The organism is Streptomyces sp. TRM49041 (assembly GCF_008271805.1).
GTDB lineage: Bacteria > Actinomycetota > Actinomycetes > Streptomycetales > Streptomycetaceae > Streptomyces.
In genome coordinates this window covers 10642-66433 of the sequence record NZ_VSRY01000156.1, presented here as the reverse complement: position 1 = coordinate 66433, position 55792 = coordinate 10642, and the positions used below count along the sequence as shown (strand labels likewise).

Sequence of the window (55792 nt, the reverse complement as noted above, 5' to 3'; positions counted from 1 at the left end):
CGCCGCCGTCGTGGACGGCGAACCCGACGAACGCACGGGCCTGCGCCGCCTGTACGTGGCGCTGACGCGTGCGGTCTCGGGCCTGAAGGTCGTCCACGCGGCGCCGCTGCCCGGACAGTTGGCCGCTCCCGCCTGACCGGGTGTGTCAGGCGGCGGCGACTCTGCTGGTCCCGCCGGCCCTGGTGGCCGCGGACCGCCTCCCGCGCGGCGGCTGGGACCCGCACGAGCACGTCGTCCCGACTGCGGCCGCACGGGTGCTCGCATGGTGCGCTGCGCCCGCGCGGCCTCTGTGGGTCAGTCGGGAACCTGGATGTCTGCAGTCCACCGGACGGCCTGAGACGTCTCGATATGGAAGCGACCCTTGCGGCCCTCGGCCAGGTTGAGCTGGTTGACGTTGATGCGGACTTCGGTGCTGGGGCAGTCCACCGTGAACTCTCCCACGGTGTCCACCGTCAGCGTGAGTCGGCCGGTCCCCGTATCCGAGACGCAGTTGACGTTGACCCACGACGTCCCCTTGGCGAGTTGGACCGCACCAAGGTCCCAACCGCCCCGCCGAGGCCCTCCGGACGCTATCTGCCGATGGCCGGGCCGTATCTCAGGCGGCGACAGAACCAATGGCCGGGACACCGACGGGGGCGGGGACGTCGTCGCGGTGGGCGGGCTCGGCGAGCTTGGCTCCGTGCTCGTACACGCCGTCGCCGTCACCACCAGAGCGGCGAGGGCAGCCGTGAGCCCTGTCACCGTCCACAACCTCCCGGGACAGAACACCTAGACCACCCGCACCCCATGGCTCTCGGCCGTGGCCACGAGGCTCTTCACCGTGGGCGGCGAGGCCAGGAGGAACAGCGCCGGGTAGAGGCTCGCCGTACTCGTCCGCCGCACGCCCAGCGGGCCCCGGAACACGATCTCGCCGGGCACGTGAACCTCCTGTACCGTACCCGCCTCCTCTGCGCGCGTCAGGCAGACGGCCACCAGCTTCGTGAACACCTCGCTCACGCGGTCCATCACCCAGCCACGGCCCGGGACGCCCGCCAGCGACTGGCGGATGCCCTCCAGGGCTCCGTCGACCGCAACCTTCGTCAGCACGCGCGTGACGCCCACCGCACGGATCTCCGTGGCCCTCTCCCACGGGACGTCGTCCCCGTCGAACCCCACCGACTCCGGGCCCAGTCGCAGCGCACCGAGCCCGTCCAGGTACTGCAGAGGACCGGCCAACGCGTCCGGCACCAGCGGGTGCGTGGCGAGCAACCTGCCCAGGGACATCTCCCAGGGCTCCGTCGCCGGGGAGTCGGGTACGCCCGCGCGCTCGACCGCCTCCATCACCCAGTCGCCGCCCGGTACGGGTGCCGAGCGCACCCGGTCCAGGCGTTCCCGGGCCGTCTGCCCAAGGCGATCGCGAAAGTTGAGCGTCATTGCAGCCGTGCCTTTCCGTTCCGTTGCCTCAGTCGTCGCGAAGCGCGCTGTCGTGGCGCGACCCAGGCTCGCACAACACGCCTACCAGCACACAGCGTTCGGCCTCGGCGGCGCGGTGGCCGGCCGGGGCGCAAGGCTCGTCTCGTGGCCGGCATGAAGGAGTTCGGAGAGGCGGTCACCGCGTGGGCGCCCGGAGGCCCCGGCGACCGGGTGCGCGAGCCGGCCGTGCGGTTCACTTGGCGGACCTGAGCATTGACTAAAGGCCAAGGGTCAGCAGGATCGTGGCCGACGGCGGGAACGGCGCGACCCAACCCGCCCAGCGGCAGGCCCCGGCCAGGGCGGGGTGTCGCGGGCTCAGGCGGGAGGCCACCACAAGCACAGGGGTAACCGTCCAGGACGCCCACCAGCAGTTCATGATGACGGCCACGGTCTGAGGGCGAACCAACGTGGCCATCCCAGCCCACCCCCCGAGGAAGACGGCCACCGGGATCAGGGCCACCGTCGCAACCGTGGTCCACACCGACACCTTGTTGATTGCAGGGGGCTCGGTGTCACGGTCGTTGGTCAGGGCGGGAGTTGTCTCGTGCATGGGTACAGCCAACTGCCTCCGGCACCGGTTCGCCTGCGCGGGCGTACTCAGGGCCGGTCGGTCCCCGTACTCATCATTGAGGGGCCACGAAGTTCCCGGACAGGGACCCAATAGGGCTGTCCTGAAGAGGAAACGAGGAAAGACGCCTGGCAGGAGCGGGGACTCGCCGTCGACGTGCTGGGCCTGATCATCGGTGTGGTGATCCTCATTGAAGCTCCGGCGTGAAGTCGTACTGGAGCTCGTACAGGTGGCCCGCCTTGACCATGACGGTGGCCTCGATGGGACGTTCATCGTCGGTGTAGACGACGCGCAGGGTGCGGAGCACCGGCAGGTTGCCGGGGAGCCGGAGGGCTGTTGCCTGTTCCTGTGTGGGGATGCGGGCGGAGACACGGTCGACGCTCAGGCGAGGAGGGAAGCCGAGGGCCGCGAGGAGGGTGGGAGTGCCGCCCCGGATCTTGCGGTTCTCCGCCACGGCCGTGTTCCGGGCGACGTCCACGGGGTAGTACGAGGCCACGAGTTCGACGGGTTCGTCGTTGATCGTGAGGATCTGGCGGCGCAGGACAGCCGTCTCATCGTCCCTCAGGGTGAGGAGCCCTCGTACGTCTGCCGGCGGTACGGCTTCGGCGACCTCCAGCAGCGTGCTGCGTGCCCGGCCGCCGTCCCTCTCCGCTTCGGCCAGCCAGCGGAACCGTTCACCCTTCCCGGCGGGGGCCATGTACGCAGCGGGCCGCATCGTGCGCTGCCGGTGTTCCCGTACGGTCACGGCGGCACCCGCGCGCCCGATGACCAGTCCCTCGTCTTTGAGGAGCTGAAGGGCCTTCTGGATCGTCGCACTCGAGGCCTCGAACCGCTCCTTGAGCCGCACGGTGGACGGCACCTTCGCGCCGGGCGCCAGATCGCCACTCATGATCTCGTCGCGCAGGTCCGCGGCGATGCGTTCGTGGAGGGAGCGGGGGTCGCGGGGCTCGGCCTCGGCGTCGCGCACGGTCATCCGATCCTCATCTCGTAACGGAGCCTCTGCCGGTGAGCGGGCATGGTCATCAGATCCGCCTGGATGGGACGGTCCCCGGTGTCGAGGGTCACCCGCGCCAGACGCAGCACGGGCTGATCCGCGGCCGTCCTGAGGATGTCTCGCTCCTCATCCGTCGCCAGGCGGGCGGTCACGTCCTCGCGGACCCGCACCCCGACGTGCCCCAGCGCGGCGAGCAGGGTGACCGCACCACCGCGGATCTTCGCCGTACCGGCCAGAGCGGTGCCGCGCGCGATCTCGACCGGGTAGTACGTGTCGGTCAACTCGCACGGCTCACCTTCGAGTTCGATGACGCGACGGCGCACGATCACGGGCTCATCTGCCGGCAGTCCGAGCAGCGCGGCGGCCTCCTCGCCCGCGGGGGCCTCCCCGGCGAAGAGGATGCGCTGTGTGCCCTTGCGGCCGTGGGCGGCCGTCTCCTCTGCCCAGGCATCGGCCTGCCCGTTCGCGCGCGGGGTGAGATACGGCATCGACGTGCTGACCCAGTCGCCCTTACCGCCCATGATTCCCTCCCGTGACCGCCGGTTGTCCGTAACCGTAGGCGTCTCACTCTAGGCGTGCGCCAGGCGGCAAATCTTGCTGCTATTCGCGAATAGCAGTACGCTCGGCTCCAAGTCGAAGCCGGGAGGCCAGTGATGCGCAGTACGCAGACGACGATGTACGGCCCCGTTGAGCTGGGCCTTCCGTTCAGACCCCCGCGACCGGCAGAAGGGTGCGGTGTGTGCGCCGCCCTGGCGAAGCAGCGCGCGGAGGCGCGCGAACACGGGGACTTCTCGGCGGTGACCGACCTCAATGTGGAGATCGCCGCGCATGGGAAGGGGCACTGACGTGCCGATGTCCTTGGAGCAGTGGCGTGAGTGCTGGGCCCGCGCGGAGGGGGCGGCGGAGGGGCTGCGGGAGGCGCTGTCCGCGCTGGGTGTTCCGCAGGTGGCGTACGGGGCCGTCCGTCCCGTGGTCACACACAACGGGCGCGTGTACGTCGACGTGGGGATGCTGCGCGGCGACGCTGCCGTGATGGTGGCGGAGGCCCTGAAACCGGCAGGCGGCAGCGGCCCTTGATGAACTGCCCGCTCGCCCGTCATGCCCCCGGCGGTACGTCGGCCGGAGAGGGGGCCCGGAAGGGTGGGTCGGCTCCCGCAGGCTCTACGCGGGCTTGAGGGACAGGGTGTACGCACTCGGGGTGCGTTCGTGCGGTTCCGGGTCGCGGAGGAGGTGGGCGTGGAGTGGGAGGCCGGATGCTGCCAGGAGGGGCGCAAGGCGCGTGACCGTCCAGCGGTGGAAGTCCAGGGAGACCGCGTGGCCCAGGGCCTCGTCGAGGTGCAGTACGCCTTCGCCCTGCTGGAACGCCAGGAGGAGCGGGGCGCCCGGCGTCAGTACGCGGTGGAACTCCGCCAGTACGGCCGGGACCCGCTCCGGCGGGACGTGGATCAGGGAGTACCAGGCCACCATGCCCCCGAGCGTGCCGTCCGGCACGTCAAGGGCCGTCATCGTGCCCCGCTCGAAGCGGAGGTCCGGGTGCTCGCGCCGGGCGACGGTCAGCATTCCGGGGGAGAGGTCGATGCCGAAGGTGTCCACCCCGAGGCCCGCCAGGTGGGCCGTCACCCCGCCCGGCCCGCAGCCCACGTCGGCCACCGGCAGCCCGGGGCGTACGTACTCGGCGAACGCCCCGAGCATCGCGCGGCCCAGCTTCATGCCCGCGAACTCGGTGCGGAAGTGTTCCGCGTAGTCCGCCGCCACGGCGTCGTAGCCGGCGCGGGTCGGGTGGAGGAACGTGTCGTCGTCGGGGTGGCTGTCGCTGGTCATGGGCGGGGAGCCTAGCCCCGCCCATGGCGGGCGAGGCCCGTTTCAGGCCGCCTCGTCCAGCGCTCTGCGCCACGCCCGTACCGCGCCCCGCGCCACCGGGGACGTCCAGCCGGCCGGGCGGGCCGCTCCGCCGATGTGGAAGGCGTCGATGCCCGCCGCGCGCAGGGCGGGGACGTGGTCCAGGCGCAGGCCGCCGCCCACCAGCAGCCGCGGCTCGTAGCCGGGCGTGCCCCGGCGTGCGGCCTCCGCCGTCAGGACGGGGACGCCCGCGTCGACCCCGGCCGCCGAGCCCGCCGTCAGGTACGTGTCGAGGCCCGGGAAGTCCGCCAGCTGTCTGCGCAGCGCGTCCCGGTCCGTCGCGTGGTCGATGGCGCGGTGGAACGTCCAGCGGCAGCCGTCCAGCTCCGCCGCCAGGCGTTCCAGGGCCGCCAGGTCCGGGCGGCCGTCCGGGTCCAGGAAGCCCAGCACGAACTCGGTCGCTCCTTCGGAGCGCATGTCCCGGGCGGCGCGTACGAGGGGCTCCACGTCGCCCGCCGCGAAACCGTCCGTGAGGCGGAGCATCACACGCAGCGGGATGTCCACGGCGGCGCGAACGCGGGCGTACGTCTCCCGGCTCGGGCTCAGGCCGTCCGCCGCCATGTCGGTGACCAGCTCAAGGCGGTCCGCTCCTCCGGCCTGGGCCGCGATCGCGTCCTCGGCGTCGAGGGCGATCACCTCCAGGACTGCACGGTTGCTCATCGGACCTCATTCCTCCAGCGGCTACAGGTCTAGTCCAATCCTAGTGGGTGGAGGGGGCGGCAGGCTTGCCCCGGTTACCGGTAGGGGGTATACACTGAGGCTCTGGTTATACCCCCCTAGGGTATTGGAGGAGTGGAGATGAGCGGCCCCACGACCGCATCCGGCACCGCCGAGGTCGAACTCGCCATCGGTGGCATGACCTGCGCCTCGTGCGCGGCGCGCATCGAGAAGAAGCTCAACCGTATGGACGGCGTCGAGGCCACCGTCAACTACGCCACCGAGAAGGCCAAGGTCACCTACCGGGGCGACGACGTGTCCGTACGGGACCTCATCGCCACCGTCGAGGCCACCGGCTACACCGCCGAGGAGCCCGCGCCCCCGGCCGCCGCCCCGGCCCCGGCCCCGGCGGCGGAGGGGGAGGAGGGGGCGGGGCTCGGCGCCGAGCGCGGCGGCGCCGAGCGCGGCGACGACGAGCTCGGCGACCTGCGCCGGCGGCTCCTCACCGCCCTCGTGCTCTCCGTCCCGGTCATCGCCATGGCGATGGTCCCGCCACTCCAGTTCCAGTACTGGCAGTGGCTCTCGCTCACCCTCGCCGCCCCCGTCGTCGTCTACGCCGGCTGGCCGTTCCACCGCGCCGCCTGGACGAACCTCCGGCACGGCGCCGCGACGATGGACACCCTCATCTCGGTCGGTACGTCCGCGGCCTTCCTGTGGTCCGTCTGGGCGCTGTTCTTCGGTACGGCCGGGATGCCCGGCATGACCCACCCCTTCGAGCTGACCGTCGCCCGCACCGACGGCGCCGCCAACATCTACCTGGAGGCCGCGGCCGGAGTCACCGCCTTCATACTCGCCGGGCGGTACTTCGAGGCCCGCTCCAAGCGGAAGGCGGGCGCGGCGCTCAGAGCGCTGATGGAGCTCGGCGCCAAGGAGGTCACCGTGCTGCGCGGGGGCCGCGAAGTGCGTGTACCGACCGCCGAGTTGCAGGTCGGCGACCGGTTCCTCGTACGGCCCGGGGAGAAGATCGCCACGGACGGCACCGTCGTCGAGGGCTCGTCCGCCGTCGACGCCTCGATGCTGACGGGCGAATCCGTGCCCGTCGAGGTCACCGTCGGCGACCCCGTCACCGGCGCCACGCTCAACGCGGGCGGACGGCTCGTGGTCGAAGCCACCCGCGTCGGCGCCGACACCCAGCTGGCCCGGATGGCGAAGCTGGTCGAGGACGCCCAGAACGGCAAGGCCGCGGCCCAGCGGCTCGCCGACCGGATCTCGGCCGTGTTCGTCCCGGTCGTCATCGTCCTGGCGCTCGGCACGCTCGGCGTGTGGCTCGGCACGGGTGCCGGACTGACCGCCGCGTTCACCGCCGCCGTCGCCGTCCTGATCATCGCCTGCCCGTGCGCCCTCGGGCTCGCCACACCCACCGCCCTCATGGTCGGTACGGGGCGCGGTGCCCAGCTCGGCATTCTCATCAAGGGCCCGGAGGTCCTGGAGACCACCCGCAAGGCCGACACCGTCGTCCTCGACAAGACCGGCACCGTCACCACCGGGCGTATGACCCTGCTCGCCGTGCACGCCGCCGACTCCACCGACGAGGCAGAGGTACTGCGCCTGGCGGGCGCCCTGGAGCACGCCTCCGAGCACCCGATCGCCCAGGCCGTCGCGGCCGGCGCCACCGCCGGAGTGGGGGAGCTGCCCGTACCCGAGGACTTCGCGAACGTGCCCGGGCTCGGCGTCCAGGGGGTCGTCGAGGGGCACGCGGTGCTCGTCGGGCGGGAGAAGCTGCTGACGGAGTGGGCCATCGAACTGCCGGATGTGCTCGCCGCCGCCAAGGAGGGCGCCGAGGCGGGCGGGCGTACCGCAATCGCCGTCGCCTGGGACGGCGAGGCACGCGCGGTCCTCGAAGTCGCCGACGCCGTCAAGGACACCAGCGCCGAGGCCATCCGGCGGCTGCGCGCACTCGGGCTCACCCCGATCCTGCTCACCGGCGACAACCAGGCCGTCGCCGAGGCCGTCGCCGCCGAGGTCGGGATCGACGCCGAGCACGTCATCGCCGAGGTCATGCCCGAGGACAAGGTCCACGTCGTCAAGCGCCTCCAGGGCGAGGGGCGCAGTGTCGCCATGGTCGGCGACGGGGTCAACGACGCGGCGGCCCTCGCACAGGCCGACCTCGGGCTCGCGATGGGCACCGGGACCGACGCCGCGATAGAGGCGAGCGACCTGACGCTCGTACGGGGTGACCTGCGCGCCGCCGCCGACGCCATCCGGCTCTCGCGGCGCACCCTCGCCACGATCAAGGGCAACCTGTTCTGGGCCTTCGCCTACAACGTGGCCGCGTTGCCGCTGGCCGCGGCGGGGTTCCTGAACCCGATGATCGCGGGGGCGGCGATGGCGTTCTCGTCGGTGTTCGTGGTGGGCAACAGCCTGCGGCTGCGGGGGTTCAAGGCGGTGGCGTAGGGGGCTGGGGTGGCGGGCCGGGTGCCGGGGGCTGGGGTACCGGGGTGCCGGGGTACCGGCGACGGTGCCCCGGCCCGTGAGCGGCACAATGGCCCCATGCCACGCGAGTTCCCCGCGCACCCCGCCCACGACGAGCTGACCCGCCGCTGGGCGGGCGCCGTGCTCCTCGCGCGGGACACCGACGCGTGCGGGCCGTCGCCCTACAGGTACGCGGACGACCTCCTCCGCCGCTGGGCCGAACCCCAGCGGCGGTACCACACCACCGACCACCTACTCGCCGTCCTCCGCCGTATCGACGAACTGGCCGATTACGCCGACGACCTGGCCGCCGTGCGGCTCGCCGCCTGGTTCCACGACGCGGTGTACCTCCCGGACCGGTCCACCAACGAGGAGCGCAGCGCACGGCTCGCCGAACGGGCGCTCCCCGAGCTGGACATCGACCCGTCGCGTACGGCGGAGGTCGCCCGGCTCGTGCGGCTCACCGTCAGCCACGACCCCGCGGCCGGCGACCGCAACGGCGAGGTGCTGTGCGACGCCGACCTGGCGATCCTGGCCGCCGAGCCGGAGGAGTACGAGGCGTACACCGCGGCCGTACGGGAGGAGTGCGGGTTCGTGCCCGACGACGCCTTCCGTGCCGGCCGGGCGGCCGTACTGCGCCAACTCCTCGGCCTGCCACGACTGTTCCGCACACCGTACGGCGCCGAGCGCTGGGAGGCGGCCGCCCGCCGCAATATGGCCGACGAGCTGGGCAGCCTGGGAGTGTAGGCGGCGCCGGCGGTGTTCACGCCTGTCATGCCGCCCGTCGACGAGCACGCCTCCGGCCCCGCTTCCGCTTCCGCTTCCGCTTCCGCTACCGTCGGCGTCGGCGTCGGCGTCGGCGTCGGGCTCAGGCGGACGGCGCCGGACGGCGTTTCGGGCGGCGCAGCCCGGCGGCCGTGAGGAGCCGTACGAGTTCCTTGGAGCCGATCTCGACCGCGCCGGCCGCCACGGCGTCCGCGTAGCGGTGGGACGGGATGTCGTAGTGGTCGCCGTCGAAGGCGTACGGCGGGGCGCCGATCTCGGCGGCGGCCGCGTGCAGTTCCTCGAACGACGTGTCGCTGATCATGTGCGACCACATACGGCCGTGGCCGGGCCAGTCGGGCGGGTCGATGTAGATCGTCACCGCAGGCCGCCCACCGGGGCGACCACCACACCCGCCCGCCCGCACACCCAGTGCGGATCCGCGCCCAGCTCCGGCTCGACCTCCAGGGCGTGCGGGTCGCCGGAGTCGCAGACCGGGCAGATCGGCCAGCGGCCGTACCGCTCCAGCAGCGCGTCCTGGACGTCCTGGGCGACCAGCCCGGCGATGTACGGGGCGCCGTCCGGCCACTGCGCGACCCACCAGCGGCGGTGCGTCACCGAGTCCTCCACCAGCGACACGACCTCGGCCTCGGCCACGTCGCGCGCGACGAGGTCGGCGAGGACCAGTGCGCGAGCGGCGTGCAGGGCCTGCTCCAGGGGGTCCGGCTTGTTCATGGAGCCCATTCTGACCCGCGGGGTTGACGGCCACCATCGCTGAAAATACGTTTCAGTCGTGACCGAGGACGTGAAGGAAACTTTCATCGGTGCGGCAGCCGCCGATTCGCGTACGGGTGGTGGTGGCGCAGCCCCCGACCCGCTCGCCGCGAAGGTGCGCACCCTGGCTCCGTCCATGACCCGCTCCATGCAGCGAGTCGCCGAGGCCGTCGCCACCGACCCGGCCGGGTGTGCGGCCCTCACGGTCACCGGACTGGCCGAGCTGACCGGCACCAGCGAGGCCACCGTCGTCCGCACCGCCCGCCTCCTCGGCTACCCCGGCTACCGCGACCTCCGCCTCGCCCTCGCCGGGCTCGCCGCCCGGCGCGGCTCCGGCGGGTCCCCGGCCGTCACGTCCGACATCGCGGTCGACGATCCGATCGAGGACGTCGTCGCGAAGCTTGCCCGCGACGAGCAGCAGACCCTCGCCGACACGGCCGCCGCCCTCGACACCGCCCAGCTCGGGGCCGCCGTCACGGCGCTCGCCGACGCCCGCCGCACGGACATCTACGGCGTCGGCGCCTCGGGCCTCGTGGCCCAGGACCTGGCCCAGAAGCTGCTGCGCATCGGCCTCGTCGCCCACGCCCACAACGACCCGCACCTGGCCGTCACCAACGCCGTGCAGCTCCGCCCCGGCGACGTGGCGATCGCCATCACCCATTCGGGTGCCACCGGGGACGTCATCGAGCCGCTGCGCGTCGCCTTCGAGCGCGGCGCGGCGACCGTCGCGATCACCGGCCGCCCGGACGGTCCGGTCACGCAGTACGCCGACCACGTCCTCACCACGTCCACCGCGCGCGAGACCGAGCTGCGCCCGGCCGCCATGTCGTCCCGTACAAGCCAACTCCTCGTCGTCGACTGCCTGTTCACCGGGGTCACGCAGCGTACGTACGCGACGGCCGCGCCCGCCCTGTCGGCGTCGTACGAGGCGCTGGCGCACCGCAGAGCGACGCCACGCCCGCGTACGACCGCCCGCTGAGCACGCACACCGCCCCCGTACGACGCCGAAAGAGCCCCGCACATGAACGACCCCGCGCCCCACCCCGCCCCGGACCCCGCCCCGGCCCCCGCCTCCCGGCCCGCCCCGGAGCCTGCCCCGGCCCCCGCCTCCCGGCCCGCCCCGGAGCCTGCCCCGGCCCCCGCCCCGGCCCCCGCCTCCCGGCCCGCCCCGGAGCCCGCCCCGGACCCGGCGTCGGACCCGGCGTCGGACCCGGCGTCGGACCCGGCGTCGGACCCGGCGTCGGACCAGTCGGGCGACACCGCCGCGCAGCTCCGCGCCCAGCTGGGGTCCCTCGCCACCGAGGGCTACAGCCCCGACCTGGCGGACATCGACACCCGGTCCACCCTCGACATCGCCCGCACCATGAACGCCGGCGACCAGGCCGTACCCGCCGCCGTCGCCACCCAGCTGCCCCGCATCGCCGCCGCGATCGACGCCATCGTGTCCCGCATGGCGCGCGGCGGGCGGCTCGTCTACGCGGGCGCGGGCACGGCGGGCCGGCTCGGAGTGCTGGACGCGAGCGAGTGCCCGCCCACCTTCAACGCGGACCCGTCGCAGGTGGTGGGCCTTGTCGCGGGCGGTCCCGAGGCGCTCGTGCGTTCCGTGGAGGGCGCGGAGGACTCGGCGTCGCTGGCCCACGACGACCTCAAGGCGCTCGACCTGACCCCGGACGACACGGTGGTGGCCGTCTCGGCGTCGGGCCGTACCCCGTACGCGGTCGGGGCGGTCACATACGCGCGCGAGACGGGCGCACTGACGGTCGGCGTGGCCTGCAACCCGGGCAGCGCGCTCGCGGCGGCCGCCGAACACGCCGTCGAGGTCGTCGTCGGGCCCGAGTTCATCACCGGCTCGACCCGCCTGAAATCGGGCACCGCCCAGAAGCTCGTCCTCAACATGATCTCGACGATCACGATGATCCGGCTCGGCAAGACCTACGGGAACCTGATGGTCGACGTACGCGCCACCAACGACAAGCTGCGTGCCCGCTCCCACCGCCTCGTCGCGCAGGCCACGGGCGCCCCCGACGAGGAGACCGCCGCGGCGCTGGAGGCGACTGGCGGCGAGGTGAAGCACGCGATCCTCGTCCTGCTGGGCGGAGTGGACGCCCCCACGGCCGCCCGCCTCCTGGAGGAGCACCACGGCCACCTGCGCGCCGCCCTGGCAGCGGCGGCCCCGGCGTCCCGTCGCCTGGCGGGACCGGACAGGTGAGTGAAGGCCGTCAGACTCCGACCGTGTACGTACGGCCCTCCCGCCCCCACTCCCCGTACCCAGGCTCCAGCCCCTCGTCCATCGCCCGCAGGCAGGGCCGCCCGATGTGCGCGTACACGAGCCGTCCGACCTTGTGGCGGGCAGCCTCTCGGCCGATCTCCTGTACGTGGGCGTGCCCGCCGACCCCGCCCCGGAACCGTATCCGCCGGTTCCAGCCCGACGCCTCCGCGAACATCAGGTCGGCGCCCGCCGCCCACACGGGGAACTCCCAGAACTCCGGCGCCCACACCACGGCCACACCCCCGGCCTCGATGCGGTACCCGCAGGTCGGATGCGAGGTGTGCGCGACGGGCAGGGCCCGGACGGACAGGCCCCCGAGAGCGAGGTCCCCCATACGGGCCACGAGGCCGCGTTCGGCGGCCATGGCCTTCAGAACCGACCGCAGCTCCGCGTGCTCATCGGTCACGAGCCAGGCATCCAGGCGGCGCGGCGGCTCGGCGCCGGGCCCGGCGTCGAACGCGACCCGGCGGTCACGCCACATGACCAGCAGCCCGGCCGGGGCGTACCGGGGCGAGTTCATCGCCCCGACCCCGAGAAGCCTGGCCCGCGCCAACGCCACCATCATCACCACCACGGCCCACGGCCCACGGCCCACCACCCCGCCCAGGCCCGGCCCAGCGTGTCCCCCCGCCCGGCACGGGTAGCCGTAAAGCCGGAGAACCATGCCCGGCGAGCAGTCCGCCGGGAGCCGTCCGTAAGGCCGGGAGCACACCATGAGGCTTCAGTTTCTGGAACCGCTCTACGAACAGCCCGGACCGGTCGCATCGGTGTACCTGGACACCTCCCGCGACATCGACGAGCCCGACCGGGCCATCGAGGTACGTCGCCGGAACCTCCGGTACAGCCTGCTCGCCCATGACGCCGATCTCGACACCGTCCTCGCCGTCGAGGCCGAGGCCGGTACGGACCGGGAGATCGCCGGTCCGCACGGGCAGGCGATCTTCGCAGCCGCCGGCCAGGTCCTCCTCTCCGAGTGCCTGCCCCGGCCACCGGCCCACGACTCCGCCCGGTACGGGCTGATCCCCGACACCGCGCCGCTCTGCCTCCAGCACGCCCCGGACATCCCGTACGCGGCCGTCGCGACACACCGTCTGCACCCCTCCGACCACCAGGACGGCGGCGACGAGATCGAGGTCGACGTCAGCATCGGCAGCTGGCCGATGAGCCGGGTGGCCCCGCCCCGCCAGATCCACCAGCAAATGCGGATCGACGACTGGCCGGAGGAAGCGGAGGTACTCGTCAGCGAACTGTCCGACGACATGGAGGCGATCGTGCTCTCCGGAGACCCCTGGGCCGCCAACACGATCACCCGGCTCGCTCCGAAACGCCTCCAGCCGCGCTTCACGAGGCGCAAGAACGGCGCCCCGCACCACCCGGAGCCCGGCCGCACCGTCCTCGAGGACGACCTGGCCGATGTGTTCGCCGGCCGGCTGCGCGACCGCGACCAGCAGCAGCTCGACGCGTTCCAGTCGCAGCGCGCCCGCCACCCCGACGAGTCCGAAGGCATGGCCGCCACCGTCACCGCCCTCCAGCGCGGCCAGGCCCGGGCGGTCGTCCTCACCACGCCGCAGCCGACCGGCCGCCACCTGTGGGTCGGCGCCGAACCGACCCAACTGGCGACCTCCGGCCACGACCTGAGGTCCTTCGGCGTCGACTACTTCTGGGAGGAGCAGGCCGAGGCGGCCCTGATCCGCGCGGCGGCGGCCACCGGGTCCGAACTGATCGTCACGCCGCAGGAGCAACTGCCCCTGAAGGACGGGATCGGCGTCCTGCTCCGCTACACCGCCCGGTAGGTGTCCCGGTGAATTCCGGTGTGCCCCCGGTAGGCATCCACAGGTGGTCACGGACGAGCACGCATCCTCTCCAGGAACTCCTCGCTGTTCCACTGGTCGGCCTTCGCGAGCGACTTGCGCATCGGCACGTTGAGGCCGGTGCTGATGGCAGCGCCCCATCGCAGTCACGCGTCTCCGGCCCTCCGCCGCCGCCCCAGAGAGCCGGCTCCCGCACCTCCGGGTCCGACGGGGGTACAGCCCCTTGATCCGCCCATGGGTCAGGAGCCCGTGACGAGCGCGGCCCGCCGCTGTCCGCGTACCGTGCGTGGGGAGGTTCGCTGTTCGTCCCCTGGAGGTCCCCAGTGCCAGAGCTGTCTCGCCGTACGGTCCTACGCGCCGTCGGTGCCGGAACCGGTGCTGTGGCCATGGGCGGAACCCAACTGTGGAGTGCCGCGACGGCGACGGCGTCGCGTACCGGCGACAACCCCATCGTGCTGGAGAACCAGGCAGTCGGGTCCGACGGCTGGGCCGTGGGTCACGGCGGCACCATGGGCGTGGACGAGAAGCGCCCGCAGCTCCAGGGTTACGCGTCCAGCACGTCGGTGAGCGGCGGCGAGTCCCTCGACTTCCACATCGCCTCGCACGTCCCGCAGTCCTGCACGGTGGCGATCTACCGCGTAGGCCACTACGGCAGCGCCAGAGCCCGGCACCTGCTCACCGGCGACGATGTGCGAGTCACCCCGCGCAAGTCCGCCCGCGCACAGCACGGTTCGCGCGCGGCGGCCTGCGACTGGCCGGTGTCCTGGACACTGGACGTGCCCGACGCGTGGGTATCGGGCATCCACCTGGCGGTCTTCACGTCCGAGGACGGCCACCGCGCGTACACGCCCTTCGTGGTACGGGACACAGCCCGCCCCTCCGACATCCTGATCGTCCTGCCCTTCGCCACCTACCAGGCCGACAACGCCGAAGACCGGCGCGGCCCGGGCATGTTCAAGGTGTCCTTCGACCAGCCCTACGCCGGTCTCGGTCTGCCGCGAGGGTTCGGGCGGGACACCAGTACGGCACGGTGGGCGGAGGAAGCCTGCTACGACGTGACGTACGCGACCGACCTCGACCTGCACGAGGGCCGGATCGCCCCCTCCCGCCACACCGCGATTGTCTTCTCCGGGCGGCACGCCCACTGGTCCGAGCAGATGCGCGACGTCGCCGGGCGCGCGGTCGGCGCTGGCACCCATCTCGCCTTCCTCGGCCCGGACGTCGCCGACCTCCGCACCCGCGTCGAGCCCGCGCCCAACGGTCGCCCCGGTCACGTGCTGACCTGTTACCGGGACGCGCGGGACCCCGTGGCGGGGTCGGGGGAGCAGCCCGAGCCCCTCGTCGTACGGGACAGCGCCCACTGGCTCTGGTCCGGCTCCGAGCTGCGGGACGGCGAGCCGGTCCCGGGCCTGACCGCGGCCGCGGCGGACGGCGACACCCGCATCGCCCCGCCCGGGACAAGGGGTGCCGGGCAGACGCTGCTCGCGGAGCCTCGTACGGACGGCAGGGGTCAGAGCCGTCTCACCGGGGCCGGGCACACCCGCGTGTACGAGAACGGCCGGAAGACCCTCGTCTTCGTCGCCGGGACCGCGCACTGGCCGCTCGCCCTCCACGAACCCGAGCACGTCAGCGCCCACGTCCAGCGCGCCACGGCCGCACTCCTCACGCGCATGCTGGAGCCCCGTTGGTCCCGTGGGCCTCAGCAGCGCCAGAAGCTGTGATCGCCGCCGATCCAGCCGGTCAGGGCGCGTTCGTCGTAGACGACGACGTTGCCGTTGGAGCTCACCTCGAAGCGGACGGCCATGGTGTCGCCCGAGACGGCGGCGCCGGTCACGACCCCGACGAGCCGCTGCGTACGGTTGGGCCGGGCCCGCTCCGGCAGCTGGAACAGCACCTCCCCCGTGTTCCAGGGCTTGCCGTCGACCTTCGACATCGAGAAGTGCAGGTGCACCTGGTCGCCGGCCACCCGGAACTGCGGGGTGTAGTTGGAGCTGTTGGGCTCGTACAAGGCGGAGTCGTACGGGATCGGGACCCATGGGTGCGTACCCGGGTGGGGGAAGCGCGCGATGTTGTAGTTCCGCGCCCCTGAGACACCGTCGGCGACGCCGAAGGCCAGCGTGGCGGAGGCGTCGCCCGGACCGTCCTGGTGGACGCAGACGCCTTCGGGCTCCCGGTGGGACAGCGAACCGAAGGTGGTGATGTGCTGCGACTGGACGACCTTCCCGCTCGACCATTCGGCGCAGGTCACAGTCATGTTGTCGGTGCCGGGGTTGCCGTAGAGCGTGTACAGGTGGTCGCCGAGGCTCGCGTACCCCTGGAGCGTCCGGTCCGAGACGTGCGGTATCGAGGCGAGCCGCGTGAAGGTGCCGCGGGCCGCCGCGTCGAGGTCGTACCGGTCGACGAAGCCGGTGGCCAGATGCGACGCCACGTTGTCGATCTGGCCGCGGTAGATCAGTTGTCGCGTGGTCGGGTCGATGGTCGCCGAGACCCGGTACACCCCGGTGCGCGGGGTGTTAATGGCGGTGGCCTCAGGGTCGGACGCGTCGGCGGTGCCGCCGGGGACGTACGGGATACGGGCGATGGCCGTGGCCCAGCCTCCGTTGGGCATCGCGTCCGTCCACAGCCAGGTCTTCCCGCCCGTACGCTCGACGCCGATGTTCGCACCGTGCCCGGCACGGAGGACCAGCATGGTGTCCAGGACGGTCCCGTCGGCGTCGAGCCGGGAGACGAGGAGCCGGTTCTGGTCGCTGTCGGTGACGTTCCGCTGGCACACGTACCAGTGCTGATCCACCGCGTCCCAGAACAGCGACTGCGCGACGCTACCGGCGTAGCCGAGGGCGGCGCCGGATATCAGAACGGGGTTGACGGACGAGGCGAGCTGGATCAAGTGGTGGCTCCTCATGGCTGGGGCGGGGCTTATGAACAGGCCGGACCCCCACCTCCGGTGACCGAGGCGGCGGATGGGGCGGTCCGGTCGGCGGCTACTGGCCGAGGTCCTCCAGGAACGCCGACCAGGCGGTGGGGGTGACGGCGAGGCCGGGCCGGGTGGTGTCCTTGGAGTCCCGGACGTGCACGGTGTGCGGACAGACGGCGACCTCGACGCAGTCGCCGCCCTGGTCGCCGCTGTAGCTGCTCTTGAACCAGTTGAGGTCGGTGCTCATAGCTCTCGCGCCACCTGTTCGATAAGTCGTACGGAGTCTTCCGGTGTCAGGGCCTGTGCCCGCAGGGTGCCATAGCGTGCGAACACCTCTCCAACGTCCGGCTGTTCGCTGAGAAAGTAGCGGCCGCCCTGCCCCTCGACGTAGACGAGTTGACTCTGCCGCTTGGCTGTCTCCAACAGAGTGAAGGGCCCGTTGACCCCGGCGTGGGTCTCGCGGTGCTGGGGCATCACCTGGATCTCGACATTGGGCAGCCGCGCGACGTCCAGGATGTGCAGAACGTTCTCCTTGAGGACTCCCCGACCACCGATCGGCCTGGTGAGCGTGACGTTCTCCAGCACGAAGGTCACGTGTGGCCTCGGCTTGCGGTGGTAGACCGCTTGGCGCGCGAGCCGGGCCGTAACCTGCGCCTCGATCTCCTGCTCGTCCAGCGACGGAACGGCGCATGCGAAGACCGCCCGCATGTACGCCTCTGTCTGGAGCAGCCCGGGAATCAGGTGGTTCTCGTACTTGTGGATCCCCGCAGCCTTCTTCTCCTCCTCCAAGTAGTCCTCGAACCACGCGGCGACTCCGCTCAGTTTGAGTTCCTCCGCGACCTCCAGCAGTGCACCTTGTGCACACAGCACGCCGTCCGCGATCTCCACGAACTTGTCCTTCGGCTTCCGCTCGCCGCGCTCGATCATGGCCACTTGGGACTTGGAGTACATGGTGTGATCGCCCAGCGCCTCCTGCGACATGTTGGCGCGCTCGCGATGAAACTTCAGGAGCCTGCCGAACGCCTTCGCAGCTCCGGGCCCGGCACCGTTTCCGCCGTTCACTTCCGTCCTCCCCGATCGCACAGTCCGCCACAACAACACTGTGGCGCTGGTCACAGTAGAGCCGTGCCTGCAGGCTGGTCGCATGAGTCTCCCCAAGCCACTTGACGGGTCACCCCCTTGGGTACCGGCCTCCGGCCATGCCCTCCGGCACGCCGGCGTTCACTTCGACGCCGTACGGATCGCGGGCGTGCTCGCGGAGGATGTCGCGTACCGGCTGATGACCTTCACGGACTTCCAGGCCGGGCCCATCGTCCGGGAGTCGACCGGGCACCGGAACATGTACTTCCTGCTGCCGCCGCACACGGCGTCCGCATACACCTGGCCGCCGGCCGTACGGGCCCTCACCCGCGGCGCGGGCTGTGATGCGTACGTCGGGGTACCCGCCTTCGACGGGTTGACGTGGCCGTTGGACTGGCGGTCACGCCCGACGCCTGAAATGCCGTACGTGGAGCCGGACCTACTCCATCTCCTCGTCACCGAGGCGGTCTGAACCGCATACGGAGTTATCGGGTGGTACGCCTGCCCCGACGGCACCGAGGATCGGGAGCATGGGAACGATGGACGACAAGGGAACCGCGCGAGCCTTCCTCACCACCGAGCGCATGCTGCTCCGCCCCCTCACCGCCGCCGACGAGGACCGTCTCGTCGAGCTCGACGGCGACCCCGAGGTGATGCGGTACCTCGACGGAGGCCGGCCGACGCCGCGCGAGACCGTCCGGCGCGAGCACCTGCCCCGGCTGACGCGGCACTACCCGGGTATCGGGACGTACGGCTACTGGGCCGCCGAGGAAGCGGACACCGGCGCGTTCCTCGGGTGGTTCGAGTTCCGGCCGCTCCGCGACGACAGCGCGGCGGTGGTCGAGCTCGGATACCGGCTGCGCAGGGTCGCGTGGGGGCGCGGGTACGCCACCGAGGGCGCCCGCGCCCTGCTCCGGAAGGGCTTCACCGAGCTGGGTGTCGAGCGCGTGACCGCCAACACCATGACGGTCAACAGCGGCTCGCGGCGCGTGATGGAGAAGGCCGGGCTGATGTACGTACGCACCTACTTCGGCGACTGGCCGGACGCCATCGAGGGGTCGGAGCACGGGGAGGTCGAGTACGAGATCACCAGGGAGGGGTGGGAGCGGCACGAGCGGCGGGATCGGCGGGATCGGACGGGGCAGCGGGAGCGGACGGAGTCGCGCTCTTCGCGGCCCGCGTCAGCCGGCGGCGACGTACCGGCCGAGTTCCTCGGCGACGGCGTGCACGGCGTGGACGGCGGGTGACGGCGAGCGTCTGCGGAGCCGTAGCAGCGCGGTACCGGGACCGCCCCCGCTCGTGGCAGCGGCGGCGGACCGCGGCCGTGCCCGCGTCCAGGACGGCCTCGGCGTCCGGGAGCAGGCACCGGCCGGTGTCGGTGGGCACCGCACCGCGCGGCAGCCGGTCGAAGTGCCGTGTCCCCAGCTCCTCGGCACCCGGAACTCTTGTCGTTCCTGCGGCGGGAACCACCCGCCGGACGGCGGGGCGTTGACCGCCGACTGGGGGCGGCCGCCGGGCTCAGGCGGCCGGGACGTACGGCCCGCCCCAGTCCCACGCCTGGTGAAGGGCCGTCGCGAAGGCCGCCGCCAGCTTGTGCTCGCCGGACGGGGCCGGGTGGGTGCCGTCGTACGTGTCCGTGCCGAGGTCGTAGCCCACCGGGGGCGACGCCAGGAGCAGGGGCGAGGCGGGGGAGTCGAGGTCGGCGACCGCCTTCGCCAGCAGCTCGTTGAAACGGGCGCACTCCGCCGCGAACAGCGGCTCCTCCTCGGCCCGTACGTTCGGGACGACCGGCATCAGGACCGCCCGGACGTGCGGGTTCGCGGCGCGCGCGGCGGCGATGAAGGCGCGGACGTTCTCGGCGGTCTGGTCGCTGTTCGTGTAGAAGCCGAGGTCGATCAGGCCCAGTGAGACGAGGAGTACGTTCGCCTTGGTCCGGGTGACCGTCTCGCCGATCAGCGGCGCCATGTGCAGCCAGCCCTCGCCCCAGCCCGCCAGGTGCGCGCGGGCCCGAGCCGGGAAGTCCGGGTCGGCGTACGCCTGGGAGACCGGCTCGCCGGTGCTCTTGTCGTACAGCTCCGTGCGCGGGCCGACGATGGCGTACGGGCCGCCGAAGGTGGCGTTCAGGTGCTGCCACATCCGGTACCGCCAGGTGTACTCGCCCGCGCAGCCGATGGTCATGGAGTCGCCGACGAACATGAACCTGGGACGCATGGGCGCCATCATCGCCGGTCGGGGCCTCGGAACGCCACGTGACCATGGACACTGGGGGGCATGGTCTCCCTTCGTACGGTCTCCACGGCCCTGGGCGGTGGCGTCCTCGTCGCCGCGTTGCTCCTCGCCCCCGCCGGACCCGCCGCGTCGGACGACCACGACGGCGACGGCTTCACCATCGAGGACCCGCGCATCACCGAGTCCAGCGGCCTCGCCGCCAGCCGCGCCCACCCGGGCGTCTACTGGACGCACAACGACCAGGACGAGCCACGCGTCTTCGCGGTCGACGGGCGCACCGGGGAGACCGTCGCCACCGTCACCCTGCGCGGCGTCGGCAAGCCCCGCGATATGGAGGCCGTCTCCGTCGGCAGCGACGGGAACGTGTATGTCGGCGATATCGGCGACAACCTCGACGGGTCGTGGAGCCATGTGTGGATCTACCGCTTCCCCGAGCCGAAGCGACTGGGCGACCAGACCGTCGACGCCACGCAGTACACCGTGAAGTACGAGGACGGGGCCCGGGACGCCGAGGCGCTGATGGTGCACCCCAAGACCGGGCGCGTGTACATCGCCTCCAAGAACGAGGACGGCGGCGGGCTGTACGAGGGGCCCGAGAAGCTGTCCGCGAAGGGCACCAACGTCTTCCGGCGGATCGGCGAGGTGCCCTGGGTGACGGACGGGGCCTTCTCGCCGGACGGAACACGGCTGGTGCTGCGCAGCTACTTCAGCGCCCGCGGATACGAGTGGAAGAACGGCCGCCTCGGCGCCGACGACCGCGTACGGGCGCCCATCCTGGGTCAGTCGGAGTCGGTGACGTACACGGCGGACGGGTCGGCGCTGCTTTTCGGCACGGAGGGCGAGTCGAGCCGGGTCGTGCGCGTGCCGGTGGAGGGGACGGGCGCGGAGCCCGCCGGGACGGGCGGGCCGTCGCCGCGCCCGTCCGGCTCGTCGGGTGCGGCGGCCTCGCCCGGGGACGGGGGCGGTGGCGACGGTGGAGACGGCGAGGGCGCCGGGTCCGGGCTCGCCGTGGGGCTCGTGGCGCTGGGCGCCGCGCTGCTGCTGGGGTTCAGGCGACTGCGCGGCGGCCGTGGCGGCGCTGGTACGGGTGGTGGCGGCCGGTCGAGCTAGTGCTGTGACCGCATGGGTTCGCCGGGTTGCGTTCAGGCCGCGGTGGGAAGGGGCCGTCCGCCCCAGCGGTGGCCGAGGAGTGCCTGCGCGACCGCGAGGCGGACGAGTCCTGCATGCGGCGCCACCGGTTCGCTCAGACTTCTCCCCCGCCGGTGCTCGCGCTTCCACCCTCGATCGCCACCGCCTGCCCGCTCACCCGCACACGCGGGTCCGTGGTGGATGCCTCGACCCGGAGCAGGCTGGGACGGCCGAGATCCTCCCCCTGGCGGATGGTGAAGGCACCGGAGGGCGGGAGGGCGCCGAGGGCGCGCAGGTAGCCGCCGAAGGCGGCGGCCGCGGCGCCGGTGGCCGGATCCTCGACGACACCGCCGATCGGGAAGGGGTCGCGGGCGTGGAAGAGCTCCTGGGTCTCACGCCAGACCAACTGAAGCGTGGTCCAGCCGTGACGGTGCATCACCTCGGCCAGAGCGTCGAAGTCGTAGTCGAGGGCCGCGAGACGCTCGCGGGTGGCCACGGCCAGGACCAAGTGCTCGTTTCCGCCGAAGGCGACGTGCGGTGGGAGTGCCGGGTCAAGGTCCTCCACAGACCAGTGCAGGGCGGCGAGGGAGGTGTGCACCTCCGCATCGCTCGCGGGTCGGGAACGGGTGGGGACGCTGGTGAGCGTCGCCGTCACGGAACCTTGGGACGTTGCCGAGGTGTCCAGGGCGATCTCACCCACCTGCGTGTCGAAAACGAGCGGGCCGGGGCCGATCCGCTCGGCCAGGGCCACCGCGGTGGCGACGGTTGCGTGGCCGCAGAAGGCGACCTCCGCAAGCGGGCTGAAATAGCGCAGTCGGAACCGGCGCGCCGTCTGGTCCGCGGCGGTGACGAACGCGGTCTCCGAGTAGCCGACTTCGGCGGCGGTCGCGAGCATGGCGGCATCGTCCAGTGCGGCCGCGTCGAGCACGACGCCGGCCGGGTTGCCGCCGGCGGGGTCGGTGGTGAAGGCCGTGTAGCGCAGGGTTTCGGGGTGTGTCTTCAGGCTCATGTCCCTACCGTGTCACCGCACAGGCATCCGCACAAACGATGGATCTCAATCATTACCATCGCTTTTCACGATGGCTGGGCGCTATCGTCGACGGCATGGACATCCGACTGCTGCGCACCTTCGCCACCGTCGCCCAGACCGAGAACCTCACCGCGGCCGCGGAACGCCTGCACCTTGTCCAGTCCACCGTGACCGCCCATGTGCAGGCACTGGAGAAGGAGCTTGACCTGCGCCTGTTCGACCGGCTGCCACGGGGGGTGGTGCTCACCGGCGCCGGACGCGTGGTGCTCGCGCAGGCCGAGGCGGTGCTGGAGGCCGAATCCCGGCTGCGAGCGGTCGCCGCCTCGGCCGGTGGCACGGGCGGTCCGGTGACCGGACGCGTGGTGCTCGCGGCCGGCGAGACGCTGGTGTCGGCGCGGCTGCCGGGAGTCATCGCCGCGCTGCGGCGCAGCCATCCCGGGATCGAGGTGGACCTGCGCACGATGGGGACCGCGACCGCCGTCGCCGCGCTCCGCACCGGCGAGCTGGACCTGGCCCTGCTGCTGGAGGACGAGGTGGCTTTCCGCGACATCGAGTGCACCCCGCTGGCCCACGAGCCGCTGGTACTCGTCTGCTCTCCCGAACACCCCGTCGCCCGCAGGGCCACCGACTCGCCCACCGAATGGGCGGAGCTGGCCCGGGAGGACTACTTCCTGCACGAGCAGGGCTGCTCGTACAGCGACCACTTCATCGAGCGGCTGCTCGCCGCCGCCGAGGGCGAACCGCCCCGGATCACGCGCTTCGGCAGTCTGGAGGCCGCCAGGTCCTGCGTGGCCGCGGGCCTCGGCCTCAGCCTGCTGGCCCGCGCCAATGTTGCGGACGCGCTCGCTGCGGGCCGCCTGGCGCAGGTGGCCGGCCCGCAGCTCACCGATGTCACCGTCCAACTGGCCCGGCACCGCCGGCGCTGGCTCTCCCCCGCAGTGGCCGCGCTCACCACCGAGCTTCCGCACCACTTCCCGCACTGAGCGCAGTCGCGCAGACGGACAGCGGGCCCGGCCGCGAACCCGGTCGGCCGGTCACTCCCCTCGCGTTCCACCGCTGATCACTTCGGATCTGCTCGCCCTAGTCCAACGTCTAGTCCAGCTCGTAGTCGAACCGGATCCGGTGTGTGCCGTCCGGGTCGATGGCCATGCCGCCCCCGCCGGTGATCCCGGCGAGGTCGCCGGTGCCGCTGCCGGGGACGACGGTGAAGTACTCGCCGGGGTTCCCCGAGCCGGCCGTCGTGGAGGCGGCGTGCACGAAGTTGAAGGTGCCGGACCGGCCGCCGAGCGTGCCCTCGAAGGACTCCATGGCGACGTATGTGCCGGTGTCGGTGCCCATGTCGTAGGCGGAGGTGAAGAGGGTGGCGGAGCGGCCGGTGAGCTCGCCCTCGTAGCGCTTCTCCATCGTGGCGACGGTGACCGGGACGGCGGTCTCGACCGGCGGGTCCGGTTCGAGGGACGTGGGATCGAAGGTGACGACCTTGAACGTTCCTGAGGCTCTCATCGCGCCAGCGTACGTGTGAGGGTCGCCGGAGGGGGTGGGTCCGCGAAGGGGGCGCGGACCCACCCGGTCCTACCGCTTGTCCCTCCTACTGCTTGCATTCCTTCCAGGCCAGCCGGTAGATGGTCTTGATGTCGCCGTCCGTGGAGTCCATGGCGATGAAGCTGTTCGTCTTGGTCGGGTCGGAGGTACCCGCGCTGACCCGCAGCTCGGTGTTGATGTTGAAGTTGCGCTTCACACCGCAGGGCGCCCAGACCAGCTGTCCCCAGTCGGTCCGGTCGGTGGCCTGCCAGTTGTTGTCGTACGGCCCGTTGAAGGGGTGCTGGCGGGCGGCCGTGTCGGGGGAGCCCTGGAAGTAGTACGACGCCTTCTGGACGGCGCGGGCCCCGGGCTCCAGGTGTGCGTAGCCGCGGTAGTCGGCGCTGGCGACGGCGTACGTGAAGCCGTGCGGGACGTGCACGATCAGGTTGAGCTGGCAGTTCTTGCGGAAGTCGGTCGGCTTGGCGCCGAGACCCACCTGCGCGAGGTATTCGCTGTACGTGATGGTGAACGCCGTGTTGTCGGGGGAGACGGCGACGGCGGCCGTCCCCGCGGGGCAACCCGAGCCGTTGACCGTGGCGATCTCGATGACGATCTTGTCGGGCGGTGCCACGATGCCGGTGCCGGCGGCCGTGGACGCGCTGGGCGCGAGGAGCGTGGACCCTACGAGCGCGGCGGTGGCACCGCCGGTCAGCAGGCATCTGGACAGTCTTCTGGACGGCTTCACGGACATGGAACTCCGTTCGGTTGTCGGTCGAAGTGGGGGGTCCAACCGAGGGCATGGGCATGTCAAATATTCAAACGGTTGGGGCCGCTTTCACCCGCTCCGTCCGAACGCTACGGATGGTAGAGACCAGGGAGGGTGGTGGAAAGGGCGGTTATCGGCCGCGCTACGGCGAGGGGCCCGGCCGCGTCGAAACGCGACCGGGCCCCTCGTGGTCCGCTTGCTACAGCTTCTCGATCACGTAGTCGACGCAGGCCGTCAGCGCCTCGACGTCGGCCGGGTCGACGGCCGGGAACATCGCGACGCGCAGCTGGTTGCGGCCCAGCTTGCGGTACGGCTCGGTGTCGACGATGCCGTTGGCGCGCAGGGCCTTGGCGACGGCGGCGGCGTCGATCTCGTCCGAGAAGTCGATCGTGCCGATCACCTGCGAGCGCTTGGCCGGGTCGGTGACGAACGGCGTCGCGTACTTGGACTCCTCGGCCCAGCCGTACAGCGTGCGCGAGGAGGTGGCGGTGCGGCGCACGGCCCAGTCCAGGCCGCCCTGGCCGTTGATCCACTTCAGCTGCTCGTTGAGCAGGAAGAGGGTGGCGAGGGCCGGGGTGTTGTACGTCTGGTTCTTCAGCGAGTTGTCGATCGCGGTCGGCAGCGAGAAGAACTCGGGGACGTGACGGCCGGAGGCGTGCACGGCGCGGGCGCGCTCCAGGGCGGCCGGCGAGAACACGCCGATCCAGAGGCCGCCGTCCGCGGCGAAGGACTTCTGCGGCGCGAAGTAGTACACGTCGGTCTCGGTGATGTCGACCGGCAGGCCGCCCGCGCCGGAGGTGGCGTCGACCAGGACCAGCGCGCCCTCGTCGGCGCCTTCGACGCGCTTGATGGGCGCGGCGACACCGGTGGAGGTCTCGTTGTGCGTGAAGGCGTACACGTCGACGCCCGCCTCGGCCTGCGGCTCCGGGTGTGTACCGGGCTCCGAGGAGATGACGCTCGGCTCGGCCAGCCAGGGGGCGAGCTTGGCGGCCTTCGCGAACTTGGAGGAGAACTCGCCGAACGACAGGTGCTGCGACTTCGACTCGATCAGGCCGTGGGTCGCGATGTCCCAGAAGGCGGTGGAGCCGCCGTTGCCCAGGATCACCTCGTATCCCTCGGGGAGCGAGAACAGGTCGCGTACGCCCGCGCGGACCTCACCGACCAGGTTCTTGACCGGGGCCTGGCGGTGCGAGGTACCGAGGAGGGACGTGCCGGTGGCGGCCAGGGCGTCCAGCGCCTCCGTACGCACCTTGGAGGGGCCCGCGCCGAAACGGCCGTCGGCGGGCTTGATGTCAGCGGGAATCCGGATCTCAGCCACGTGGCGGAGCCTAGTCGCTCATGCCGTCGCCCGAGGGCCGTGTCCGTCCGGTGAGACGTCGAAATGAGACAGCCGCCCCGCTTGGCCGACCCGCCGCGGGGAGCGTGCCGCGCGGTATGCGCGGAGGTGCGGGCAGGGGTGCTGGACGGCTGGGCCGGGGCGGCCAGTGCTCAGGGGCGAGGCTCAGGGAGTGAGGTCGATGACGCGCACACCCTTCCACCGGTCGGGTTCGGTGGTGGCGACGAACGCCCCGCTGGGCCGGTCCGGGGTCGGCTGGGCCGCGTGGTGCGCGTGCGCGCCCGCCCAGGTGTCGTGCTGGGCGACGGCGAGGGCGGCGGGTAGATCGAGGCTCATCAGGACGACGCCCGGCAGCGACGCGATGTGCTCCGCTGTGCCGGGGCGCGTGCGGTCCGCCTCGACCAGGGCGCAGGTGGGCCCGTACACGAACCAGTCGGGATCGGTGTGCGCATGGTGGATCAGGACGGACGCCTTGAAGTTGCCCCGGCCGGCCGCCACCATCGCGGTGTCGTCGAGGATGACGTGCACGGTGTCGTTCAACGGATGACCGCCTCGGCCATCTGCCGCTTGAGTTCGGCGACGGTGCGCGCCTTCTCCTCTTCGGTCGGGTCGTATCCGCTCCACTCGTGCAGGATGCGGCGGGCTTCCTCCGCCTGTGCGGCGCGCTCCTCGGGAGTGAGCAGAGTGTCGGCGAGCCGCGAGAGATATGCGCGCAGGGAGAGCCCCTCGGCGGCTGCTACGGCCGCGAGGCGGTCGCGGGCCGCGGCCGGGATGCGGATGTTGGCGTCTGCCATCGGGTCGTCCCTTCCCACGTGTCTGGGTACGTACCCGTACCCAACGGTGGCGGTCATCAGGCTACTCCTTCTTATCGTGGACAGGGTCGCCGACGATTCTGGTACGGAGAGCGCTGATCCGGTCCCGTATCTTGGGCGAGCAGCCCGAATGGATGAATATGCCCAATGAATACGCCTGACAGGAAGTCGTGGGGGACCCCTGTGAACGACGCCCGCGCCGCGGACGCCTCGGCGGTCGCCCTGCCCGAGGCGGCCGCCGCCCACCCGCGGGGTGTGACGCGCCGTGGTCCGGCCTCCGCCGGGCCGGTGGCGCTGGTGGTGGCCGGGGCGCTGTCGGTGCAGTTCGGGGCGGCGGTGGCGGTGCTGCTGATCCCGCGCGCGGGTGCGCTCGGCGTGGTCACCCTCCGCCTTGCCCTGGCGGCCGTGGTACTCCTGCTGGTCTGCCGCCCGAGGCTGCGTGGCTACGGCAGGTCCGACTGGGGCACGGTCGTCGCCTTCGGCACCGCGATGGCGGCCATGAACATCTGCATCTACCAGGCCATCGACCGCATCCCGCTGGGCGCGGCCGTGACCCTGGAGGTGCTGGGCCCCCTGGTCCTCTCGGTGGTGGCCTCCCGCCGCCTGGTGAGCCTGGTGTGGGCGGGCCTGGCCCTGGGCGGCGTCGTCCTGCTGAGCGGCGGCGGTTTCGACCGCCTGGACCCGGTCGGCGCGGGCTTCGCGCTCGCGGCGGGCGCGATGTGGGCGGCGTACATCGTCTTCAGCGCCCGCACGGGACGCCGCTTCCCGCAGGCGGACGGCCTCGCCCTGGCCATGGCGTTCGGCGCCGTGGTGAGTCTTCCCCTGGGCATAGTCGAGGCGGGCGCGAAACTGACCGTCCCGTCGACCCTGGCCCTGGGCCTGGCCGTGGCCCTTCTCTCCTCCGTCCTCCCGTACACCCTGGAACTCATCGCCCTGCGCCGCCTCCCGGCCCCCACCTTCGCGGTCCTGATGAGCCTGGAACCGGCCATCGCCGCCCTGGCCGGCTTCCTGGTCCTCCACCAGGCCCTCTCCGTGACGGACGCGCTCGCCATCGCCCTGGTCATCGGCGCCAGCATGGGCGCGGTCCGGTCCCAGGCGGCCCGCGCCGCGTCGCGCGCACCCTCCGACTAGGACCTGGCCGGTCTCGATCATGTGCGGAGCCGGAGGACGGCCGGACGCACAAAATAAGCAAGCGTGCTTGATTGTTTCCTTGGGCGATGCCATGCTCCCGGGGCACACCGCCGTGCCCCGGAGGGAGCGCCCCGTGTCCGACCCCGTGTCCGACCCCGTGTCCGACCGCGCCGCCGACCGCGCCGACCCCGCCGTACTCGCCGTCCTCGACGATCTGCGGGACGAGAGCGACGAGCTCGACCGGCTCGTCGCCGGGCTGAGCCCCGGGCAGTGGGCCGTGCCCACGCCCGCGCCCCGCTGGACCGTCGCCCACCAGGTCGCGCATCTGGCGTGGACCGACGAGGTCGCGGTGCTCGCCGCCACCGACCCGGACGCCTTCGCCGCGCATGTGGCCGAGGCGGTCGCCTCACCCGGTACGTTCGTCGACGAGGGGGCCGAGGCGGGGGCCGCCGGGCCGCCGGGGGTGCTGCTCGCACGGTGGCGGGGCGGGCGGGAGCGGCTCCAAGGGGTGCTGCGCGGCGCGCCGCCCGGGAGCCGTCTCCCCTGGTACGGGCCACCCATGAGCGTCGCTTCCATGGCGACCGCCCGGCTCATGGAGACCTGGGCGCACGGGCAGGACATCGCCGACGCGCTCGGTGTCGTACGCGCGCCCACCGCCCGGCTGCGTCACGTCGCCCGCATCGGTGTCCGCGCCCGCGACTACGCCTATGTCGTGCGGGGCAGCCGGCCGCCCTCCGTGCCCTTCCGCGTCGAGCTCGTCGCGCCCGACGGCACCACCCCCTGGGTCTACGGGCCGGAGGACGCCCCCGAGCGCGTCACCGGGCCCGCCCTCGACTTCTGCCTCCTCGTCACCCGGCGCGCCCACCGCGCCGACCTCGCCCTCCACGCCACCGGCCCGGACGCCGACCGGTGGCTCGACATCGCCCAGGCCTTCGCCGGGCCGCCGGGGACCGGGCGCCTGCCCAAGGGGGCCACGTCCAAGGGGGCCACGTCCAAGGGGGCCACGTCCAAGGGGGCCGTGCCCAATGGGGCCGTGCCCAATGGGGCCGTGCCCAAAGGGGCAGTGCCCAAGGAGGGCGCATGACCGGCGACGTTCTCCGTGTCGGCAACGCCTCCGGGTTCTACGGCGACCGCTTCGACGCCGTACGCGAGATGCTCACCGGCGGCGAACTCGATGTCCTCACCGGGGACTACCTCGCCGAGCTCACTCTCCTCATCCTCGGCCGCCGGCGCCTCGAAGACCCCTCCCTCGGATACGCCCACACCTTCCTCCGGCAGATGGAGGAGGGCCTCGGCCTCGCCCACGAACGCGGTGTCCGCATCGTCACCAACGCCGGCGGCCTCAATCCCGCCGCCCTCGCCGACGCCCTCCGCGGCCTCGCCGGCCGGCTCGGTGTCCCCGTTCGCGTCGCCCACGTCGAGGGCGACCGGACAGCCCTGCCTCCCGGCGCCCTCACCTGCAACGCCTACCTCGGCGGCGCCGGTATCGCCGCCTGCCTCGACGCGGGCGCCGATGTCGTCGTCACCGGGCGGGTCACCGACGCGGCGCTGGTCAGCGGCCCGGCCGCCGCCCACTTCGGCTGGGCCCCGGACGCGTACGACCGACTCGCCGGTGCCGTCGTCGCCGGGCACGTCCTGGAGTGCGGCACCCAGGCCACCGGGGGCAACCATCCGTTCTTCCAGCGGTACGACGTACGCCGGCCCGGCTTCCCGCTCGCCGAGATCCACGCCGACGGGTCGTCCGTCATCACCAAACACCCCGGCACCGGCGGCGCGGTCGACACCGGCACCGTCACCGCCCAGCTGCTCTACGAGACCTCCGGCGCCCGCTACCCCGGGCCCGACGCGACCGCCCGCCTCGACTCCGTACGCCTCGCCCAGGACGGCCCGGACCGCGTACGGATCACGGGCGTACGAGGGGAGGCGCCCCCGCCCGCCCTCAAGGCGGGTCTCACCCGGCTCGGCGGCTGGCGCAACGAGGTCGTCTTCGTCCTCACCGGCCTCGACATCGAGGCCAAGGCCCGGCTCGTGCGAGCACAGATCGACGACGCCCTGGACCCCCGCCCCGCCCACGTCCGCTGGGAGCTGGCCCGCACCGACCACCCCGACGCCGACACCGAGGAGACGGCCAGCGCCCTGCTCCGCCTCGTCGTCCGCGACCCCGACCCCGACGCGGTGGGCCGGGCCGTCACCGGTGCCGCCGTCGAGCTGGCCCTCGGCAGCTACCCCGGCTTCCACGTCACCGCCCCACCCGGCAAGGGCGCCCCCTACGGGGTCTTCGAGGCCCTGTACGTCGACCCGGCCGACGTCACCCACACCGCCGTCCTCCACGACGGGCGCCGCCTCGTCATCCCGCACCCGGCGACCACCCGCGCCCTCCGACCCGTCCCCGACCCGCAGCTCCCGCCGCCCCTGCCGCCCGGCCCCGCCCGCCGCGCGCCGCTCGGCCTCGTCGCCGGGGCGCGCAGCGGCGACAAGGGCGGGGACGCCAACGTCGGGGTGTGGGCCGAGACGGACGACGCCTGGCGGTGGCTGGCCCATACGCTCACCGTCCAGCGGTTCCGCGACCTGCTGCCGGAGGCGGAGAGCCTGGACGTCGTACGGCACATCCTCCCCGACCTCCGCGCCCTCAACTTCACCGTCACCGGCCTCCTCGGCGAAGGCGTCGCCGCGCAGGCCCGGTTCGACCCGCAGGCCAAGGCGCTCGGCGAATGGCTGCGCTCCCGCCACCTCGACATCCCGGAGGTCCTCCTGTGACCGTCCTCGCCTCCGCCCTGGACACGGCCGGGCCGGACTACAAGGCCCACCGTTCCGCCATGCTCGCCAGACTCGACGAGCTGAACGCCGAACACGCCGTGGCCCTCGCAGGCGGCGGCCCCAAGTACACCGCCCGCCACCACGCCCGCGGCAAGCTCCTGGCCCGCGAACGCGTCGAGCTGCTCCTGGACCCCGACACCCCGTTCCTCGAACTGTCCCCGCTCGCCGCCTGGGGCAGCGACTACACCACCGGCGCCTCCCTCGTCACCGGCATCGGCACCGTCGAGGGCGTCGAGTGCCTGATCACCGCCAACGACCCGACCGTACGCGGCGGCGCGTCCAACCTCTGGACCCTCAGGAAGGCCCTGCGCGCCAACGAGATCGCGTACGCCAACCGCCTGCCCGTCGTCTCCCTCGTCGAGTCCGGCGGTGCCGATCTGCCGTCCCAGAAGGAGATCTTCATCCCGGGCGGCGCCCTCTTCCGCGACCTCACCCGGCTCTCGGCCGCCGGAATCCCCACCGTCGCCGTCGTGTTCGGCAACTCCACCGCAGGAGGCGCGTACATCCCCGGCATGTCGGACCACACCGTCGTCATCAAGGAACGGTCGAAGGTGTTCCTCGGCGGGCCGCCCCTGGTCAAGATGGCCACCGGCGAGGAGAGCGACGACGAGTCACTCGGCGGCGCCGACATGCACGCCCGCATCTCCGGCCTCGCCGACCACTACGCCCTCGACGAGCCCGACGCGCTGCGCCAGGCCCGCCGCATCGTCGCCCGCCTCAACCACCGCAAGGCGCACGCCGATCCGGGCCCGTACGAACCCCCGAAGTACGACGAGGACGAGCTCCTCGGCATCGTCCCCGGCGACCTGAGAACCCCCTTCGACCCGCGCGAGGTCATCGCCCGGATCGTCGACGCCTCCGACTTCGACGCGTTCAAGCCCCTCTACGGGACCAGCCTCACCACCGGCTGGGCCACTCTCCACGGCTATCCGCTCGGCATCCTCGCCAACGCCCAGGGCGTGCTGTTCAGCGAGGAGTCCCAGAAGGCCGCCCAGTTCATCCAGCTCGCCAACCAGCGTGACATCCCCCTTCTCTTCCTCCACAACACCACCGGCTACATGGTCGGCAAGGAGTACGAGCAGGGCGGCATCATCAAGCACGGCGCCATGATGATCAACGCCGTCTCCAACAGCCGCGTCCCGCATCTCTCCGTCCTCATGGGCGCCTCGTACGGCGCCGGCCACTACGGCATGTGCGGCCGCGCGTACGACCCGCGCTTCCTCTTCGCCTGGCCCGGCGCCAAGTCGGCCGTCATGGGCCCGCAACAGCTCGCCGGCGTGCTCTCCATCGTCGCCCGCGCGTCGGCGGAGGCGAAGGGGCAGCCGTACGACGAGGAGGGCGACGCCGCCCTGCGCGCGCTCGTCGAGCAGCAGATCGAGTCCGAGTCCCTGCCGATGTTCCTGTCCGGGCGGCTGTACGACGACGGGGTCATCGACCCGCGCGACACCCGTACCGTCCTCGGGCTGTGCCTGTCGGCGATCCACACCGCACCGGTCGAAGGCGCGCGCGGCGGCTTCGGCGTGTTCAGGATGTGAGGCCCCGATGCCCCCGATGCCACCCATGCCGCCGATGCGTCCGTTGATCGACACCCTCCTCGTCGCCAACCGCGGCGAGATCGCCTGCCGAGTCCTCCGCACCTGCCGCGACCTCGGCATCGCGACCGTCGCCGTCCACTCCGACCCGGACGCCGACGCCCTGCACGTACGGCAGGCCGACGCGGCGGTACGGCTGCCGGGCGCGGCCCCCGCCGACACGTACCTGCGCGGGGACCTGATCGTGCGGGCCGCCCTCGCGGCGGGCGCCGACGCCGTCCACCCCGGCTACGGGTTCCTGTCCGAGAACGCCCGCTTCGCGCGCGCGGTGACGGACGCCGGGCTGACGTGGGTCGGGCCGCCCCCGGAGGCGATCGAGGCCATGGCGTCCAAGACCCGCGCCAAACAGCTCATGGGCGTCGCCCCGCTGGACCCGGACGCCCTCACGGACGCCGACCTGCCCGTCCTCGTCAAAGCGGCGGCCGGCGGCGGCGGGCGGGGCATGCGCGTCGTACGGGACATGGCCACCCTCAAGGAGGAGCTGGCCGCCGCGCGCGCGGAGGCGCTGTCGGCGTTCGGCGACGACGAGGTGTTCGCCGAGCCGTACATCGCGCGCGGACGCCATGTCGAGGTGCAGATCCTCGCCGACACGCACGGCACCGTGTGGCCGCTCGGCACCCGGGACTGCTCCCTCCAGCGCCGCCACCAGAAGGTCGTCGAGGAGGCCCCCGCCCCGGGCCTGCCCGCCGGCCTCACCGCCCACCTCCACGACACGGCCGTACGCGCCGCCCGGGCCATCGGCTACACGGGCGCCGGCACGGTCGAGTTCCTGGTCGCCGAGGACGGCACCCCGCACTTCCTGGAGATGAACACCCGCCTCCAGGTCGAGCACCCGGTCACCGAGGCCGTGTACGGCGTCGACCTGGTCGCCCTCCAGCTCCGTACCGCCGAGGGCGCCGCCCTCCCGCCCGAACCGCCCGCCCCGCACGGCCACGCCGTGGAGGCGCGCCTCTACGCGGAGGACCCGGCGCGGGGCTTCACCCCCCAGACGGGCACGCTGCACGCCCTCGCGGTGGACGGCGACGTACGACTCGACACCGGCTATGCGGCGGGCGACGAGATCGGCGTCCACTACGACGCCCTCATCGCGAAGGTGATCGCCCACGCCCCGACCCGCGCCGAGGCCGTACGCAAGCTGGCCCACGCCCTCGAACGCGCCCGCGTCCACGGCCCGGTCACCAACCGCGACCTGCTCGTCCGCTCCCTCAGGCACCCCGAGTTCGCCGGGGGAGGGGCCGACACCGCCTTCTACGACCGCCACCTCCCCGCGCTCACCGCACCACCCCCCGGCGAGGAGTACGCGGCCGTGGCCGCAGCCCTGGCCGACGCGGCGGCCCTCCCCCGAGCGCTCGGCAGCGCCCGCGCAGGGGGGACCCCCATAGGCCCGGGCGCATGGCGCAACGTCCCGTCCCAGCCGCAGACCAGGACGTACGGCGACCACGAGGTCCGCTACCACCGCACCCGCGCCGGCCACACCCTCCCCGACCACCCGGACGTCCGGGTCGTGTCGGCGGCCCCCGGCGAGGTGCGCCTCGACGTGGCCGGAGTCGTACGCCCGTACCGGGTCACCACCCACCCCGGCACGGACACCGTCCATGTCGAAACGCCCACGGCGGCGTACCGCCTCACCCCCCGCCCGCGCTTCCCCGACCCGGCCGACCGCACCGCGCCCGGCTCCCTCCTCGCCCCGATGCCCGGCACTGTCGTCCGGGTCGCGGACGGCCTCGCGGAAGGCGCCCCCGTGGAGGCGGGGCAGCCCCTGCTGTGGCTGGAGGCCATGAAGATGGAGCACCGCGTCACCGCCCCCGCCTCCGGCACCCTCACCGCGCTCCACGCCGCGCCGGGCCACCAGGTCCAGGTCGGCGCCCTGCTCGCCGTAGTACAGCCCGCGCAGCCAGTACAGGAGGAACGGGAATGACCGCAGCCACAGGCTCCCTCGAGACCGACGAACAGAAGGCCCTCCGCACCGCCGTCGCCGCCCTCGGCCACCGCCACGCCGCCGCCTACGCACAGGACCAGGACCCCGACGCGCTCTGGGCGGAGGCCGGGAAGCTCGGCTACCTCGGGGTGAACCTGCCCGAGGAGTACGGCGGCGGGGGCGGCGGCATCGCCGAACTCGCCATCGTCCTGGAGGAACTGGGCGCCGCCGGCTGCCCGCTCCTCCTGATGATCGTCTCGCCCGCCATCTGCGGCACGGTCATCGCCCGGTTCGGCACCGACGAGCAGCGGCGGCGCTGGCTGCCGGGGCTCGCGGACGGCCGCCGCGTCATGGCCTTCGGGATCACCGAGCCGGACGCGGGCTCCAACTCCCACCGCATCACCACCACCGCCCGCCGCACCGCCGACGGGTGGGTCCTGTCCGGCCGCAAGGTGTTCGTGTCGGGAGTCGACATGGCGGACGAGACGCTGATCGTCGGCCGCACCGAGGACGCCCGCACCGGCGCGCTGAAGCCGTGCCTGTTCGTCGTCCCGCGTGACACGCCCGGATTCCGGCGCACGGCGATCGACATGGAACTGCGCGCTTGGGAGAAGCAGTTCGAGCTGCTCCTGGACGACGTACGGCTCCCGGCCGACGCGCTCGTCGGCGACGAGGACGCGGGTCTGCTCCAGCTCTTCGCGGGGCTGAACCCGGAGCGGGTGATGACGGCGGCGTTCGCGCTGGGGATGGGGCGGCACGCGCTCACGAAGGCGGTGGCGTACGCCAGGGAGCGCCAGGTGTGGAAGACCCCGATCGGCGCCCACCAGGCCATCGCCCACCCGCTCGCCCAGGCCCATATCGAGCTGGAACTGGCCCGCCTGATGACCCGGAAGGCCGCCCTCCTGTACGACGCCGGCGATGACATGGGCGCGGGCGAGGCGGCCAACATGGCGAAGTACGCGGCGGGCGAGGCGTGCGTGAAGGCCGTCGACCAGGCGGTGCACACGCTCGGCGGGAACGGCCTGACGCGGGAGTTCGGGCTCGGGAAGCTGATCACCGCGTCGCGGGTGGCCCGCATAGCGCCGGTGAGCCGGGAAATGATCCTGAACTACGTGTCGCACCAGTCACTGGGACTCCCCAAGTCGTACTGACGCCCCATCCGCCCACCCCCCGCCGGAGGCGAGAGCCATGACCCTGGTCACCACCGCCCACGACCGCGCCGTCGCCACGCTCACCCTGAACGCACCGGACACCCGCAACGCCCTCTCCGCCCGCCTGGTCGCCGACCTGGCGGAGGCGCTGTCCGACTGCGCGGCGAACCCCTCGGTCCGGGCGGTGGTGCTCACCCACACGGGGACCACGTTCAGCGCGGGCGCCGACCTGAAGGCGCCCCCCGGTCCGTACGCGTTCGTGGCGCTGCTGCGGCAGATCGTGGAGCTGCCGAAGCCGGTGGTGGCGAGAGTGGCGGGGCGGGTACGGGCGGGGGGCCTCGGTCTGGTCGCGGCGTGCGACATCGTTGCCGCGTCCGAGGCGTCGGACTTCGCGCTGACGGAGGCGAGGATCGGGGTGGCTCCCGCCCTGATCTCCCTCACCCTTCTCCCGCGCCTCGACCAGCGGGCGGCGGCCCGCTACTACCTGACGGGGGAGTGCTTCGACGCGGCGGAAGCGGCGAGGATCGGCCTGGTGACCCTGACGGCCCCGGATGTGGACTCCTCCCTGAACCCCCTCCTGGACGCCCTCCGCAAGGGCTCGCCGCAGGGCCTGGCGGAGTCGAAACGGCTGGTGGCGGCTAGGGTGCTGGAGACCTTCGAGCGCGACGCGGAGGATCTCGTACAGCGCTCGGCGTCGCTCTTCGCCTCGGCGGAGGCGCGCGAGGGAATGACGGCCTTCCTGGAACGACGGGACCCCGCATGGGCGATATGACCCCGAAGCAGGACCGCAGCCGGGTCACCCGGCAGCGGCTGCTCGAAGCCGCTGTGGCGTGCCTGGCCGAACGCGGCTGGGCGGGTTCCACGGTGTCCGTCGTCGCCGAGCGGGCGGGCGTGTCGCGGGGGGCCGCGCAGCACCACTTCCCGACGCGGGAGGACCTGTTCACGGCGGCGGTCGAGTACGTCGCGGAGGAGCGCTCGCAGGCGCTGCGGGCGGTGACCGGCAAGAGCCGCGCCGAGGTGGTGGAGGCGCTGGTCGCCCTCTACACCGGGCCCCTGTTCCGCGCCGCCCTCCATCTGTGGGTGGCCGCCTCCGACGAGGCCCAGCTCCGCCCCCGCGTCACCGAACTGGAAGCACGCGTCGGCCGTGAGGCCCACCGCATGGCCGTCGAGCTCCTGGGCGCCGACGAGTCCGTCCCCGGCACCCGCGAAACCGTCCAGGGCCTCCTGGACATGGCCCGCGGCCTGGGCCTCGCCACCCTGCTCACGGACGACCGGGCCCGCCGCGAACGGGTGGTCGCCCAGTGGACCGGAATCCTGGACGAGGCCCTGGGCTGAGGCCCGGCCCGGCCCGACACGGTCGGGGGAATCGCGCCGTCCCGGCCCGGACGCGAGGTGAGTGGGGTCGGGCGACCCGTGCGTGGGGTCGGGCGATCCGTGCGTGGGCCCGGGCGACCCGTGCGTGGGCCGGGCGACCGTGGTCACCGTGATCGGCGAGAGGGGCGCGCGCGGCACCGCCCGCCCGGTGACGAGCCGGGGGGCGACGTCCGGGGACACACGAGCCCCGGGAGCCGGCCGGTCAGCCGACGATGTCCTCGTGGCCCGCGATCTCGCGGGGGCTGCGCGGGCCGGGGCCGACGTAGCGCGCCGAGGGGCGGACCAGACGGCCGGTGCGCTTCTGCTCCAGGATGTGGGCGGACCACCCCGCCGTGCGGGCGCAGGTGAACATGGAGGTGAACATGTGCGCCGGGACCTCCGCGAAGTCCAGGACGATCGCCGCCCAGAACTCGACGTTGGTCGCCAGGACGCGGTCCGGGCGCCGGTTGTGCAGCTCCTCCAGCGCCGCCCGCTCCAGGGCCTCCGCGACCTCGAAGCGCGGCGCGGCCAGCTCCCGCGCCGTACGCCGCAGCACCCGCGCGCGCGGGTCCTCGGCGCGGTACACGCGGTGGCCGAAGCCCATGAGCCGCTCGCCCTTGTCGAGGGCCTGCCGCACGTACGCGGCGGCGTCCCCGGTCCGCTCGATCTCCTCGATCATGCCGAGGACGCGGGACGGGGCTCCACCGTGCAGGGGCCCGGACATGGCGCCGACGGCACCCGACAGCGCCGCCGCGACGTCCGCGCCGGTCGACGCGATGACCCGCGCGGTGAACGTCGACGCGTTCATGCCGTGCTCGGCCGCGGAGGTCCAGTACGCGTCGACGGCCTTCACATGCTTCGGGTCCGGCTCGCCGCGCCAGCGGATCATGAACCGCTCGACCACCGACTGCGCCTTGTCGATCTCGCTCTGCGGCACCATCGGCAGCCCCTGCCCACGCGCGCTCTGGGCGACGTACGACAGCGCCATGACCGCCGCCCGCGCCAGGTCGTCGCGGGCCTGCTCCTCGTCGATGTCGAGGAGCGGCTTCAGGCCCCAGACGGGCGCGAGCATCGCCAGCGCGGACTGGACGTCCACCCGGATGTCGCCGGAGTGGACCGGGATCGGGAAGGGCTCGGCGGGCGGCAGGCCGGGGTCGAACGCGCCGTCGACCAGCAGGCCCCACACGTTCCCGAAGGACACCTGCCCCACCAGGTCCTCGATGTCGACGCCGCGGTACCGGAGGGCCCCGCCCTCCTTGTCCGGTTCGGCGATCTCCGTCTCGAACGCGACGACTCCCTCGAGCCCGGGTACGAAGTCGGACATCTGGCGGCTCCTCGTGGTGACGTGTGTATGAAAGGAACAGTGACCCAGCCGAAGAGTCTGTCGGGTTCCCCTGATGCGGGGAAGCGTGACATCAGGCACACTCCGCTGATTCGGGTGTGGAGGATTAAGCCTGCTGGATGCCGGGCAGAATGAGGCGCCCGGCACGCCCTGAGGCAGGATGGACGCTGTGACCGACGCCCTCGATCCAGTGGTGGACCAAGCCGTGGACCCAGCCCTCGATCCAGCTCCCATGCGCGAGCAGTACCACACGCCCCAGCTGTCGGAGCGGGACCTCGCGGCCGAACCGATGGAGCAGTTCGCGCGCTGGTTCAAGGATGCCGCCGGAAGCGCCGAGATCCATGAGCCGAACGCCATGGTCGTGTCCACGGCCACACCCGACGGCCGCCCGTCCTCCCGGACGGTGCTGCTGAAGCACTACGACGAGCGCGGCTTCGTCTTCTACACCAACTACGACTCCCGCAAGGGCGGCGAGCTCGCGGCCAACCCGTACGCCGCCCTGCTCTTCCCCTGGCACCCGATCGCCCGCCAGGTCATCGTCACCGGCTCGGTGGCGCGGGTCGGCCGTGACGAGACCGCGGCGTACTTCCGCACCCGGCCGCACGGCTCCCAGCTCAGCGCGTGGGCCAGCGAGCAGTCCTCCGTGATCGCCTCCCGCGCCGAACTGCTCTCCCGCTACGAGGAGCTGGCGGCACGCCACACGGACGACGAGCAGGTCCCGGTGCCGCCGCACTGGGGCGGCTATCTGGTCACGCCGGAGGCGGTGGAGTTCTGGCAGGGCCACGAGAACCGGCTCCACGACCGGCTCCGGTACGTGTGCGAGGCGGGTTCGTGGCGCGTGGAGCGCCTGTCGCCGTAGCGGTACGCGGATCGCGCACGCCGCGCACGCCGCGCCGTTCACGCCACCCGCGCCGTGCACGCAGAAGCCCGCGGACTCTGCTCTCTCCTGCTGGCAAGGAGAGGTCGGCCGGATGTGCCGACGAGCCCGCGGGCCGGTGACTGCTTGGGTGTACGGCAGGAGGACCTGCCGTCATGTGACGGCAGGCCTCAGCCCGCAGTCACCTCACGCATCCGAAAAGAAATCACTTCCGGAACACCTCCTTTCTCGTGTGCCGCACACACTAGGAACCCGCACCACACCGTTCAACCGAATTTCCGGAACCCGGTGTGTCCTGAGTCACGTTCCAGTTGAATGGCCGGGGCGCGTGCGGGTGCACGTGCGTACACGTCCTGCAGGGGGTGCCGGGATGAGTGCGTCCAGGAGCGGAACGGCGCGAGTGGACGGTGATCTCCTCAGCGCGCTGCTGGACGGGATGGACGCCGCGTTGTGCGCGTTCGACGCCGACGGGGTGATCACTCACTGGAACCGGGAGGCCGAGCGGATTCTCGGCTGGCCGGCCGACGAGGCGGTCGGGCGCCGGGGGCTCGCCGGGTGGGCCGCGCGGCCCGCCGACGCCGCCGGGATCGAGGCCCGGCTGATGGCCGCGATGGACGAGCCGGGCCGTCGGCTCCACGAGTTCGCGCTGCTCCGCAAGGACGGCGGCCGGGTCCTCGTACGGACCCAGTCGGCGGGCGTACGGGGCGCGGACGGGCGCCCGGCCGGGGTGTACTGCGCGTTCGGCGAGGTACACACTCAGCTGGACTTCGAGCGCTCCGTGGCGCTCAGCGAGGCCCTGTTCGACGACGCGCCGTGGGGTGTCGTGGTCGTGGACGCGGACCTGCGGCCGGCCGTCGTGAACGCGCACGCGGCGCAGGCGCTCGGCACGTCCCGCACGACGCTGCTGGGCCGCCCGCTGGGCGACGCCGTGGTGCAGGGCGTCGACCAGCTGGAGGCGGCGCTGGAGCACGTACTGGCGGAGGGCGCCCCCCGGTCGCCCGCCGAGCTGTGGGCGACGGTACGCACCCCGGACGGGACCCGGCGGCGGTGCTGGCGCAGCGGGTTCCTGCGGCTGGCTTCGCCACTGTCGCAGGAACCCGCGCCGCTGGGCGTGGCGTGGCTGTTCCAGGACGTGACGGACGCGCGGCTCGCCGAGCAGGACGCGGACCGGCTGCGGTTCCGGGCCAGCCAGTTGCACCGGGCGGGCGCCGCGGCGGCGGAGTGCGAGGACCCGGTGGAGGCCGCCACGGTCTACCTGGACTTCGCGCTGGCCGGTTTCGCCGACCACGCCCTCCTGGACGCTGCCCGGGGCGGCGGCGCCCGCCTGGTGCGGGTCGCGGCCACCCCGTCGGAGGCGCCGGGCCCGGTGGCGCGGGTCGAGGGCGGCGGCCTCCCCGTCCCGTACGCCCCGGGGCACCCGGCGCTGCGCGCGCTGGACCGGGTCGGTGCGGTACGGGCCAGCACCTGGTCGTCGGGCGCCTCCGAGGTCTGGGCGGCGGAGCGCCACTGGCCCCGCGACACGGCCCACGCCCTGTGCGCGGTGCTGCGCAGCCGTGGCCGGACGCTCGGCGTGGTCACGTTCCTCCGCTCCGGCCACCGCCCGCCCTTCGAACGCCCGGACGTCGCCTACGCGGAGAGCGTGGCGGTGCGGGTGGCGGCGTCGGTGGACCTGGCGCAGCTATCGGGGTGAGGGCTCTGTTCACGCCGATTGCGGTCGACAGCCGCGGCAGCGGCCTGGTGCCGGGGCGCGGAAGGCGCGGCCGCAGGCGTCGCAGATCTGGAGGGGGTCGGGCCGGTCGGTGGCAGGCTCGTCGGGGAGCGGCGGCGGGAGGAGCGCGGTGAGCCGCTGGGCGAGGAACGCGGCGGGGCAGGCCAGCGGATTCGGTAACCGGCTGGTGAGCGCTTGGCGCGAGGCTCGGTCAGGCCAAGCTCCTGCATCGGGAGTCGGGTCAGCGACGGAGCGCCTCGGCGGGCTGGATCCGGCTGGCTCGCCAGGCAGGGTAGAGGCCTGCTATCAGGCCTGTGGCCAGGCCGATCGCCGGGGCGGATACGACTGTGCCAGGGTGGACGACAGGCGTCCATTCCCGCGCGATGGAGACGACAACCACGGTGACGGTGCCGAGGGAGGTGCCGATGAGGCCTCCCAGGCCGCCCAGGACGCCTGACTCGGCGAGGAACTGCGCGGTGATGTGCCGACTGCGTGCGCCCAGCGCCCGACGCAGGCCGATCTCGCCCGTACGCTCCAGTACCGCCACGAGTGTCGTGTTGGCGATGCCCACCGCACCGATGACCAGACAGATCCCAGCCAGCAGCAGGAAGAGCTGGTTGAGGTCCGAGGTGACGTGAGAGCGCAGCGTCTTCGGGTCCGGGGGAGGGACGGCCTTGAGGTATTCGGGGTGGTCGGGACGGAGCGCTGTCGGTGCCTCCCGGGCTATTTGCTGCGCCGCCCCGATCTCCGTGGAGATCAGCATGGATGCGGGGGACTCGGAGGGCGGGCCCCAGATCCGTTCCGCGGTGGTGCGCGGGACCATGACGGAGAGCAGCAGATCGGCTTTGCGCTCGACGTCCTCGACGATGCCGGTGACGGTGAACGGCTCGTCACCGATGAAGATGGCCGGACGGGTTTCCAGTGTCGTGATGCCGAGGCGGGCGGCGGTGCTGGAGCTGATGACGGCGACGGGCTGGGCGGAGTCCGACACGTAGTCGTCGTAGATCCGGCCCTGGGAGAGCCGGGGTGCCGCAGCCCGCAGGACTCCGGGAGAGGCGGCCACCACGTCGATCCTGGCGCCGTCGGCGCCACGCCCGACCGGGGACGAACGCACCGAGACGTCACCGTCTGTCCGAAGGGTCCAGTACACACCCGCGTGCTTGACCCCGTTGAGCTTCTCGATGCGTTCGTCGGCGTCCTCGGGGAACGCCGGTCCGGCGAACTCGTTCTGTTCCCGGGCGACGTCCAGGACGGTCACCTCTGTCGCGGACAAGATGTTGAAACGTGCGTCGATCTGCGAGGACGTGGTGGCCGTCAGGCCGAGGACGGCCACGAACGCGCCGACGCCCAGGACCGTACCCAGAGTTGTCAGAGCGGAGCGGGCCGGGCGCTGCAGCATCCCGGCCAGCGACTCCGACAGCAGGTCGCGCCAGGCGAAGCGCGACGGCTCGATGAGTCGCTTCCTGCGGCTTCGACGGCTTCGACGAGAGAACCTCACGCGACCACCTGCTCCTCGAGAACACCGTCGCGGATCGCAACGGTTCGGGAACCACGTGCCGCAGTCTGCGGATCATGGGTGATGACCACAACGGTCATGCCCTCCGCATGCAGATCGTCCAGAAGCGTCAGGACCGTCTGCGCGTTGCTCGTGTCCAGGTTGCCCGTCGGTTCGTCGCACAGCAGCAGCGAGGGTCTGGCCACCAAGGCCCGGGCGATCGCGACACGCTGGCGCTCACCCCCGGAGAGCCTCGTCGGTGCGGCATCGATGCGGTGCTCCAGGCCGACACGGACCAGTGCCTCACGGGCCCGTTCCCGGCGCTGGGACCGGGGCACGCCGCTGTAGACCATGGCGAGGATGACATTCTCCAAAGAGCTGCGGTGCGGCAGGAGATGGAAGGACTGGAAGACGAAGCCGATTCGGCGGCCACGAAGGCTTGTGCGGTCGCCGTCCCCGAGCTTCCCGGTGTCGATGCCGTCCAGCAGGAAGGTTCCCGCCGTCGGCGCGTCCAGAAGTCCCACGATGTTCAGGAACGTGGACTTGCCCGACCCTGAGGGGCCGACCACGGTGACGAACTCACCTCTGCGGATGACGAGTTCACATGGTTTCAAGGCCTCCACCGGCGGGGGGCCGGAGTATGTCAGGCCCACCTGCCGTAGCTCGATGACCGGCGGGGTGGTGGCGTCGGGGTGGAGGGAGGCCGGGCGGCCGGTCACCGGCACGGTCACCTCGCGATCCGCGCGTCAACGCCTGTCACCACGGCATCACCCTCACTCAGCGAACCGGAATCCACGGGAACGATCTCCACGTATCCGTCCCCCGTGGTCCCCGGGCGCACCTCCACGCGCTGCTGCGCCCCGGCATCGGTGACAACGGTGACCGTGGTCTTCCCGTCGGCCCCCGCCGAGATCGCCGTGATCGGTACGACCAGTGCGTCGCCGTCCGTGGACGCCGCCTCGATCGTCAGGCGCACGTCCTGACCGGCGAGCTTCGCGTCCAGTGGCTTGTCCGGCTGGACCACGACGAGATACCCCTGCCTACCGGCGGGCCCGCCACCCTCACCACTCGCATCCTGACCGCCGGCACGGACCTGGCCGGTATCGATGCTGTCCGCGACCGTGTGCACCTTCGCAGTGCTGGTGATGCCGCTGAGCTCCGACAGGATCTGTACCTTCTGACCGGGGCGCACCATGCCCTTCTGGTGCTGCTGCAGATGCCCTTCGATGACCAGGGCACCGGCGGAAATCGTCAGAACCGGCCCCGACACGGGCGAGCCGACCCCTGCCGTCACAGTGTCCACCCGAGCCGGAAACGCCTTCAGGAACACCACCTCCCCTGCGGGAAGCATGGGACCGTTGGCGGCCTGCGCCGAAGCCAGCGCCTCACGCGCCTTCGCCAGGTCCGCCTCGGCCCGCGTGACGGCCTTGCGGAGGTCCTGGTCGGAGGCACCGCCACTCGCTTTGCCTCCGTCCTCCTCGGTGGCACCCGCCGATGCCGCCCGCAGCGCGTCCTGGGCGTCCTCCAGCGCCCGCTGCGATGAAGTGACCATTTCCTCCGCCGCCTTGACGGCGGCACCGCCGTCCGCCTGTGCGGGCAGAGCGTCGTAACCGATCGAGGCGTAGAAGGCCTTGAGCGCCGCCTTCGTACCGGCCCCGAACCTCCCCGACGTGTCCGATCCGGTGCTGTGCCCCAACGCACTGAGCGCCTTCTGCAGTTGGGCCACGTCCTCGCCTTCGGCCCCCGGCTTCAGATCTCGGTACACCGGAAGCCCGCCCTCAAGCACGAACACAGGTCGTCCCGACACCTCAAGCAGCACCTTGCCGGCGGAGACCACGTCCCCGGACTTGACCGCCAGCTTGGTCACCACCGGCCGGGTGGCCCCCTCGCCGCCGCTGACCGCAGGCGTGACCGAGACGGTCTGACCAGCGGTCACCCTGCCGCGGAGAATGACCGTATCCCGCAGCACACGCCGTTCGACCGCAGCGGTGAGGACATCCGCGGGAGGTGGCCCGGCCTCCGCGGCCGCCTGGGCCGGCGACTTGACCACTGTGGATGCCCCGACGCCGGCTGCCGCCGCCAGCGCCGCGCCCACCGCTATCGCGGCCACCCAGCGCCGCCGCCGCGACAGGCCACTCCTGGCGGTGCTGCGCTCATCCGCAGGCCCGCTGACCATGAGTTCACGGGACACGTCGCACTCCTTTGACACGCTCGGTGTGTGGGCCGATCCGAGGGTCCCGCATCAGCCCCGGCCGATGACCTCGGCGGCATTGCGAAGCCGCGTTTCGTTGGTCTTCTTCGCCGCTTCGAGGCTTTCGGCTTTCGCTTCGAGAGTGCGCTTCTGGTACGCGATCTCCACAGCCATCCACACACCCGCGACATTGTGCTTGATCTTGCACTTGGCGTCGGCGGTGGCTACCGACCTCTCGTCGTCCGTCGCAGCCGGCGACTTCCCCCACTTTGGATCGTTGTTGGCGTCCCACGGAGTCGCATAGGAGTAGCCCGCTTCCTCCATGCAGTCACTCCACTTGGCCCACACGGCACGAACCTGAGGATCCTTCTCGGCCCTGGCCGCGTCCTGCAGGATGAGCTGCTCGATTTGCTCGTCGGGTCCCGTATTGGCCTTGTCAGCCTTCTGCTGGCCGTTCAGCTTGGCCCGCTGGGAGAGGACACACTGCCCTGCGGCCTGCTGGGCGGCCGGTGAGTCGTCCTGCCCGGACTCGTTGCCTTTCGCGCCCTTACCCGTGGAGACGGTGCCGTGATAGCCGGTCCGGCTTCCTTCTTCGGGGTCGAGCAGTCCGTATCGGCGGCCGTTCCGGCCACCGTCGCGCAGCGGGGGCCGCTGAGGCGCGGCCCAGTTGAACCCCTGCTTCGTCATGCAGTCGACCACGAGGCTGTCGAGAGCTTCCTCGATCTGCCGGGACTCCCGCAGGCTCAACTGATATGCGTCCAGGGGGAACGTCAACTGCTCAGCGCTGGTGACGACAGGCACCTTGCCGACGGCTATGGGTTTGCCAACTGCGTCCGACTGTCCGTCTCCCGCGTCCGTGGAGGCGCATCCGGTCGCGAGAACCGCCATCGTGGCAAGGAGACCCGCATACGCCGACAGCGGGAATCGGGCACTACGGCAAGCTGTATCGGGCACGGTGAGGTCTTCCAATCACAGTTCGGGAGATGTGCGGTCCCGCGTTCCCGTCCTGAAGGAGATACAGGACGGGAACGGTCGGTTGCCGGTCGGTTCTCAGAAGTCACACTGGGCGTAGCCGCTCACACCGCCGTCGTTCCAGCAGTGCGAGCTGTACTGGTCGTTGTACGTGACCGTGTTGGCGCGTGCGTACACACCGAGGGTCTGCCAGCTACCCCCGTAGTAGGCGTTGGTGAAGAAGCGCACCTTCCAGTTGGTGTCCCAACTGTCCAGCGACGAGGCTTCATCGTTGGTGCCCTGACTCGGGTAGCCTCCCCCCGTCCAGGTGTTGTTGGTGTAGTTCGGATCCGCGTACTGGTGATCAATCCAGGGGCCGTTCAGGTATGTGTGCTTGTAGATGCACACTTCCTTGGCGTCACAGATGCCGTTGTACTGCGCAGCGCTGGCTGAGCCCGTGTTGGCGACGACCAGAGCCACGGAGGCTGCACTGATGGCGGCAACGCGCAGAGCGCGGGCACCTATCTTGTTCACGATTTCAGACCTTTCAGGGGGAGCAAACACTGAGGCCGCGCTTCGACGAGTGCGTCTGGTGTCAGGGGCCAGCCCTGAACTTCATTACCCGTGAGTTGCCTCGGACCTGCAGTTTTGCCTGTACACCGTCATGTTTGGCGGGGGGCACTGCAGAGTAGGGAGGTTGTTGATCATTTAGCAAGTGGAACCTGATGCTCCTGCAGCTGATCGTGTCTCATCCGTTATGCAGGGGTGCGCTCAGCGGGGTCGTGTTTCTCTGCGTGACGCCGCGCTCGCCCTGCACCCGCCGGATGCCGCGTACCCTCCCTGCTCGAAGGGCTTGGTGGGATTGAGGTGAGCGCCGTGCGGCTGTGACACAGGGGTCTGAGGCGGAACCCCCATACGGCAGAGCTGCACGTCGATACGAGCGGGAAGGGGCGGTGGCCCGCGGCCCGGGCCCGGGGGCCACGGCTCGTCAGTGGCAGGAAGTGCACGACCGCCTCCATATGCGGGTGCGCGTCGTGCATCGCCCGCAGTGCCGCCCCGGCCTGTTCCTCGTCGCAGGCGGACTCGACGCGGCACTCGTCGGCGTGCCGGACCTCCCCGACCGCCCCGTCGTACGGCCATGTGCCTGGCGCGGGGCGCCAGGTCCCGGTGATCCGTGTCAGGCTGTCCAGGGCTCGTAGCCGCCCGGCGGGCTGCGCCCGCCGCCTGCAGGGCGTCGACCACCCGCTACGCATAGCTGTCCGGTACGGAGATCTCGATCTTCGGCCGCGCCGTGCGGCAAGGACCTACCTCCGGTAGAAGATCCGGTCCGCGTACTCCTCCATCACGCGGCCGTTCCACTCGTGCCCGCCGTCGACGTTGCCGGAGCGCAGTAGTGGGGGCTCGATGCCGCGGTGGACGAGCTCCTCGGCGGCCGCGGCCATGGTGGCCTGCATCAGGGCGCTGGTGACGACCGTCGAGGCGGGCGCGAAGGGTGCCTCGATGCCCTCGTGGGTCAGCTCCGCGTCGCCGACGGCGATCTTGGAGTCGAGGACGATGTCGCAGTGGTCCTTGAGGAAGGTGCCCGAGGAGTGTCGCGACTTCGTCTCCTTCGCGTACGCCGCCGATGTGACGCCGATCACCTTGAGGCCGAGGGCACGTGCGTTCAGCGCCATCTCGACGGGCAGGGCGTTGCGCCCCGACAGCGAGAGGATGATCAGGAGGTCGCCCTCCGCGGCCGGCGACGAGTCCAGGACGGCGCCCGCGAGGCCGTCCACGCGCTCCAGGGCGGAGCCGAGCGTCGCGGGCATGACGTCGACGCCGACGACGCCCGGCACGGCGAGCAGGTTCATCACGGCGAACCCGCCCGCCCGGTACACGACGTCCTGCGCGGGCAGCGACGAGTGGCCGGCGCCGAAGACGAAGAGGCGGCCGCCCGCGGCGACGGTCTCGGCGACGGCGGCGCCCGCGGCCGCGATGTGCCCGGCCTCCTCGTCCCGCACCCGCCGCAGCAGGCCGATCGCGGCGTCGAAGAACTGACCGGCCAGCGTGCTGTCGCCCATCGGCATGGCCTTCCTCTCGTTGTGTCGCGGATCACCGTGCGGTCTGGACCATTGCCCTGTCAATACCGCATCCAGCCACCGACCTGTCCTGAGCGGCACGGTTGTCAGCGGGATGCGCAACAATTGAGACAGGGCCGCCGCAGGTTGAAATGTCACGCATCGAGGGGCACGTATGTCCGGACTGATCGACACCACGGAGATGTATCTCCGCACCATCCTCGAGCTAGAGGAGGAAGGCGTGGTGCCCATGCGCGCCCGTATCGCGGAACGGCTCGACCAGAGCGGTCCGACGGTCAGCCAGACGGTCGCCCGCATGGAGCGCGACGGTCTGGTGATGGTGGCGGGGGACCGCCATCTGGAACTGACGGAGGAGGGCCGCCGGCTGGCCACGCGCGTGATGCGCAAGCACCGGCTCGCCGAGTGCCTCCTCGTCGACGTGATCGGCCTGGAGTGGGAGCAGGTCCACGCCGAGGCGTGCCGCTGGGAGCATGTGATGAGCGAGGCGGTCGAGCGCCGCGTCCTTGAGCTGCTGCGCCACCCGACCGAGTCGCCGTACGGGAACCCGATCCCGGGCCTCGAGGAGCTGGGCGAGAAGGCGGAGGCCGACCCGTTCCTGGACGAGAACATGGTGTCGCTCGCCGAGCTGGACGCGGGCGACGGCAAGACCGTGGTGGTGCGCCGCATCGGTGAGCCGATCCAGACGGACGCCCAGCTGATGTACACGCTGCGACGCGCGGGCGTGCAGCCCGGTTCCGTGGTGAGCGTGACGGAGTCGCCGGGCGGGGTGCTGGTCGGCAGCAGCGGCGAGGCCGCGGAGCTGGACGCGGACGTGGCGTCGCACGTCTTCGTCGCCAAGCGCTGAGGGCCTCACATCGAACCCCGGGCATTAGTGCGGAATGGCAGCGCCCGGCCGTCGCGCGTGCCAGTCTGGGCTCAGGCATATGACCTGCCCGGGGAGGGGAGCAGTGCGATGCGCCCGCTGTCCGCATCGAAGCGCGCGTCCGTACATGCGTCGATATATGGGGAAGGTCCCGGTGCCTTTCGGCACCGGGACCCGTCCTCCCCTGCGCTGACCCGGAGCCCCGAGCTCTCAGGGTCAATCCCGTCGGACCTCTATCCCCGAGTGGTCCGCCTCCCGCTGAAGATCTCCCCTCGGCGGCGCACGGCAATCCTTGAGCGGGGTCACTCGAACGAGCGGTGTTATGGCCGATACCCCTGTTCTCGAATATGAGTTCGATACGCTGGCTGGGCTGTTGGGGTGTCCGACGTGACAGAAGGGGGTGCCAGGGCACATGGTGCGACGTATCGATCTGACGGGGGCCGACGGCGTACGCCTCGCCGCCTGGGAGTTCGCCGACCCGCCCAAGGCGCCGGGCGACGACGGCACCGACCCCGCACAGGGCGTCCTGCTCCTGCACGGTCTGATGGGCCGCGCCGGGCACTGGGCGGAGACAGCGCGCTGGCTGGCCGAGCGGTACCGGGCGGTGGCGCTGGACCAGCGGGGCCACGGCCACAGCGGCAAGCCGGCGGCCGGCCCCTACACGCGTGAGGCGTACGTCGCGGACGCCGCGGCCGCGATCGAGCAACTGGACCTCGCGCCCGTCACCCTGATCGGCCACTCCATGGGCGCTCTGACGGCCTGGCAGCTCGCCGCCGAGCGCCCGGACCTCGTCAAGGCCCTGGTCATCAGCGACATGCGCGCGTCGGCTCTGGGCGCGGCGTCCCAACGGGAGTGGGAGAACTGGTTCCGGACCTGGCCCGTGCCCTTCGCCACGCTGGCGGACGTCCGCAAATGGTTCGGCGAGGACGACCCCAGGGTCGAACGCCCCAACCCCGCGCGGGGCGCCTTCTTCTCCGAGGTCATGTGCGAGTCCCCCGACGGCTGGCGCCCCGTCTTCTCCCCGCACCAGATGCTCGCCGCCCGCGAGACATGGGTCCATGACGCCCACTGGGACACCCTGGCCCAGGTCCGCTGCCCCACCCTCGTCGTCCGCGGCCTCGACGGCGAACTGGGCCGCGCCGAGGCCCAGGAGATGGTCCGCGTCCTCCCGCACGGCCAGTACGCCGAGGTGCCCGACGCCGCGCACTACCTCCACTACGACCGGCCCGAGGGCTGGCGCGCCGCGATAGAGCCCTTCTTGGAGGAGGCCACCCGGCGACGGTGAGCCGGGCCCCGGTGCCAAGTCGGGCGCCGGCGCCCGTGTGCGGAGCCCTGGGCGGGGCGCCGTACCGGCGGGCAGACCCCTAAGCCTTGCTGACGGCCGTCAGGATCTCCGGCAGGCGGCGGGCCGTCCGGCTCGCGGCCCAGCGGAGGCCCGCCCAGGTCAGGAGGGCACCCCAGGTCGCGCCGAGGGGCAGGAGGAGCCACTGGCCCGACGGGCCGGACGACGACACGTGCGTCCAGACCGTCACCGCGATCAGCGGGGCGCACAGCAGCGCCGAGCCCAGCATCCCGCCCATCATGGACATCCACGCCAACCCGCCCTGCCCCGGCGCCGCGTTCTTGTACGCGCTGTCCTGCGGGATCGAGTACGGGAAGAACGCCGACGCCCACGCCCCCATGCCCAGCATCGCGCCCAGGAGCCCGTACGACAGCCCCAGCGCGTCCGGCAGGGACCGCCAGTCGCCCAGCACCGCGGCCGTCACGACCGTCACCAGCGTCGCGTACGGCAGCGTCACCAGCAGCAGCGCCATCGCCCGCGCCCGCAGCTCCGCGTACGCGTCGCGCGCCGACGACACGGTCATCGCCACCATCCAGAACGCCGAGGTGTCCTGGCCGAACTGGTTGTACATCAGCGTGCCCAGCAGCCCCGCCGCGAAGCACGACCAGTAGATCGACCCGGTGCCCTGCCAGGCGTTGAAGAGCGGGATGATCGCGCCCAGCGCCAGCGCCGTCACCCACCCCGACTTCGCCTTCGGGTCCCGCCACGCGTAGCGCAGCGCCCGCTGCATCACCGCACCCGTACGGCCCTCCGGCCACAGCCGCCCCCACCCGGCGTCTGCCGAGCGGCGCCGGTCCGTGCCCGCGCCCGTACCCGCCGCCGCGATCGTCGAGCCGTCCGGCGCGGTCATCAGCTTCGTCAGACTCCGCTGCCACCAGTACAGCAGCCCCGCCAGCGCGGCCACCGACAGCAGCAGTTGGACGACGGCCACCCCGTACGCGCCCCGGCTCGCCGAGTCGACCGCGCCGATCGCCGACGCGGGCGGTACCCACCGGGCCACCGCCGCAGCGGGCTCCAGCCGCGACAGCCCGCCGGCCTGCCCCAGCCGCTGGGCGCCGAAGTTCACGAACTGGATGCCGACCGCCACCACCAGACCGCTCAGCAGCGCCAGATCCCGGCCCTTACGGGAGGTCAGCAGGCGGATGTTCGCCGCCGCGACCGCCCGCGCCAGCGCCAGGCACACCAGCAGCACCAGCGGCACGGCCACCACCGACACGGCCACCGCGAACGCCCCGTGCGCCACCGAGATACCCGACCCCACCGCCACGCACAGCGTGAACAGTGGTCCGATCCCCACCAGCGACGCCACCAGCAACGCCCGCACCAGCGATCCCGCCCGCAGCGGCAGCATCACCAGCCGGGTCGGGTCCAGGGTCTCGTCCCCGCTCGGGAAGAACAGCGGCATCACGGCCCAGCCGAGCGCCAGCACGGCCGTCAGCAGCACCGCCACCGTGCCCGCGTGTGCGTTCCCGCGCAGCAGCACCAGACCCAGCAGCTGCCCGGCGGCGAACAGCAGGGTGAAGAAGAGCGAGACGATGAAGATCGCCGCCCGGCCGGTCGACTGGCGCAGGCCGTTCCGCAGCAGCGACCACTTCAGCCGTACGAAGATCGCGGTCAGTGCCGCATCGCCCGCCGTGGCCGGGCGCCCGCCGACCGCCGGCCCGCCGCGAGCCGTCCCGCCCGGAGCCATGGCGTCGGGAGCCACGGCGCCCGGCCCGAGCGCACTCCCCGTCGGCGTCGCGCCCCCGCTCACCTGGCACCGCCCAGCCAGTCGAGGGACTCGCCGGTGTCCCGGCCCTGCGCGCCCACCAGCTCCAGGAACGCCTGCTGGAGCGTCGGCGCGTCACCCCGGACCTCCGCCAGCGTGCCGTGCGCGCGGATGTGGCCCGCGGCCATCACGGCGACCCAGTCGCACAACGACTCCACCAGCTCCATGACATGGCTGGAGAACACCACCGTCGCGCCCGACGCCGTGTACCGCTCCAGCACGCCCCGGATCGTCTGCGCGGACACCGGGTCGACGCCCTCGAACGGCTCGTCCAGGAAGAGCACCGAGGGGTTGTGCAGCAGCGCCGCCGCGAGCCCGATCTTCTTCCGCATACCGGTCGAGTAGTCGATCACCAGCTTGTGCTGCGCGCCCGCCAGGTCGAGCACATCCAGCAGCTGCGTCGCCCGCATGTCGACCTCGGCGCCCGGCAGCCCCCGCAGCCGCCCGGTGTACGCGAGGAGCTCCCGCCCCGACAGCCGCTCGAACAGCCGCAGCCCCTCCGGCAGCACCCCGATGCGGGCCTTCACCGCGGCCGGGTCCTGCCACACATCGTGCCCCGCGACCTCGATCCGCCCGTGGTCGGGGCGGAGCAGCCCGGTCACCATCGACAGCGTCGTCGTCTTGCCGGCGCCGTTCGGTCCGACCAGCCCGACGAACTTCCCCGCGGGCAGCTCCAGATCCACCCCGGCGACCGCGATGTGCTCGCCGAAGCGCTTCCACAGCCCTTCCACGCGAACGGCGGGCGGCGCCGCCTCCGGCGCCTCACCCGCCACGTCAACTCTCCGGTGCTGCTCCGGCATGGTCGCTGCCGCCTCTCACTGTCCCCGTCGGTGCCTCTGACAGGAACAGCCTACGAACCGGCCGGTAGGCCCGCAGGTGGAGAATCCGGCAGTCTCCGCTGGTCAGTGTTGCCGGGTCAGCATGGCCGGGTCGGCACGGCCGGGTCAGCAGGGCCGGGTCAGCAGGGCCGGATCAGCAGGGCCGGATCAGCATGGAAGGACGGATCAGTGCGGCAGGGTCAGCGGCGTCCCCTCGCCGCCGCGGCCTCCCGGCCGCACGCGTACGCCAGCGGGCTGATCAGCTCCTCCACGTCGGGCAGCCACCGGTTCGCAGAGGTCGGGCGACGCGCCCACTGCACCGCGCCCTGGCCGCCGATCCGGGTGGGCGGCGCCGCCACATACTGGCCCTCGCCCCGCGCGACCAGGTCGATCCCGGCCGGTGACCAGCCCAGCTTCCGGATCAGGTCGGCCACCTTCACGGCCGCCCCCGGCAGGACGAAGAACATCATCCGGCGGTCCGGCGTGCAGGTCACCGGGCCGAGCGTCAGATCCATCCGCTCCATCCGCGCCAGCGCCAGGAAGCCCGCCGACTCCGGCACGTCCAACGCGTCGAAGGTGCGCCCGGTCGGCAGCAGGATCGACGCCTTGGGGTGTTTCCCCCACAGCCGACGCGCCGCGACCGCGCTGCCCGTCGCCTGCGTCGCCCAGTCGGGCCGGGACGGGTGCGCGCCCGGGGCGGGGCAGGCGTCGTCCCCGCACGAGCACCGCTCCTGGCTGTCGACCGCCTCCAACCACGTACCGGGGAACACGTCCCAGTGCCGCTCTTCCGCATACCGCACTGCGCCGTCCAGCAACTGCTCCCCGCGCTGCTTCGGGATCTGTGCGGCTTCCGTGACTCCGATCGTCTCTTCCACGGAGAGCACAACTCCCCCACCCACCGGGGGTTACGGGGCGCAAAGGCGAAGGGCGAGATGCATCGATTCGCCATATGGGGCGCATGGATGCACGGACGGGGGCGCGCACGGGCGGCGGGAGCCACGGGCGGGTAGCCACAGTCGGGGGAGGGGCGTCAATGCGGGTGTCTCCTGGTTTACACCGCAATACGCCGCAATTATTGATGTTTTGGTATTACAGCGCCAAGTTCTGCATTCTCCGGACATCAGCCGGGCAGTGATCGACCGACTGATCACCACCGGCACCACAGGGGGTAGTCATGGCAGCGAGGCCGCTCGTCGCCCGTCAGCCGAACGAACGGCTGCAGGCTCTCATTCAGGAAGCGGGGTGCTCCAACGCCGGGCTCGCCCGCCGCGTCAACATGGTCGGTTCGGAACGCGGGCTCGACCTGCGGTACGACAAGACCTCGGTGGCGCGCTGGCTGCGCGGACAGCAGCCGCGGGGCCGGGCCCCCGGAATCATCGCCGAGGCCCTCGGCCGGAAGCTCGGCCGTACGGTCACGATCGACGAGATCGGGATGGCGAACGGCAAGAACCTGGCGAGCGGGGTCGGGCTGCAGTTCTCCCCCACCGTGCTGGGCGCCATCGAGCAGGTCTGCGAGCTGTGGCGGAGCGACGTGGGCCGCAGGGACTTCCTGTCCGGCTCGACCGTCGCCGCCTCGGCGCTCGTCGAACCCAGCCGCGACTGGCTGATCACCGGCCCCGACGCCCAGGTGTCCCGTACCGCCGGGGCCCGTGTGGGCCTCTCGGACGTCCGTGCCGTACGGGCGATGACGGACGCGCTGGTCGACCTCGACCACCGGTTCGGCAGCGGGCACGTGCGGCCCGTCGTCGTCCACTACCTCAACAGCGTGGTGTCCGGGATGCTCTCCGGCTCGTACCGGGACGCGGTGGGGCGGCAACTCTTCTCGGCCGTCGCCCGGTTGACGGAACTCGCCGGGTACATGGCCGTGGACACCGGTCAACCGGGGCTCGCCCAGCGGTACTACATCCAGGCGCTGCGCCTCGCGCAGGCGGCCGGCGACCGGGCGTACGGCGGGTACGTGCTGGCCGCGTCCATGAGCCACCTCGCCGCGCAGCTCGGAAACCCGCGCGAGATCTCCCAGTTGGCGCGGGCCGCGCAGGAGGGCGCGCGGGGGCATGTCACGCCGCGGGCGGAGGCGATGTTCCTGGCGGCCGAGGCGCGCGGGCACGCCCTGCTCGGGGACGCGCGGATGTGCCAGGACGTGGCGGGCCGGGCGATCGACGCGCTGGACCGGGCCCGGCCGGACTCGGGCGACGACGCGGCGTGGATCGCGCACTTCGACCACGCCTACCTCGCCGACGAACTGGCCCACTGCCACCGCGACCTGGGCCAGCCCCAGGCGGCGGCCCGGGCGGCCACCGACGCGCTGGACGGCCACCCGGCGTCCCGTGCGCGGCGGCGGGCGATCGGCCTCGTCCTGCTGGCCACGGCGCAGGCCCAGCAGCGCGAGGTCGAACTGGCCTGCCACACCGGCACCCGCGCGGCCGAACTCCTCGGCACACTGCGGTCGTCACGCGGCGCCGAGTACCTGGACGACCTCCAGCAGCGGCTGGAGCAGTACGGGGACGAGCCCGCGGTACGCGAGTTCGCGGCACGGCTGGAGCTTCAGGCGGCCTGAGTAGCACACCCGTGTGCGTGAGCGGTGATACACCCGGTAGCGTGAGCCGACGTTTCCGTAGGTTCACACGTAGGAGTCCCGGTGACGCAGAGCGGACACGGCCAGGAGGGCCAGTCGTGGGGCCAGCCCCCTGGTCAGCCCTGGGGGCCGCCGCCCCCGGAGGGCGCGCCGGGCGGGGACCCCGCCACGCAGTACCTGCGTCCGGTTCCGCCGGCCTCGCCCCAGGGGCAGGCGGAGAACCCGGCGGAGTCGACCCAGTTCCTGGGCACCGGCTTCGGCACACAGCCCCAACAGCACCAGCCGCCGCACCAGCACCAGCACCAGCAGCCCGACCCGGACGTGGAGGCGACCCAGTACATCCCGCCCGTACCGGGGCGTACCGGACCCCCGGCCGAGTTCGACAACCTCTTCCGTGACGAGCCGGCGGGCGCGGCGGGCGCGGCGGGCGCGACGCAGCAGATGCCGCGTTACGAGCCACCGCAGCAGCAGTACGGCCACCAGCCACCCCCGCAGCCCCACCAGCAGTACGGACAGCCACAGCCGCACCACCAGCCGTACGGGCAGCAGCCGCCCCCGCAGCCCCAACAGCAGTACGGGGACCCGCACGCCTACGACGACGAGCCCGAGCCGCGCCGCTCCTCGAAGCTGCCGCTGGTCGCGGCCGTCGTCGTCGGCTGCGCGGTCCTCGGCCTAGGCGCGGGCGCCCTGATGAGCGGGGGCGACGACTCCGACTCCGACGGCAAGGGCGACAAGACGGGGATCGCCGCGGCCACCTCGCCCGCGCCCAGCGCCTCGTCCTCGGAGCCCGTCGCCGACCCGGCGAAGGGGCAGGCCGAGCAGCTGGACAAGCTGCTGGCGGACAGCAACAACAGCCGCGACGCGGTGATCCGTTCCGTCGAGAACATCAAGAAGTGCCAGGAGCTGGACAAGGCCGCGTCCGATCTGCGGGAGGCCGCGGTCCAGCGGCGCGAGCTGGTGACCCGGCTCAAGGGCATCGAGATCGACAAGCTGCCCGACCACGCCGAGCTGTCCACGGCCCTGACCAAGGCGTGGCAGGCGTCCGCGACCGCCGACGACCACTACGCGGTCTGGGCCGAGCAGGTCAAGAAGCCCAAGAACTGCAAGGACGGGCGGGCCCGCAACACCAGCCGCACCGCCCAGGCGGCCGTGGCGAGCGGCGAGGCGACCAACGCCAAGCGGCAGGCCGCACGTCTCTGGAACGGCATCGCCGAGACGTACGGCCTGACCACGCGGCAGCCGACCCAGCTCTAGTGCAGGCCGGCGCGACTAGGGAGTGTCCGGCGGATCATGCCGACATCCGAGCCGGGTGCCCTTGTCCTGCTGGTGAGCGGGGTCTGGTGCGTGCA

55 protein-coding genes and 1 pseudogene (1 of these 56 cut by a window edge) are annotated in these 55792 nt (G+C 72.2%); 26 read left to right on the top strand and 30 right to left on the bottom strand.

Features of this window, described 5'->3' with window-relative positions; translation table 11 throughout:
• Positions 1 to 136: the end of a UvrD-helicase domain-containing protein gene (locus FVS66_RS25335; RefSeq protein ID WP_149183522.1), read on the top strand. Its footprint begins 1931 nt before the window's first position; only the last 136 of its 2067 coding nucleotides appear in the window; its start codon lies beyond the left edge, outside the window; the stop codon is at positions 134 to 136.
• Between the two features lie 158 nt (positions 137 to 294).
• Here the strand turns inward: FVS66_RS25335 and FVS66_RS35215 are convergent, their stop codons facing one another.
• From FVS66_RS35215 to FVS66_RS25315, 5 genes are all read right to left on the bottom strand, one after another.
• A complete protein-coding gene (locus FVS66_RS35215) occupies positions 295 to 441 on the bottom strand; it encodes a hypothetical protein (RefSeq protein WP_187645690.1) in 147 nt (48 codons plus the stop codon).
• Positions 442 to 768: 327 nt separating this feature from the next.
• Entirely contained in the window at positions 769 to 1413 is a 645-nt protein-coding gene (locus tag FVS66_RS25330; protein ID WP_149183521.1) for a hypothetical protein, read from the bottom strand.
• 256 nt (positions 1414 to 1669) lie between these two features.
• On the bottom strand, positions 1670 to 2002 hold the full coding sequence (locus tag FVS66_RS25325) for a hypothetical protein (protein ID WP_149183520.1): 333 nt from the start codon (positions 2000 to 2002) through the stop codon (positions 1670 to 1672).
• 205 nt (positions 2003 to 2207) lie between these two features.
• Positions 2208 to 2993, bottom strand: coding sequence for a GntR family transcriptional regulator (locus FVS66_RS25320; RefSeq protein ID WP_149183519.1), 786 nt, complete (start codon positions 2991 to 2993; stop codon positions 2208 to 2210).
• Entirely contained in the window at positions 2990 to 3535 is a 546-nt protein-coding gene (locus FVS66_RS25315) for a UTRA domain-containing protein (RefSeq protein WP_149183518.1), read from the bottom strand. Before FVS66_RS25315 ends, FVS66_RS25320 begins: the two co-directional genes overlap by 4 nt.
• Positions 3536 to 3860: 325 nt before the next feature.
• Between FVS66_RS25315 and FVS66_RS25305 the strand changes: the two genes are divergently transcribed.
• Positions 3861 to 4091: a hypothetical protein gene (locus FVS66_RS25305; protein ID WP_399226266.1), complete on the top strand. Its 231-nt coding sequence runs from the start codon at positions 3861 to 3863 to the stop codon at positions 4089 to 4091.
• Positions 4092 to 4175: 84 nt separating this feature from the next.
• On the opposite strand, the gene FVS66_RS25300 is transcribed toward FVS66_RS25305, so the two are convergent.
• Positions 4176 to 4835: a class I SAM-dependent methyltransferase gene (locus FVS66_RS25300; protein ID WP_149183516.1), complete on the bottom strand. Its 660-nt coding sequence runs from the start codon at positions 4833 to 4835 to the stop codon at positions 4176 to 4178.
• 42 nt (positions 4836 to 4877) lie between these two features.
• Entirely contained in the window at positions 4878 to 5573 is a 696-nt protein-coding gene (locus tag FVS66_RS25295; protein ID WP_149183515.1) for a copper homeostasis protein CutC, read from the bottom strand.
• A 138-nt stretch (positions 5574 to 5711) separates the two neighbouring features.
• On the opposite strand from FVS66_RS25295, the gene FVS66_RS25290 reads away from it, so the two are divergent.
• Complete coding sequence (locus tag FVS66_RS25290; protein WP_149183514.1) at positions 5712 to 8024, top strand: heavy metal translocating P-type ATPase; 2313 nt, start codon at positions 5712 to 5714, stop codon at positions 8022 to 8024.
• A 96-nt stretch (positions 8025 to 8120) separates the two neighbouring features.
• Positions 8121 to 8789 (top strand): hypothetical protein, encoded by a 669-nt coding sequence (locus FVS66_RS25285; protein ID WP_149183513.1) that lies wholly within the window; start codon positions 8121 to 8123, stop codon positions 8787 to 8789.
• A gap of 121 nt (positions 8790 to 8910) precedes the next feature.
• Here FVS66_RS25285 and FVS66_RS25280 read toward each other — a convergent pair whose 3' ends face one another.
• Both FVS66_RS25280 and FVS66_RS25275 read right to left on the bottom strand, forming a co-directional pair.
• A complete protein-coding gene (locus FVS66_RS25280) occupies positions 8911 to 9186 on the bottom strand; it encodes a DUF4031 domain-containing protein (protein ID WP_149183512.1) in 276 nt (91 codons plus the stop codon).
• Entirely contained in the window at positions 9183 to 9539 is a 357-nt protein-coding gene (locus tag FVS66_RS25275) for a hypothetical protein (protein WP_149183511.1), read from the bottom strand. The genes FVS66_RS25280 and FVS66_RS25275 overlap by 4 nt, the downstream gene beginning before the upstream one ends.
• 58 nt (positions 9540 to 9597) lie before the next feature.
• Here FVS66_RS25275 and FVS66_RS25270 point away from each other — a divergent pair, with 58 nt between their 5' ends.
• Both FVS66_RS25270 and murQ read left to right on the top strand, forming a co-directional pair.
• The gene (locus FVS66_RS25270) at positions 9598 to 10557 is read left to right on the top strand and encodes a MurR/RpiR family transcriptional regulator (protein WP_149183510.1); all 960 of its coding nucleotides are present in this window, start codon (positions 9598 to 9600) and stop codon (positions 10555 to 10557) included.
• Positions 10558 to 10599: 42 nt separating this feature from the next.
• Positions 10600 to 11787 (top strand): N-acetylmuramic acid 6-phosphate etherase, encoded by a 1188-nt coding sequence (gene murQ, locus FVS66_RS25265; protein WP_262387190.1) that lies wholly within the window; start codon positions 10600 to 10602, stop codon positions 11785 to 11787.
• A gap of 10 nt (positions 11788 to 11797) precedes the next feature.
• On the opposite strand, the gene FVS66_RS25260 is transcribed toward murQ, so the two are convergent.
• Positions 11798 to 12367 (bottom strand): MBL fold metallo-hydrolase, encoded by a 570-nt coding sequence (locus FVS66_RS25260; protein ID WP_149183509.1) that lies wholly within the window; start codon positions 12365 to 12367, stop codon positions 11798 to 11800.
• A 193-nt stretch (positions 12368 to 12560) separates the two neighbouring features.
• On the opposite strand from FVS66_RS25260, the gene FVS66_RS25255 reads away from it, so the two are divergent.
• Together FVS66_RS25255 and FVS66_RS25250 are read left to right on the top strand one after the other, a co-directional pair.
• Positions 12561 to 13640 carry a hypothetical protein gene (locus FVS66_RS25255; protein ID WP_149183508.1) on the top strand — a complete coding sequence of 360 codons (1080 nt, stop codon included), beginning with the start codon at positions 12561 to 12563 and terminating at the stop codon, positions 13638 to 13640.
• 404 nt (positions 13641 to 14044) lie between these two features.
• Positions 14045 to 15379, top strand: coding sequence for a N,N-dimethylformamidase beta subunit family domain-containing protein (locus tag FVS66_RS25250; protein ID WP_262387189.1), 1335 nt, complete (start codon positions 14045 to 14047; stop codon positions 15377 to 15379).
• On the opposite strand, the gene FVS66_RS25245 is transcribed toward FVS66_RS25250, so the two are convergent.
• The 3 genes from FVS66_RS25245 to FVS66_RS25235 all read right to left on the bottom strand — a co-directional run bounded on the left by FVS66_RS25245 (position 15358) and on the right by FVS66_RS25235 (position 17634).
• Positions 15358 to 16545 (bottom strand): hypothetical protein, encoded by a 1188-nt coding sequence (locus FVS66_RS25245; RefSeq protein WP_149183507.1) that lies wholly within the window; start codon positions 16543 to 16545, stop codon positions 15358 to 15360. The genes FVS66_RS25250 and FVS66_RS25245 overlap by 22 nt on opposite strands.
• Positions 16546 to 16639: 94 nt before the next feature.
• The gene (locus tag FVS66_RS25240; RefSeq protein WP_149183506.1) at positions 16640 to 16819 is read right to left on the bottom strand and encodes a DUF397 domain-containing protein; all 180 of its coding nucleotides are present in this window, start codon (positions 16817 to 16819) and stop codon (positions 16640 to 16642) included.
• Positions 16816 to 17634: a helix-turn-helix transcriptional regulator gene (locus FVS66_RS25235; protein ID WP_262387188.1), complete on the bottom strand. Its 819-nt coding sequence runs from the start codon at positions 17632 to 17634 to the stop codon at positions 16816 to 16818. The genes FVS66_RS25240 and FVS66_RS25235 overlap by 4 nt, the downstream gene beginning before the upstream one ends.
• Before the next feature lie 82 nt (positions 17635 to 17716).
• On the opposite strand from FVS66_RS25235, the gene FVS66_RS25230 reads away from it, so the two are divergent.
• Together FVS66_RS25230 and FVS66_RS25225 are read left to right on the top strand one after the other, a co-directional pair.
• The gene (locus tag FVS66_RS25230; protein ID WP_149183504.1) at positions 17717 to 18124 is read left to right on the top strand and encodes a hypothetical protein; all 408 of its coding nucleotides are present in this window, start codon (positions 17717 to 17719) and stop codon (positions 18122 to 18124) included.
• Between the two features lie 67 nt (positions 18125 to 18191).
• Positions 18192 to 18761, top strand: a pseudogene (locus tag FVS66_RS25225) (GNAT family N-acetyltransferase); the annotation flags it as partial.
• Positions 18762 to 19170: 409 nt separating this feature from the next.
• Here FVS66_RS25225 and FVS66_RS25220 read toward each other — a convergent pair.
• Positions 19171 to 19863 carry a GDSL-type esterase/lipase family protein gene (locus FVS66_RS25220; RefSeq protein WP_399226259.1) on the bottom strand — a complete coding sequence of 231 codons (693 nt, stop codon included), beginning with the start codon at positions 19861 to 19863 and terminating at the stop codon, positions 19171 to 19173.
• A 60-nt stretch (positions 19864 to 19923) separates the two neighbouring features.
• Between FVS66_RS25220 and FVS66_RS25215 the strand changes: the two genes are divergently transcribed.
• Complete coding sequence (locus FVS66_RS25215) at positions 19924 to 20991, top strand: WD40 repeat domain-containing protein (RefSeq protein ID WP_149183503.1); 1068 nt, start codon at positions 19924 to 19926, stop codon at positions 20989 to 20991.
• A gap of 133 nt (positions 20992 to 21124) precedes the next feature.
• Here FVS66_RS25215 and FVS66_RS25210 read toward each other — a convergent pair whose 3' ends face one another.
• Positions 21125 to 22018, bottom strand: coding sequence for a PhzF family phenazine biosynthesis isomerase (locus tag FVS66_RS25210; RefSeq protein WP_149183502.1), 894 nt, complete (start codon positions 22016 to 22018; stop codon positions 21125 to 21127).
• A 95-nt stretch (positions 22019 to 22113) separates the two neighbouring features.
• Between FVS66_RS25210 and FVS66_RS25205 the strand changes: the two genes are divergently transcribed.
• The gene (locus FVS66_RS25205; RefSeq protein WP_149183501.1) at positions 22114 to 23022 is read left to right on the top strand and encodes a LysR family transcriptional regulator; all 909 of its coding nucleotides are present in this window, start codon (positions 22114 to 22116) and stop codon (positions 23020 to 23022) included.
• Between the two features lie 109 nt (positions 23023 to 23131).
• On the opposite strand, the gene FVS66_RS25200 is transcribed toward FVS66_RS25205, so the two are convergent.
• The 5 genes from FVS66_RS25200 to FVS66_RS25180 all read right to left on the bottom strand — a co-directional run bounded on the left by FVS66_RS25200 (position 23132) and on the right by FVS66_RS25180 (position 26513).
• Positions 23132 to 23542, bottom strand: a complete 411-nt coding sequence (locus FVS66_RS25200) for a DUF3224 domain-containing protein (protein ID WP_149183500.1) — start codon at positions 23540 to 23542, stop codon at positions 23132 to 23134.
• An 85-nt stretch (positions 23543 to 23627) separates the two neighbouring features.
• The gene (locus tag FVS66_RS25195; protein WP_149183499.1) at positions 23628 to 24311 is read right to left on the bottom strand and encodes a DUF4360 domain-containing protein; all 684 of its coding nucleotides are present in this window, start codon (positions 24309 to 24311) and stop codon (positions 23628 to 23630) included.
• Between the two features lie 214 nt (positions 24312 to 24525).
• Complete coding sequence (gene serC, locus FVS66_RS25190) at positions 24526 to 25644, bottom strand: phosphoserine transaminase (RefSeq protein ID WP_149183498.1); 1119 nt, start codon at positions 25642 to 25644, stop codon at positions 24526 to 24528.
• A gap of 183 nt (positions 25645 to 25827) precedes the next feature.
• Positions 25828 to 26163 carry a hypothetical protein gene (locus tag FVS66_RS25185; RefSeq protein WP_399226275.1) on the bottom strand — a complete coding sequence of 112 codons (336 nt, stop codon included), beginning with the start codon at positions 26161 to 26163 and terminating at the stop codon, positions 25828 to 25830.
• Positions 26164 to 26198: 35 nt separating this feature from the next.
• A complete protein-coding gene (locus FVS66_RS25180) occupies positions 26199 to 26513 on the bottom strand; it encodes a hypothetical protein (RefSeq protein WP_262387187.1) in 315 nt (104 codons plus the stop codon).
• A 108-nt stretch (positions 26514 to 26621) separates the two neighbouring features.
• Between FVS66_RS25180 and FVS66_RS25175 the strand changes: the two genes are divergently transcribed.
• The 8 genes from FVS66_RS25175 to FVS66_RS25140 all read left to right on the top strand — a co-directional run bounded on the left by FVS66_RS25175 (position 26622) and on the right by FVS66_RS25140 (position 36418).
• Positions 26622 to 27605: an EamA family transporter gene (locus FVS66_RS25175; protein ID WP_149183497.1), complete on the top strand. Its 984-nt coding sequence runs from the start codon at positions 26622 to 26624 to the stop codon at positions 27603 to 27605.
• A 157-nt stretch (positions 27606 to 27762) separates the two neighbouring features.
• Positions 27763 to 28689 carry a TIGR03084 family metal-binding protein gene (locus FVS66_RS25170; RefSeq protein ID WP_262387195.1) on the top strand — a complete coding sequence of 309 codons (927 nt, stop codon included), beginning with the start codon at positions 27763 to 27765 and terminating at the stop codon, positions 28687 to 28689.
• Positions 28686 to 30362, top strand: coding sequence for an acyclic terpene utilization AtuA family protein (locus tag FVS66_RS25165; RefSeq protein ID WP_149183496.1), 1677 nt, complete (start codon positions 28686 to 28688; stop codon positions 30360 to 30362). Before FVS66_RS25170 ends, FVS66_RS25165 begins: the two co-directional genes overlap by 4 nt.
• Positions 30359 to 31957 (top strand): carboxyl transferase domain-containing protein, encoded by a 1599-nt coding sequence (locus FVS66_RS25160; protein ID WP_149183495.1) that lies wholly within the window; start codon positions 30359 to 30361, stop codon positions 31955 to 31957. The genes FVS66_RS25165 and FVS66_RS25160 overlap by 4 nt, the downstream gene beginning before the upstream one ends.
• Before the next feature lie 16 nt (positions 31958 to 31973).
• Complete coding sequence (locus tag FVS66_RS25155) at positions 31974 to 33932, top strand: acetyl/propionyl/methylcrotonyl-CoA carboxylase subunit alpha (RefSeq protein ID WP_399226273.1); 1959 nt, start codon at positions 31974 to 31976, stop codon at positions 33930 to 33932.
• Entirely contained in the window at positions 33929 to 35083 is a 1155-nt protein-coding gene (locus tag FVS66_RS25150) for an acyl-CoA dehydrogenase family protein (protein WP_149183494.1), read from the top strand. Before FVS66_RS25155 ends, FVS66_RS25150 begins: the two co-directional genes overlap by 4 nt.
• 37 nt (positions 35084 to 35120) lie before the next feature.
• On the top strand, positions 35121 to 35855 hold the full coding sequence (locus FVS66_RS25145; protein WP_149183493.1) for an enoyl-CoA hydratase family protein: 735 nt from the start codon (positions 35121 to 35123) through the stop codon (positions 35853 to 35855).
• Positions 35843 to 36418 (top strand): TetR/AcrR family transcriptional regulator, encoded by a 576-nt coding sequence (locus FVS66_RS25140; protein WP_149183492.1) that lies wholly within the window; start codon positions 35843 to 35845, stop codon positions 36416 to 36418. The genes FVS66_RS25145 and FVS66_RS25140 overlap by 13 nt, the downstream gene beginning before the upstream one ends.
• A gap of 241 nt (positions 36419 to 36659) precedes the next feature.
• On the opposite strand, the gene FVS66_RS25135 is transcribed toward FVS66_RS25140, so the two are convergent.
• Positions 36660 to 37760, bottom strand: a complete 1101-nt coding sequence (locus FVS66_RS25135; protein WP_149183491.1) for a citrate synthase 2 — start codon at positions 37758 to 37760, stop codon at positions 36660 to 36662.
• A 178-nt stretch (positions 37761 to 37938) separates the two neighbouring features.
• On the opposite strand from FVS66_RS25135, the gene pdxH reads away from it, so the two are divergent.
• Positions 37939 to 38637: a pyridoxamine 5'-phosphate oxidase gene (pdxH, locus tag FVS66_RS25130; RefSeq protein WP_187645688.1), complete on the top strand. Its 699-nt coding sequence runs from the start codon at positions 37939 to 37941 to the stop codon at positions 38635 to 38637.
• 388 nt (positions 38638 to 39025) lie between these two features.
• Entirely contained in the window at positions 39026 to 40345 is a 1320-nt protein-coding gene (locus tag FVS66_RS25125; RefSeq protein WP_149183490.1) for a PAS domain-containing protein, read from the top strand.
• 259 nt (positions 40346 to 40604) lie between these two features.
• On the opposite strand, the gene FVS66_RS25120 is transcribed toward FVS66_RS25125, so the two are convergent.
• From FVS66_RS25120 to FVS66_RS25095, 6 genes are all read right to left on the bottom strand, one after another.
• Positions 40605 to 41861 (bottom strand): ABC transporter permease, encoded by a 1257-nt coding sequence (locus FVS66_RS25120; protein ID WP_399226251.1) that lies wholly within the window; start codon positions 41859 to 41861, stop codon positions 40605 to 40607.
• The gene (locus FVS66_RS25115) at positions 41858 to 42577 is read right to left on the bottom strand and encodes an ABC transporter ATP-binding protein (RefSeq protein ID WP_149183489.1); all 720 of its coding nucleotides are present in this window, start codon (positions 42575 to 42577) and stop codon (positions 41858 to 41860) included. Before FVS66_RS25115 ends, FVS66_RS25120 begins: the two co-directional genes overlap by 4 nt.
• Positions 42578 to 42585: 8 nt before the next feature.
• The gene (locus FVS66_RS25110; protein WP_262387185.1) at positions 42586 to 44049 is read right to left on the bottom strand and encodes a peptidoglycan-binding protein; all 1464 of its coding nucleotides are present in this window, start codon (positions 44047 to 44049) and stop codon (positions 42586 to 42588) included.
• 51 nt (positions 44050 to 44100) lie between these two features.
• The gene (locus FVS66_RS25105) at positions 44101 to 44937 is read right to left on the bottom strand and encodes a hypothetical protein (RefSeq protein ID WP_149183488.1); all 837 of its coding nucleotides are present in this window, start codon (positions 44935 to 44937) and stop codon (positions 44101 to 44103) included.
• Positions 44938 to 45099: 162 nt separating this feature from the next.
• Positions 45100 to 45534: a peptidase inhibitor family I36 protein gene (locus tag FVS66_RS25100; protein ID WP_187645687.1), complete on the bottom strand. Its 435-nt coding sequence runs from the start codon at positions 45532 to 45534 to the stop codon at positions 45100 to 45102.
• A 770-nt stretch (positions 45535 to 46304) separates the two neighbouring features.
• Positions 46305 to 47060, bottom strand: coding sequence for an SIS domain-containing protein (locus tag FVS66_RS25095; protein ID WP_149183486.1), 756 nt, complete (start codon positions 47058 to 47060; stop codon positions 46305 to 46307).
• Between the two features lie 172 nt (positions 47061 to 47232).
• On the opposite strand from FVS66_RS25095, the gene FVS66_RS25090 reads away from it, so the two are divergent.
• Positions 47233 to 47922: a metal-dependent transcriptional regulator gene (locus tag FVS66_RS25090; protein WP_149183485.1), complete on the top strand. Its 690-nt coding sequence runs from the start codon at positions 47233 to 47235 to the stop codon at positions 47920 to 47922.
• 430 nt (positions 47923 to 48352) lie between these two features.
• Positions 48353 to 49225 carry an alpha/beta fold hydrolase gene (locus tag FVS66_RS25085; protein ID WP_149183484.1) on the top strand — a complete coding sequence of 291 codons (873 nt, stop codon included), beginning with the start codon at positions 48353 to 48355 and terminating at the stop codon, positions 49223 to 49225.
• 79 nt (positions 49226 to 49304) lie between these two features.
• On the opposite strand, the gene FVS66_RS25080 is transcribed toward FVS66_RS25085, so the two are convergent.
• From FVS66_RS25080 to FVS66_RS25070, 3 genes are all read right to left on the bottom strand, one after another.
• The gene (locus FVS66_RS25080; RefSeq protein ID WP_262387192.1) at positions 49305 to 50972 is read right to left on the bottom strand and encodes a transporter; all 1668 of its coding nucleotides are present in this window, start codon (positions 50970 to 50972) and stop codon (positions 49305 to 49307) included.
• A 59-nt stretch (positions 50973 to 51031) separates the two neighbouring features.
• Positions 51032 to 51850: an ABC transporter ATP-binding protein gene (locus FVS66_RS25075; RefSeq protein ID WP_149183483.1), complete on the bottom strand. Its 819-nt coding sequence runs from the start codon at positions 51848 to 51850 to the stop codon at positions 51032 to 51034.
• A 218-nt stretch (positions 51851 to 52068) separates the two neighbouring features.
• Complete coding sequence (locus FVS66_RS25070; protein WP_149183482.1) at positions 52069 to 52743, bottom strand: bifunctional DNA primase/polymerase; 675 nt, start codon at positions 52741 to 52743, stop codon at positions 52069 to 52071.
• A gap of 299 nt (positions 52744 to 53042) precedes the next feature.
• On the opposite strand from FVS66_RS25070, the gene FVS66_RS25065 reads away from it, so the two are divergent.
• On the top strand, positions 53043 to 54425 hold the full coding sequence (locus FVS66_RS25065; RefSeq protein WP_149183481.1) for a transcriptional regulator: 1383 nt from the start codon (positions 53043 to 53045) through the stop codon (positions 54423 to 54425).
• 81 nt (positions 54426 to 54506) lie between these two features.
• Positions 54507 to 55697, top strand: a complete 1191-nt coding sequence (locus FVS66_RS25060) for a hypothetical protein (protein WP_149183480.1) — start codon at positions 54507 to 54509, stop codon at positions 55695 to 55697.
• The last annotated feature ends 95 nt before the right edge of the window (positions 55698 to 55792 follow it).

Bases quoted from the DNA above. Each gene is read 5' to 3' on its own strand.
- FVS66_RS25220 (WP_399226259.1), bottom strand. From the start codon at position 19,863: ATGCGTCCCAGGTTCATGTTCGTCGGCGACTCCATGACCATCGGCTGC.
- FVS66_RS25175 (WP_149183497.1), top strand. From the start codon at position 26,622: ATGAATACGCCTGACAGGAAGTCGTGGGGGACCCCTGTGAACGACGCC.
- FVS66_RS25150 (WP_149183494.1), top strand. From the start codon at position 33,929: ATGACCGCAGCCACAGGCTCCCTCGAGACCGACGAACAGAAGGCCCTC.
- FVS66_RS25315 (WP_149183518.1), bottom strand. From the start codon at position 3,535: ATGGGCGGTAAGGGCGACTGGGTCAGCACGTCGATGCCGTATCTCACC.
- FVS66_RS25195 (WP_149183499.1), bottom strand. From the start codon at position 24,311: ATGTCCGTGAAGCCGTCCAGAAGACTGTCCAGATGCCTGCTGACCGGC.
- FVS66_RS25180 (WP_262387187.1), bottom strand. From the start codon at position 26,513: ATGACCGCCACCGTTGGGTACGGGTACGTACCCAGACACGTGGGAAGG.
- FVS66_RS25065 (WP_149183481.1), top strand. From the start codon at position 53,043: ATGGCAGCGAGGCCGCTCGTCGCCCGTCAGCCGAACGAACGGCTGCAG.
- FVS66_RS25140 (WP_149183492.1), top strand. From the start codon at position 35,843: ATGGGCGATATGACCCCGAAGCAGGACCGCAGCCGGGTCACCCGGCAG.
- FVS66_RS25250 (WP_262387189.1), top strand. From the start codon at position 14,045: ATGGGCGGAACCCAACTGTGGAGTGCCGCGACGGCGACGGCGTCGCGT.
- FVS66_RS25210 (WP_149183502.1), bottom strand. From the start codon at position 22,018: ATGAGCCTGAAGACACACCCCGAAACCCTGCGCTACACGGCCTTCACC.
- FVS66_RS25215 (WP_149183503.1), top strand. From the start codon at position 19,924: ATGGTCTCCCTTCGTACGGTCTCCACGGCCCTGGGCGGTGGCGTCCTC.
- murQ (WP_262387190.1), top strand. From the start codon at position 10,600: ATGAACGACCCCGCGCCCCACCCCGCCCCGGACCCCGCCCCGGCCCCC.
- FVS66_RS25080 (WP_262387192.1), bottom strand. From the start codon at position 50,972: ATGGCTCCGGGCGGGACGGCTCGCGGCGGGCCGGCGGTCGGCGGGCGC.
- FVS66_RS25185 (WP_399226275.1), bottom strand. From the start codon at position 26,163: ATGGTGGCGGCCGGCCGGGGCAACTTCAAGGCGTCCGTCCTGATCCAC.
- FVS66_RS25075 (WP_149183483.1), bottom strand. From the start codon at position 51,850: ATGCCGGAGCAGCACCGGAGAGTTGACGTGGCGGGTGAGGCGCCGGAG.
- FVS66_RS25125 (WP_149183490.1), top strand. From the start codon at position 39,026: ATGAGTGCGTCCAGGAGCGGAACGGCGCGAGTGGACGGTGATCTCCTC.
- FVS66_RS25165 (WP_149183496.1), top strand. From the start codon at position 28,686: ATGACCGGCGACGTTCTCCGTGTCGGCAACGCCTCCGGGTTCTACGGC.
- FVS66_RS25205 (WP_149183501.1), top strand. From the start codon at position 22,114: ATGGACATCCGACTGCTGCGCACCTTCGCCACCGTCGCCCAGACCGAG.
- FVS66_RS25285 (WP_149183513.1), top strand. From the start codon at position 8,121: ATGCCACGCGAGTTCCCCGCGCACCCCGCCCACGACGAGCTGACCCGC.
- FVS66_RS25325 (WP_149183520.1), bottom strand. From the start codon at position 2,002: ATGCACGAGACAACTCCCGCCCTGACCAACGACCGTGACACCGAGCCC.
- FVS66_RS25090 (WP_149183485.1), top strand. From the start codon at position 47,233: ATGTCCGGACTGATCGACACCACGGAGATGTATCTCCGCACCATCCTC.
- FVS66_RS25085 (WP_149183484.1), top strand. From the start codon at position 48,353: ATGGTGCGACGTATCGATCTGACGGGGGCCGACGGCGTACGCCTCGCC.
- FVS66_RS25155 (WP_399226273.1), top strand. From the start codon at position 31,974: ATGCCACCCATGCCGCCGATGCGTCCGTTGATCGACACCCTCCTCGTC.
- FVS66_RS25200 (WP_149183500.1), bottom strand. From the start codon at position 23,542: ATGAGAGCCTCAGGAACGTTCAAGGTCGTCACCTTCGATCCCACGTCC.
- FVS66_RS25295 (WP_149183515.1), bottom strand. From the start codon at position 5,573: ATGAGCAACCGTGCAGTCCTGGAGGTGATCGCCCTCGACGCCGAGGAC.
- FVS66_RS25260 (WP_149183509.1), bottom strand. From the start codon at position 12,367: ATGAACTCGCCCCGGTACGCCCCGGCCGGGCTGCTGGTCATGTGGCGT.
- FVS66_RS25290 (WP_149183514.1), top strand. From the start codon at position 5,712: ATGAGCGGCCCCACGACCGCATCCGGCACCGCCGAGGTCGAACTCGCC.
- FVS66_RS25320 (WP_149183519.1), bottom strand. From the start codon at position 2,993: ATGACCGTGCGCGACGCCGAGGCCGAGCCCCGCGACCCCCGCTCCCTC.
- FVS66_RS25330 (WP_149183521.1), bottom strand. From the start codon at position 1,413: ATGACGCTCAACTTTCGCGATCGCCTTGGGCAGACGGCCCGGGAACGC.
- FVS66_RS25105 (WP_149183488.1), bottom strand. From the start codon at position 44,937: ATGGCGGTTCTCGCGACCGGATGCGCCTCCACGGACGCGGGAGACGGA.
- FVS66_RS25145 (WP_149183493.1), top strand. From the start codon at position 35,121: ATGACCCTGGTCACCACCGCCCACGACCGCGCCGTCGCCACGCTCACC.
- FVS66_RS25275 (WP_149183511.1), bottom strand. From the start codon at position 9,539: ATGAACAAGCCGGACCCCCTGGAGCAGGCCCTGCACGCCGCTCGCGCA.
- FVS66_RS25240 (WP_149183506.1), bottom strand. From the start codon at position 16,819: ATGAGCACCGACCTCAACTGGTTCAAGAGCAGCTACAGCGGCGACCAG.
- FVS66_RS25300 (WP_149183516.1), bottom strand. From the start codon at position 4,835: ATGACCAGCGACAGCCACCCCGACGACGACACGTTCCTCCACCCGACC.
- FVS66_RS25095 (WP_149183486.1), bottom strand. From the start codon at position 47,060: ATGGGCGACAGCACGCTGGCCGGTCAGTTCTTCGACGCCGCGATCGGC.
- FVS66_RS25135 (WP_149183491.1), bottom strand. From the start codon at position 37,760: ATGTCCGACTTCGTACCCGGGCTCGAGGGAGTCGTCGCGTTCGAGACG.
- pdxH (WP_187645688.1), top strand. From the start codon at position 37,939: ATGGACGCTGTGACCGACGCCCTCGATCCAGTGGTGGACCAAGCCGTG.
- FVS66_RS25230 (WP_149183504.1), top strand. From the start codon at position 17,717: ATGAGTCTCCCCAAGCCACTTGACGGGTCACCCCCTTGGGTACCGGCC.
- FVS66_RS25255 (WP_149183508.1), top strand. From the start codon at position 12,561: ATGAGGCTTCAGTTTCTGGAACCGCTCTACGAACAGCCCGGACCGGTC.